The sequence below is a fragment of the Pseudomonas sp. RW3S2 genome (genome assembly GCF_014268955.1).
Taxonomy (GTDB): domain Bacteria; phylum Pseudomonadota; class Gammaproteobacteria; order Pseudomonadales; family Pseudomonadaceae; genus Aquipseudomonas; species Aquipseudomonas wayambapalatensis.
This window is the reverse complement of the sequence record NZ_JABWRM010000010.1, coordinates 166,518-223,574: the sequence shown is the minus strand read 5'-3', so window position 1 is coordinate 223,574 and position 57,057 is coordinate 166,518. Positions and strand designations below refer to the sequence as shown.

Annotated in this window: 52 protein-coding genes and 1 pseudogene (2 of these 53 running past the window's edge); 17 read left to right on the top strand and 36 right to left on the bottom strand. The window is 60.3% G+C overall.

The window, feature by feature from the left end; all coding sequences use genetic code 11:
- Positions 1-230, bottom strand: the 5' portion of a protein-coding gene (gene zigA, locus HU748_RS16570; protein ID WP_186721148.1) for a zinc metallochaperone GTPase ZigA. Its footprint begins 979 nt before the window's first position; the window shows 230 of its 1,209 coding nt (coding positions 1-230); it begins with the start codon at positions 228-230; the stop codon falls past the left edge of the window.
- 113 nt (positions 231-343) lie between these two features.
- On the opposite strand from zigA, the gene HU748_RS16565 reads away from it, so the two are divergent.
- Both HU748_RS16565 and folE2 read left to right on the top strand, forming a co-directional pair.
- Entirely contained in the window at positions 344-727 is a 384-nt protein-coding gene (locus tag HU748_RS16565) for a hypothetical protein (RefSeq protein ID WP_063541878.1), read from the top strand.
- Between the two features lie 25 nt (positions 728-752).
- Entirely contained in the window at positions 753-1,640 is an 888-nt protein-coding gene (folE2, locus tag HU748_RS16560; RefSeq protein WP_186721147.1) for a GTP cyclohydrolase FolE2, read from the top strand.
- An 8-nt stretch (positions 1,641-1,648) separates the two neighbouring features.
- Here folE2 and HU748_RS16555 read toward each other — a convergent pair whose 3' ends face one another.
- Positions 1,649-2,179 carry a DUF3617 domain-containing protein gene (locus tag HU748_RS16555; protein WP_054892991.1) on the bottom strand — a complete coding sequence of 177 codons (531 nt, stop codon included), beginning with the start codon at positions 2,177-2,179 and terminating at the stop codon, positions 1,649-1,651.
- Between the two features lie 130 nt (positions 2,180-2,309).
- Here HU748_RS16555 and cls point away from each other — a divergent pair, with 130 nt between their 5' ends.
- Positions 2,310-3,749 carry a cardiolipin synthase gene (cls, locus tag HU748_RS16550; protein ID WP_186670233.1) on the top strand — a complete coding sequence of 480 codons (1,440 nt, stop codon included), beginning with the start codon at positions 2,310-2,312 and terminating at the stop codon, positions 3,747-3,749.
- A 40-nt stretch (positions 3,750-3,789) separates the two neighbouring features.
- Here the strand turns inward: cls and cfaB are convergent, their stop codons facing one another.
- Complete coding sequence (cfaB, locus tag HU748_RS16545; RefSeq protein WP_063541884.1) at positions 3,790-4,974, bottom strand: C17 cyclopropane fatty acid synthase CfaB; 1,185 nt, start codon at positions 4,972-4,974, stop codon at positions 3,790-3,792.
- Between the two features lie 204 nt (positions 4,975-5,178).
- On the opposite strand from cfaB, the gene lpdA reads away from it, so the two are divergent.
- Positions 5,179-6,579 (top strand): dihydrolipoyl dehydrogenase, encoded by a 1,401-nt coding sequence (lpdA, locus tag HU748_RS16540; RefSeq protein ID WP_186721146.1) that lies wholly within the window; start codon positions 5,179-5,181, stop codon positions 6,577-6,579.
- A 56-nt stretch (positions 6,580-6,635) separates the two neighbouring features.
- Here lpdA and hcnC read toward each other — a convergent pair whose 3' ends face one another.
- From hcnC to HU748_RS16520, 4 genes are all read right to left on the bottom strand, one after another.
- Positions 6,636-7,886, bottom strand: coding sequence for a cyanide-forming glycine dehydrogenase subunit HcnC (gene hcnC, locus HU748_RS16535; RefSeq protein WP_186721145.1), 1,251 nt, complete (start codon positions 7,884-7,886; stop codon positions 6,636-6,638).
- A gap of 2 nt (positions 7,887-7,888) precedes the next feature.
- On the bottom strand, positions 7,889-9,283 hold the full coding sequence (gene hcnB / locus HU748_RS16530) for a cyanide-forming glycine dehydrogenase subunit HcnB (protein ID WP_186670162.1): 1,395 nt from the start codon (positions 9,281-9,283) through the stop codon (positions 7,889-7,891).
- Entirely contained in the window at positions 9,280-9,594 is a 315-nt protein-coding gene (hcnA, locus tag HU748_RS16525) for a cyanide-forming glycine dehydrogenase subunit HcnA (protein ID WP_186721144.1), read from the bottom strand. The genes hcnB and hcnA overlap by 4 nt, the downstream gene beginning before the upstream one ends.
- 91 nt (positions 9,595-9,685) lie before the next feature.
- Entirely contained in the window at positions 9,686-10,204 is a 519-nt protein-coding gene (locus HU748_RS16520; RefSeq protein ID WP_186721143.1) for a DUF417 family protein, read from the bottom strand.
- Between the two features lie 211 nt (positions 10,205-10,415).
- Here HU748_RS16520 and HU748_RS16515 point away from each other — a divergent pair, with 211 nt between their 5' ends.
- A complete protein-coding gene (locus tag HU748_RS16515) occupies positions 10,416-11,792 on the top strand; it encodes an amino acid permease (RefSeq protein ID WP_186670169.1) in 1,377 nt (458 codons plus the stop codon).
- Between the two features lie 114 nt (positions 11,793-11,906).
- On the opposite strand, the gene HU748_RS16510 is transcribed toward HU748_RS16515, so the two are convergent.
- Together HU748_RS16510 and HU748_RS26470 are read right to left on the bottom strand one after the other, a co-directional pair.
- A complete protein-coding gene (locus HU748_RS16510; RefSeq protein ID WP_186721142.1) occupies positions 11,907-12,146 on the bottom strand; it encodes a pyocin S6 family toxin immunity protein in 240 nt (79 codons plus the stop codon).
- 12 nt (positions 12,147-12,158) lie between these two features.
- The gene (locus HU748_RS26470) at positions 12,159-14,432 is read right to left on the bottom strand and encodes an S-type pyocin domain-containing protein (RefSeq protein WP_238343381.1); all 2,274 of its coding nucleotides are present in this window, start codon (positions 14,430-14,432) and stop codon (positions 12,159-12,161) included.
- 250 nt (positions 14,433-14,682) lie between these two features.
- On the opposite strand from HU748_RS26470, the pseudogene HU748_RS16500 reads away from it, so the two are divergent.
- A pseudogene (locus HU748_RS16500) lies at positions 14,683-14,882 on the top strand (IS3 family transposase); the annotation flags it as partial.
- A 165-nt stretch (positions 14,883-15,047) separates the two neighbouring features.
- A complete protein-coding gene (locus HU748_RS16495) occupies positions 15,048-15,845 on the top strand; it encodes an alpha/beta hydrolase (protein ID WP_202885231.1) in 798 nt (265 codons plus the stop codon).
- Between the two features lie 215 nt (positions 15,846-16,060).
- Here the strand turns inward: HU748_RS16495 and glmS are convergent, their stop codons facing one another.
- The 21 genes from glmS to rpmH form a co-directional block, all read right to left on the bottom strand.
- Positions 16,061-17,896 (bottom strand): glutamine--fructose-6-phosphate transaminase (isomerizing), encoded by a 1,836-nt coding sequence (gene glmS, locus HU748_RS16490; RefSeq protein ID WP_186721138.1) that lies wholly within the window; start codon positions 17,894-17,896, stop codon positions 16,061-16,063.
- Between the two features lie 2 nt (positions 17,897-17,898).
- Positions 17,899-18,675: a DeoR family transcriptional regulator gene (locus HU748_RS16485; protein WP_063541896.1), complete on the bottom strand. Its 777-nt coding sequence runs from the start codon at positions 18,673-18,675 to the stop codon at positions 17,899-17,901.
- A 181-nt stretch (positions 18,676-18,856) separates the two neighbouring features.
- A complete protein-coding gene (glmU, locus tag HU748_RS16480) occupies positions 18,857-20,224 on the bottom strand; it encodes a bifunctional UDP-N-acetylglucosamine diphosphorylase/glucosamine-1-phosphate N-acetyltransferase GlmU (RefSeq protein WP_186670173.1) in 1,368 nt (455 codons plus the stop codon).
- 121 nt (positions 20,225-20,345) lie between these two features.
- Positions 20,346-20,765, bottom strand: a complete 420-nt coding sequence (locus HU748_RS16475) for a F0F1 ATP synthase subunit epsilon (RefSeq protein WP_054893003.1) — start codon at positions 20,763-20,765, stop codon at positions 20,346-20,348.
- Between the two features lie 44 nt (positions 20,766-20,809).
- The gene (gene atpD, locus HU748_RS16470) at positions 20,810-22,186 is read right to left on the bottom strand and encodes a F0F1 ATP synthase subunit beta (protein WP_186670175.1); all 1,377 of its coding nucleotides are present in this window, start codon (positions 22,184-22,186) and stop codon (positions 20,810-20,812) included.
- Between the two features lie 27 nt (positions 22,187-22,213).
- On the bottom strand, positions 22,214-23,074 hold the full coding sequence (atpG, locus tag HU748_RS16465; protein WP_003253195.1) for a F0F1 ATP synthase subunit gamma: 861 nt from the start codon (positions 23,072-23,074) through the stop codon (positions 22,214-22,216).
- A 48-nt stretch (positions 23,075-23,122) separates the two neighbouring features.
- Entirely contained in the window at positions 23,123-24,667 is a 1,545-nt protein-coding gene (gene atpA / locus HU748_RS16460) for a F0F1 ATP synthase subunit alpha (RefSeq protein ID WP_054893006.1), read from the bottom strand.
- A 21-nt stretch (positions 24,668-24,688) separates the two neighbouring features.
- On the bottom strand, positions 24,689-25,225 hold the full coding sequence (locus HU748_RS16455; protein WP_054893007.1) for a F0F1 ATP synthase subunit delta: 537 nt from the start codon (positions 25,223-25,225) through the stop codon (positions 24,689-24,691).
- A 12-nt stretch (positions 25,226-25,237) separates the two neighbouring features.
- On the bottom strand, positions 25,238-25,708 hold the full coding sequence (locus tag HU748_RS16450; protein ID WP_054893008.1) for a F0F1 ATP synthase subunit B: 471 nt from the start codon (positions 25,706-25,708) through the stop codon (positions 25,238-25,240).
- 57 nt (positions 25,709-25,765) lie between these two features.
- Positions 25,766-26,023: a F0F1 ATP synthase subunit C gene (gene atpE, locus HU748_RS16445; protein WP_003097235.1), complete on the bottom strand. Its 258-nt coding sequence runs from the start codon at positions 26,021-26,023 to the stop codon at positions 25,766-25,768.
- A 143-nt stretch (positions 26,024-26,166) separates the two neighbouring features.
- Complete coding sequence (gene atpB / locus HU748_RS16440) at positions 26,167-27,036, bottom strand: F0F1 ATP synthase subunit A (RefSeq protein WP_054893009.1); 870 nt, start codon at positions 27,034-27,036, stop codon at positions 26,167-26,169.
- A gap of 16 nt (positions 27,037-27,052) precedes the next feature.
- Positions 27,053-27,460, bottom strand: a complete 408-nt coding sequence (locus tag HU748_RS16435; protein ID WP_054893010.1) for a F0F1 ATP synthase subunit I — start codon at positions 27,458-27,460, stop codon at positions 27,053-27,055.
- A 149-nt stretch (positions 27,461-27,609) separates the two neighbouring features.
- Entirely contained in the window at positions 27,610-28,482 is an 873-nt protein-coding gene (locus HU748_RS16430) for a ParB/RepB/Spo0J family partition protein (RefSeq protein ID WP_054893011.1), read from the bottom strand.
- Between the two features lie 9 nt (positions 28,483-28,491).
- A complete protein-coding gene (locus tag HU748_RS16425; protein WP_063541904.1) occupies positions 28,492-29,283 on the bottom strand; it encodes a ParA family protein in 792 nt (263 codons plus the stop codon).
- An 18-nt stretch (positions 29,284-29,301) separates the two neighbouring features.
- Positions 29,302-29,952, bottom strand: a complete 651-nt coding sequence (rsmG, locus tag HU748_RS16420) for a 16S rRNA (guanine(527)-N(7))-methyltransferase RsmG (RefSeq protein ID WP_186670178.1) — start codon at positions 29,950-29,952, stop codon at positions 29,302-29,304.
- The gene (gene mnmG / locus HU748_RS16415; protein WP_065864648.1) at positions 29,949-31,841 is read right to left on the bottom strand and encodes a tRNA uridine-5-carboxymethylaminomethyl(34) synthesis enzyme MnmG; all 1,893 of its coding nucleotides are present in this window, start codon (positions 31,839-31,841) and stop codon (positions 29,949-29,951) included. Before mnmG ends, rsmG begins: the two co-directional genes overlap by 4 nt.
- A gap of 509 nt (positions 31,842-32,350) precedes the next feature.
- On the bottom strand, positions 32,351-33,721 hold the full coding sequence (gene mnmE / locus HU748_RS16410; RefSeq protein WP_186670182.1) for a tRNA uridine-5-carboxymethylaminomethyl(34) synthesis GTPase MnmE: 1,371 nt from the start codon (positions 33,719-33,721) through the stop codon (positions 32,351-32,353).
- A gap of 86 nt (positions 33,722-33,807) precedes the next feature.
- A complete protein-coding gene (gene yidC, locus HU748_RS16405) occupies positions 33,808-35,490 on the bottom strand; it encodes a membrane protein insertase YidC (protein ID WP_186709465.1) in 1,683 nt (560 codons plus the stop codon).
- 2 nt (positions 35,491-35,492) lie between these two features.
- A complete protein-coding gene (gene yidD / locus HU748_RS16400; RefSeq protein ID WP_011536514.1) occupies positions 35,493-35,738 on the bottom strand; it encodes a membrane protein insertion efficiency factor YidD in 246 nt (81 codons plus the stop codon).
- Positions 35,731-36,135 (bottom strand): ribonuclease P protein component, encoded by a 405-nt coding sequence (gene rnpA / locus HU748_RS16395; RefSeq protein WP_081255180.1) that lies wholly within the window; start codon positions 36,133-36,135, stop codon positions 35,731-35,733. Before rnpA ends, yidD begins: the two co-directional genes overlap by 8 nt.
- 13 nt (positions 36,136-36,148) lie before the next feature.
- Complete coding sequence (rpmH, locus tag HU748_RS16390) at positions 36,149-36,283, bottom strand: 50S ribosomal protein L34 (RefSeq protein WP_003253163.1); 135 nt, start codon at positions 36,281-36,283, stop codon at positions 36,149-36,151.
- Positions 36,284-36,862: 579 nt separating this feature from the next.
- Here rpmH and dnaA point away from each other — a divergent pair.
- The 4 genes from dnaA to gyrB are packed head-to-tail and all read left to right on the top strand — an operon-like array spanning position 36,863 to position 43,080.
- Positions 36,863-38,392 (top strand): chromosomal replication initiator protein DnaA, encoded by a 1,530-nt coding sequence (dnaA, locus tag HU748_RS16385; RefSeq protein WP_186670186.1) that lies wholly within the window; start codon positions 36,863-36,865, stop codon positions 38,390-38,392.
- A 40-nt stretch (positions 38,393-38,432) separates the two neighbouring features.
- The gene (dnaN, locus tag HU748_RS16380) at positions 38,433-39,536 is read left to right on the top strand and encodes a DNA polymerase III subunit beta (protein WP_186709464.1); all 1,104 of its coding nucleotides are present in this window, start codon (positions 38,433-38,435) and stop codon (positions 39,534-39,536) included.
- A 15-nt stretch (positions 39,537-39,551) separates the two neighbouring features.
- Positions 39,552-40,655 (top strand): DNA replication/repair protein RecF, encoded by a 1,104-nt coding sequence (recF, locus tag HU748_RS16375; protein ID WP_186670190.1) that lies wholly within the window; start codon positions 39,552-39,554, stop codon positions 40,653-40,655.
- A gap of 4 nt (positions 40,656-40,659) precedes the next feature.
- Entirely contained in the window at positions 40,660-43,080 is a 2,421-nt protein-coding gene (gene gyrB / locus HU748_RS16370; RefSeq protein WP_186721135.1) for a DNA topoisomerase (ATP-hydrolyzing) subunit B, read from the top strand.
- Positions 43,081-43,182: 102 nt separating this feature from the next.
- Here gyrB and HU748_RS16365 read toward each other — a convergent pair whose 3' ends face one another.
- The gene (locus tag HU748_RS16365) at positions 43,183-44,487 is read right to left on the bottom strand and encodes a sigma 54-interacting transcriptional regulator (protein WP_186721133.1); all 1,305 of its coding nucleotides are present in this window, start codon (positions 44,485-44,487) and stop codon (positions 43,183-43,185) included.
- 225 nt (positions 44,488-44,712) lie between these two features.
- On the opposite strand from HU748_RS16365, the gene HU748_RS16360 reads away from it, so the two are divergent.
- From HU748_RS16360 to HU748_RS16350, 3 genes are read left to right on the top strand one after another with little or no spacing between them, the layout of a single operon-like run.
- On the top strand, positions 44,713-45,597 hold the full coding sequence (locus tag HU748_RS16360; RefSeq protein ID WP_186721131.1) for an MBL fold metallo-hydrolase: 885 nt from the start codon (positions 44,713-44,715) through the stop codon (positions 45,595-45,597).
- 39 nt (positions 45,598-45,636) lie between these two features.
- Positions 45,637-46,917, top strand: a complete 1,281-nt coding sequence (locus HU748_RS16355; RefSeq protein WP_186721130.1) for an FAD/NAD(P)-binding oxidoreductase — start codon at positions 45,637-45,639, stop codon at positions 46,915-46,917.
- Positions 46,914-47,732, top strand: a complete 819-nt coding sequence (locus tag HU748_RS16350) for a TSUP family transporter (protein ID WP_186721163.1) — start codon at positions 46,914-46,916, stop codon at positions 47,730-47,732. Before HU748_RS16355 ends, HU748_RS16350 begins: the two co-directional genes overlap by 4 nt.
- On the opposite strand, the gene HU748_RS16345 is transcribed toward HU748_RS16350, so the two are convergent.
- On the bottom strand, positions 47,721-48,608 hold the full coding sequence (locus HU748_RS16345; protein WP_186670202.1) for a LysR family transcriptional regulator: 888 nt from the start codon (positions 48,606-48,608) through the stop codon (positions 47,721-47,723). The genes HU748_RS16350 and HU748_RS16345 overlap by 12 nt on opposite strands.
- A 147-nt stretch (positions 48,609-48,755) precedes the next feature.
- Here HU748_RS16345 and HU748_RS16340 point away from each other — a divergent pair, with 147 nt between their 5' ends.
- Entirely contained in the window at positions 48,756-50,405 is a 1,650-nt protein-coding gene (locus tag HU748_RS16340; RefSeq protein ID WP_186721129.1) for a GMC family oxidoreductase N-terminal domain-containing protein, read from the top strand.
- Positions 50,406-50,501: 96 nt separating this feature from the next.
- Complete coding sequence (locus HU748_RS16335; protein WP_186670206.1) at positions 50,502-52,121, top strand: MFS transporter; 1,620 nt, start codon at positions 50,502-50,504, stop codon at positions 52,119-52,121.
- 203 nt (positions 52,122-52,324) lie between these two features.
- Here the strand turns inward: HU748_RS16335 and HU748_RS16330 are convergent, their stop codons facing one another.
- The 4 genes from HU748_RS16330 to glyQ all read right to left on the bottom strand — a co-directional run bounded on the left by HU748_RS16330 (position 52,325) and on the right by glyQ (position 56,686).
- The gene (locus HU748_RS16330; protein WP_186721128.1) at positions 52,325-53,095 is read right to left on the bottom strand and encodes a lysophospholipid acyltransferase family protein; all 771 of its coding nucleotides are present in this window, start codon (positions 53,093-53,095) and stop codon (positions 52,325-52,327) included.
- Between the two features lie 61 nt (positions 53,096-53,156).
- Positions 53,157-53,684, bottom strand: coding sequence for a D-glycero-beta-D-manno-heptose 1,7-bisphosphate 7-phosphatase (gene gmhB / locus HU748_RS16325; RefSeq protein ID WP_186721127.1), 528 nt, complete (start codon positions 53,682-53,684; stop codon positions 53,157-53,159).
- A 3-nt stretch (positions 53,685-53,687) separates the two neighbouring features.
- Positions 53,688-55,742, bottom strand: coding sequence for a glycine--tRNA ligase subunit beta (gene glyS, locus HU748_RS16320; protein ID WP_186721126.1), 2,055 nt, complete (start codon positions 55,740-55,742; stop codon positions 53,688-53,690).
- Entirely contained in the window at positions 55,739-56,686 is a 948-nt protein-coding gene (glyQ, locus tag HU748_RS16315) for a glycine--tRNA ligase subunit alpha (RefSeq protein WP_025337182.1), read from the bottom strand. Before glyQ ends, glyS begins: the two co-directional genes overlap by 4 nt.
- 84 nt (positions 56,687-56,770) lie before the next feature.
- Between glyQ and HU748_RS16310 the strand changes: the two genes are divergently transcribed.
- Positions 56,771-57,057, top strand: the 5' portion of a protein-coding gene (locus HU748_RS16310; RefSeq protein ID WP_054893031.1) for a DNA-3-methyladenine glycosylase I. It continues 265 nt past the right edge of the window; 287 of the gene's 552 nt are visible here — the first part of the coding sequence; it begins with the start codon at positions 56,771-56,773; the stop codon falls past the right edge of the window.

Here is a 57,057-nt window from a genome sequence, read left to right as displayed (position 1 = left end):
CGCAGGGTGCAGCAGATGCAGCCATTGCTCATCTCGACGAGCTTTTCTTCGGCGCGATTGAGGCTCACATTACGCTGTACCTCGCTGGCATCGATGTTGATTTCACTCATGTCGTTGACGATCACCGCAACCCGCAGGTTTTCACGGTTGCGCAGGACATGGTTGAGCAGCGTGCTCTTGCCGGCCCCGAGGAAGCCGGACAGCACGGTGACGGGAAGGCGGTTGGTCATGGTGAACCTCATCGGGCAAAGCGCATTCGAAACGATGCATTGCACAACGTTATAATATAACAATACAATTTCGCCAAGCCGCGTCTGTCGAACGGCTGCCCGAGAGGATGGACATGAAGCACTCGAACCTCGCCCTATTGCTGCTGGCACTTGCCGTGCCCATCCCGCTCTACGCTGCGATCCCACAGCCCGGCCTGGCGCTGTGCACCCGCAGCGCCACGCTGTTGGCCTGCGAAGACGGCAAGGGCAGTTACTACAGTGTGCGAACCGAAGGCCGAGACTTTCATCTGCGCGGGTATGACAGCAACAGTCGACGACTCTGGGCGCAGACCAACAGCCGCTATGGACAGATGACCTTTTTCACCGGCCTGGCCAGCGACGGCGAAGCCTGGGTGGGCTACAGCCGCCGCGTTGGTTGGACCACCCTGAACCGCGTATCCAGCTCAAGCGGCCAACGTTTCAACCTGCACTGCAGCTTGATCGGAGGTTGCCGCTGAAGCCCCTTTTTCATGGACTCTATCGATGACCAGCCTGACGCTTCCCGACATCGCCGCGCAAACCAGCCACAAGCTCCAACCCCTGGACTGGGTCGGGATGCGCGGTATCGCCCTGCCTGTGCAATTGAATGGGCATCGCCTCAGCGCCTGGGCTGACGCCGGCGTGAGCCTGGATGATGGCGAATCGCGCGGTATCCATATGTCGCGCCTGTACCTCGCCCTGGAAGCACTGGAGCACACCGAGCTGACCCCCTTGGCACTGCGCCAGCTCCTGGCTCGCTTTCTCGACAGCCACGAAGGGCTTTCGTCCAGCGCCTACCTGCGATTGAAGTTCGACTATCTGCTGAAACGTCCTGCGCTCGTGAGCCCATTGGAAGGCTGGAAACGCTACCCGATCATCCTTGACGCACGCATCGAGAATGAGATGTTCCACGTGGAACAACACGTGGAAATCCCCTATTCGTCGACCTGCCCATGCTCCGCTGCGCTGGCCCGCCAGCTGATTCAACAGCAATTCCTCAAGGATTTCACCAACCAGACACTCGACCCACAGGCCATCCTGCAATGGCTTGGCAGCAGCGCAGGTATCGTCGCGACGCCCCACAGTCAGCGTAGTCAGGCCATCGTCAAGGTGCGCCTGCAGCACAACCTGCAGACGCTACCGCTCGACGCGCTGATCGATACCGTGGAAAGCGCATTGGGCACAGCAGTGCAGACGGCCGTGAAAAGAGCCGACGAACAGGCGTTCGCCTTGGCCAATGGTCAGAACCTGATGTTCTGCGAAGATGCTGCACGTCGCCTGCACCGAGCGTTGCGCGAACTGGAATGGGCCACCGGCTTCGACCTGCGCGTGGAACATGCAGAAAGCCTGCATGCCCACGACGCAGTGGCTGCCAGCCAATGGCAATGGTGAGGCGCTAGCTAGCTGCGCGGACGTACGTTTCCGCAGTCATTACCCAGCCACACCGCCCGGGTGTTCATGCTGCCCTGCTGCTGAACACCCGAGGCATTGAAGGTGCCGCTGACCTGGGTGGTGAATTCGCGATCACTGAGGAAGGTTGCCTGACCGGTGCCTTGGGCCTTGGGGCAACTGAACTGGAACTTCCAGACATTGCCTTGGCGGTCGGTGATCTTCTGCGTGCAACCTGACTGCGGATCCTGCAGCGGAATATCGTTGGTAGCGACCTGCTCTGGTGTCAGGCACGAGCGCACGCCATTGCCACCCACGGTGATGCCTTGCTTGGCCAAGGCGCCCTCCATCATGGCGCGCTGCTCCGGCGGCAGGTTCTTCAGTTGGCCGAGCATGAACGCCATGTCGGGCAGTGGCTTGCCGTCGACCTGCATGTTGCTGGTGGTCAACTCCCACAGACCGGGTTGCAGCATCTGCGCTTGCGCCAGCAGCGGGCTGCCCAGGCCCAATGCCAGGGCAATCAGTGGCAGACGAATCTTCATGGATCAGTGCTCCTCGAAATACCGGCTCCAGGCCGGACAGAGCCTTAGACGTCTTTTTCGCCCGCGGGTTGCAAGCGGCCCCGGGAACATGCTCTGTTAGGCGGCAGTGCTCTTGGAATGCAGGATGCGTATGGATTACCACAGCCCCTACTTCTTCGGTTACCTGCTCGGACTGATTCACTTCCTGGGCATCGTCGCTGCGCTGCATGCGGTGTTCACCGTGCGTACCGCTCAGGGCGCAATCGCCTGGGCAATGTCACTGTTCTTCATTCCCTACCTGACCCTGGTGCCCTATCTGGTCTTTGGCGCCCGCTCCTTCTACGCCTATATCCAGGCGCGGCGCCAGGCCAACCAGGAGATGCACGTGGCGATGGCCGACCTCAACTGGCGCCCCTGGGTGGAGGAAGCCCTGACCGCGCGGGAGTCGGAAAGCTACGCGGCATTACGCGCCATGCCCAAGCTTGGCCGCATGCCCTGCCTGGCCAACAACCAGGTGAAATTGCTGATCGATGGCACTGCGACCTTCGACGCGATCTTCGCTGCCATCAGCGAGGCGCGGGACACTGTGCTGGTGCAGTTCTTCATCATCCACGACGACGCCATCGGCCAGGAGCTGCAACAACTGCTCCTGCGCAAGGCCGCTGAAGGGGTAAGGGTTTACGTATTGTTCGATCAGGTCGGCAGCCATGCCTTGCCGGCGCGTTACAGCCAAGTGCTGCGCGAGGGTGGCGTACAGATCCAGGCCTTTTCCTCGCGCCGTGGCTGGTTCAACCGCTTCCAGGTCAACTTCCGTAACCACCGCAAGATCGTCGTGGTCGATGGCCTGCTCGGCTTCGTTGGCGGGCACAATGTCGGCGATGAGTACATGGGTGGGCATCCGCGGCTGTCGCCCTGGCGTGACACCCATGTCCAGGTCAGCGGCCCGGTGCTGGCCTGTCTGCAGGAGTCGTTCGCCGAAGACTGGTACTGGGCCACCCGTGCCTTGCCGCCGCTGATCCTGCCGGATGCCTATCCGGAGAACGGCGTGTTGTGCCAGGCCCTCGCCACTGGCCCGGCCGACCCCCAGGAAACCTGCCAACTGTTCTTCGTCGAAGCCATCCACTCGGCGACCCGGCGCATCTGGATCACCAGCCCCTATTTCATTCCCGACGAGGCAGTGTTCGCAGCCCTGCGCCTGGCGGTGCTGCGTGGCGTCGATGTGCGAATCCTGATCCCGTCGAGGCCAGACCACCGCATCGTCTATGCCGCGTCCAGTCTGTTCGCCTTCGAGGCGGTGCGGGCAGGTGTGCGGATGTTTCGTTATCAGCCAGGGTTCCTGCACCAGAAGGTGGTGCTGGTGGACGACGATGTCAGCGCCATCGGCAGTGCCAACCTCGACAACCGCTCGTTCCGTCTGAATTTCGAGATCACCTTGCTGACCATCGACCGCGCCTTTGCCGATCAGGTCGAGGCCATGCTGCTGTGCGACTTCGAGCAGTCGCGGGAGATAACCGCCGAAGACAGCCGCGACACTCATCGGCTGCAGCAGTTGGGGATGCGCATCGCGCGCCTGATTTCACCGATTCTGTAGCCAGAAAAGAAGCGGGGCCGCAAAGGCGGCCCCGTCTTGATCAACGATAGAGATCTTCTCGCGTCCACGGCAGGTCGTGGTGGCCATCCGCATACGGCTTCACTGCAAGAATCTGATGCAGGTTGATCCAGCCCTTGGTGAAGGCATAGGCGCATCCGGCCAGGTACAGCCGCCAGATCCGCAGCGTCTTCTCCGGCACCAGCGCCGCAGCGCGATGCAGCTGGTTCTCGAGGTTTTCACTCCAGTGATTGAGGGTCTTGGCGTAGTGCAGGCGCAGGCTTTCCACGTCCACCACTTCCAGCCCTGCCTCACAGATACGCGCGGTAATCATCGAGATGTGCGGCAGCTCGCCGTGCGGGAATACATAACGATCGATGAAATCCCCAGCACCTCGCCCAACCGGCCGACCATCCACATGCTTGGCGGTGATGCCATGGTTCATCACCAGGCCGCCTTCACGTACGGCGCCGAACAGTCGCTGGCAGTACAGTTCGAGGTTGGCATGGCCGACGTGTTCGAACATGCCGACGCTGACCGCCTTGTCGAAACGGCCATCCTGGGGCAGGTCGCGGTAGTCGAGGATCTGCAGGTCGACCTTGTCGGCCAGTCCTTCATCCTTGACCCGCTGGCGCCCCAGCGTCAGTTGCTCCTTGCTAAGGGTGATGCCGAATACCTTGGCGCCATATTCGCGTGCGGCAAAACGCGCCAGGCCGCCCCAACCGCAGCCGACATCCAGCAAGTAATCGCCGGCCTGCAGCCGCAGCTTGCGACACAGATGGTCGAACTTGTCTTGCTGGGCCTGGGCGAGGGTGTTGTCCGGCTCCTTGAAGTAGGCGCAGGAATAAGCCATGTCCGGATCGAGCCACAGTTGGTAGAACTCGTTGGACAGGTCGTAATGGTAGGAAATGGCTTCGGCGTCGGTTTTCTTGTCGTGCGAGGTGCGCACCGGGACTACATCTTCATCGTCTTTGAGCAAAGCCTCGCTGAGCTCGTCGCAAACGCGGATGACTTCGCCAATGTTCCCTTCGAGTTCAAGCTTGCCCTCGACAAAGGCTGTGCCCAGTTCATCCATGCTCGGGTGCGTCAGCTGACTGATCAGTTGAGGCTCCTTGACCAGGATGGTGACCTGCGGGCTAGGCCCTAGATCGAACTGGTTGCCGTCCCACAGCTTTAGACGTAAAGGCAAGTGCAGGCTCTGCAACGCAGGTGGAAGTTGCGCAAGCATGAAAGACCCCCTTTCAATTACGGACGCCGTACAAGGATTCGAGCGTCACCGGATCAGGGTAGTTCATTCGTCGGAAGTTTCCTTTTATAGCGACCATAGTCCAATGCTAACGGCCATACCGCGACCAACAGATTGTATACAATCTTCCATTCAGCGACTAACCTTGTGGCCCTCTCGCGCATCTTCTTCCCTGGAGTGAATCCCATGAAATCCTATGATGTGGTGATCATCGGTGGCGGCCCTGGCGGCTACAACGCGGCCATCCGTGCCGGTCAGCTGGGCCTGAGCGTGGCCTGCGTCGAAGGACGTTCGACCCTCGGCGGCACCTGCCTGAACGTCGGCTGCATGCCCTCCAAGGCGCTGCTGCATGCCTCCGAATTGTACGAAGCCGCCAGCGGCAGCGAGTTCGCGCACCTGGGCATCGAGGTCAAGCCGACCCTGAACCTGGCGCAGATGATGAAACAGAAAGATGAAAGCGTGAGCGGCCTGACCAAGGGTATCGAGTACCTGTTCCGCAAGAACAAGGTCGACTGGGTCAAGGGCTGGGGCCGCCTCGACGGCGCCGGCAAGGTCATCGTCAAGGCCGAGGATGGCAGCGAAACCACGCTTCAGGCCAAAGATGTCGTGATCGCCACCGGCTCCGAGCCAACCCCTCTGCCGGGGGTGAAAATCGACAACCAACGCATCATCGACTCCACCGGCGCCTTGTCGCTGCCCCAGGTTCCCAAGCACCTGGTGGTCATCGGCGCGGGCGTGATCGGCCTTGAACTGGGTTCGGTCTGGCGTCGCCTGGGGGCCGAAGTGACCGTGATCGAATACCTCGACCGCATCTGCCCCGGCACCGACGAGGAAACCGCCAGGACCCTGCAAAAAGCCCTGGCCAAACAGGGCATGAGCTTCAAGCTCGGCAGCAAGGTGACCCAGGCCACGCCTTCGGCGAGCAGCGTCAGCCTGACGCTTGAGCCTGCCGCTGGCGGCGATGCGCAAACCCTGGAGGCCGACTATGTACTGGTGGCCATCGGCCGCCGCCCGTACACCCAAGGCCTGAACCTGGAAAGCGTCGGCCTGCAGACCGACAAACGCGGCATGCTCGCCAATGACCACCACCGCTCCCAGGTCCCCGGCATCTGGGTGATCGGCGACGTCACCTCTGGGCCGATGCTCGCGCACAAGGCCGAAGACGAAGCGGTGTCGTGCATCGAGCGCATTGCCGGCAAGGCGCATGAGGTCAACTACAACCTGATCCCCGGCGTTATCTACACACGACCGGAACTGGCGAGCGTCGGCAAGACCGAAGAACAGCTCAAGGCCGAGGGCCGTGCCTACAAGGTCGGCAAGTTCCCCTTCACCGCCAACAGCCGCGCCAAGATCAACCATGAGACCGAAGGCTTCGCCAAGGTGCTGGCCGATGCCGAGACCGACGAGGTGCTGGGTGTGCATCTGGTCGGGCCGAGCGTCAGCGAGATGATTGGCGAGTTCTGCGTGGCCATGGAGTTCAGCGCTTCGGCCGAGGATATCGCCCTGACTTGCCACCCGCATCCGACCCGCTCCGAAGCCTTGCGCCAGGCAGCGATGAACGTGGAAGGGATGGCGATGCAGATCTAAGCACAAGGCCGCTCCTGCAGCGACCACGAAGCCTGCAGGAGCGCCCGCCCGAGCCCCTACCCCACCGCCCAGTTCTTATCCACAGCCCGCCCGAAACGCCTCGCCAGGAAAGGCGTAAGGTCCAGCGGCAGTGGCTCGCTGTGGATAACCTTGTCCAGCAGCACGCCGGTAATGGCCGAGGTGAGAATCCCGGTGCGGAAGTGTCCACAGGCGTTGAAGTAGCCGGGCACGTCATCCACAGGACCGAGAATCGGCAGTTCATCAGGCGACCCGGGCCGCAATCCTGCCCAGGTGCGCTTCAGGCTCACCTGCGCCAGTTCCGGCACACAACGCACAGCCCCCTGCACCAACCCGGCAATTTCGGGGAAGGTAGTGCTGACATCGAAGCCCTTGTCTTCCGTAGTGCTGCCAATCAGGATCTCGCCATTATCCTTTTGAGCCATGTAGCAATCACTGGTGGTCAGGCAGCCATCGAGCAGCTTGGGCAGACGTTCGGTGAGAACGATCTGGCCTTTCACCGGCTTGACCGGGATCGAAGTGCCGGTGGCCCACTCACTGAGCTCGCCCGCCCAGGCCCCCGCGGCATTGAGCAAGGTGTGGCAATGGAACCCCCCCGCCTCGGCAGTACGCACGCCCTTGATCTGCGAGTTCCCATGCAGCACATCGGTGATGTTTGTGTTCAGGTACAGATCGACGCCGTTCTGCCGCGCGGCTTCCAGATAGGCATCGCCCAGACGGAACGGGCTGACCTGGTGATCGCAGAGGAACTCCAGCGCCCCCTTGGCCTGCAGGGTCACCGCCGGCTCCCTCTCGCGCAGTGCCTGGCGATCCAGCCAGCGCACCTGGTCCGCCAGATGCGGGATCTGCGCGACGATGTGCTCGGCGTACAGTTGGTCCTCATCGTCCTGGATGATGTACTTCAATCCGGTGCGCTCGAACTTGAAGTCCATGCCATGGCGCTCGATCAGCTCCTGGTGCAGCTGTGGATAAAGTGCGTTGGATTGCAGTGCCAGGTCGAAAAAGCACTGCGGCAGGATATGCGGCGTGCTCGAATCCACTGCCACTGCTGCGCCATGGGCCTCGCGTTTGCTGCGCGAGGACATCATGCGAAAGAAGATCACTCCGCACCCAAGGCCCACGGACTCGCCGATGGCCCACAGGCCGCCCGCCGATGCACGTGTCGCATTACCTGGACGCTTGCTGTCGATCAGGGCGATTTTCAGCCCCTTGCGCTTGGACAACTGATAGGCACACGAAGCGCCGATCACCCCGCCACCGGCGATGACGATGTCATAGGTCTTGTTCATGCTCAGGCCTCCGTGGCCAGGTGCTGGAATGCGGAAAATGGGATGGGATCGATCGGGAAACGCGGTCGCAGCCAGCCGACATCCGCTCGCCCGGTGCTGGCGCGCAGGCGATCGCTGCAGTAGCCCACACACATGCGCCCCTGGCAGTCGCCCATGCTCACCCGCGTGCGCATCTTCAGGCTGGCCATGTCCTGCACGCCTTGCTCGAGCGCCAGGTCGATATCGCTGCGGGTGACGTGCTCGCAGCGGCAGATCACCGTGTCGGCCTGCGGCAGCTCGATCTGCGCTGCGCCACGTTGGGTATAGCGCTCGACACCCGCTCTGAAGCGCGTGATCGCAGCCAGCTTGCCCAGGTATCGCTCGCGCCGCTCGATGGCCTGGTTGGCGTCGAGCACTCCGCGTTGCTGCAGGATCGACACCGCAGCGATGCGCCCGGTCAGCATCGCTGCCTCGCCACCACGGATACCACCCATGTCGCCGGCCAGGTGGATATGCGCCTGGCTGCTCTGCTGCCAGACATTGCATACCGCGCGCAGGTAGCCGTCGTCGCTGAACCCATGCGTTAGCCCCAACTGCTGGCTGAGCTGGGTGCGCGGGATGAAGCCATAGCCGACTGCCAAGGTGTCCACCGGCTCGCGCCGCACGCGGCTCATGTCGGCTTTCCAATCCTGGCCATAGGGCGCAAGGCTGACTTCGCGCAGTTCACCTTCACCACTGGCGCTGACCAAGCCCCAGCCATAGTGCATCGCAATGCCGTTGAGCTTCATGTACGCCAGCATGCTGAGGCCGTCGAGAAACAGCTGCGGTTTATTCAGCAGCGCCAGGCTTTCCTTGGCGATACGGTTGAAGGCGCAGGCCTCATAGACTCCGGCAACCTTGGCGCCAGCCGCATGCAGTTGGCAGGCCACCAGCGGCAGCAGTGGACCGGTCCCTGCGATCAAAGTGCTGCCCAGTGGCTTGACCGCACCGCTCTTGATCTGCAACTGCAGCCCGCCCAGCAGCATCACGCCAGGCAGCGTCCAGCCGGGGAACGGCACATTGCGCTCATGGCAGCCGGCCGAGAGCAGCAGATGGGAATAGTCGATCTCGTGCAGTTGCTCGTCGGCATCGAGCACCATAAGGCGCTCGGTATCACCGCCAACCACACGATGGTTGAGGCGCAGGTCGATGTGCTCGGCGTTGGCGGCGAAATCCTCGTGCAATGTCTGTAGCGCCTTGCTGTAGCGCGCCCCCAGGTAACCCAGGTCGACACCGGCGCGCAGCGGCCCGCGATAGACCACGCCACCCGGACGCGACGCTTCATCGAACAGCAGGCAATCGACACCCTGCTCGGCCAGTTCGATGGCCGCCGCCATGCCGGCCGAGCCACCGCCGACGATCACTGGACGCAAGCTCATGACTGCGCCCCCTCGACAACGCGGTTGACCTCGGTCTCTACCCGCATTCCATGGCGGACTACCGTCTGACAGGCACGGCGCTTGGGCCGTCCGTCGATCGCCACCAGACAGCAATGGCACACGCCCATGCCGCAGAAGGCGCCAGCTGGCTGGCCATGATCGTTCTGCGCCAGACGGCGCAGGCCAACGGCGTTGAGTACGCTGAGTACCGTCTCGCCTTCGGCGGCCTGCACCGCCTGGCCATTGAGTTGAAGGGTGATGTCAGCCGCCTCGAGCGGCTGTATGTCGAGCACGCGTTCCAGTGTTTGCATGAGCTTCGTCCTTGTTGAAAAAACAACCGACGATACGACAAAGCTCTGTAGGGAAACATTGACACAATCCGTAGGAAATGAAGGATTTATCCTAAGAATTTGTGAGCCTATTTCTCGCGGCGACTTGGTACAAAACCTGGCGGGCCGAATCGCCGACCATCACCACAACTCCCGACAGCATCAGCACATCCTTGAGCACCAGGCGCCCGGCCCCCGACAGGTAGGGAAACCCGAACCGCGCATCGCCCAGGTTCGCCACCCAGGCCTCGGGCGTGGTCACTAGGAACGACAAGGTCACCACGGGTGTCAGGCAGGTCAGGACCGAGCCCAGCAGCCCCAGCTGGGGTGAGAACAGATACCCCAGCACCAACAGGCCGATGGTGATCTCTACCACACCCAGCCCGGTGGAGAATGCGTACGTATGGTTGGCCGCCTGCCTGGCGCGCTGCAGCATGGACCTTCGCTGCCAGTTCAGCGGGCGCTGGGCGGTCAACCACGAACCGGACGCCCCGGTACCGCGCGCTATCACATCGTGCTGGCCGGCCACTGCCATGTGCGCCTGCCCAACCGGCAGGCCATCGTGAGGAGCACCTCGCCCCTGAACAGCCATGCCTCAGGAAAAATCCGCAGGATGTTGTGCCCAGAATTCGTTTGAGATGAAACGCCACTTTGCCCATGGTGGCGGATCGGATCGCCATTGCCTGAAGGGAGCTTCACGGCAAGACCTCGATTAATGGCATCGCCCCGTGCAGGTAGGTCCTCGAGCGGTTGCCGCTCGAAGGACGTTGCCGGTTCCTTCCAATAATAAGAGACGTCTGGACATGCAAGAAAACGGATTGAAGCAAAGCCTCAAGCAGCGGCATATCACCATGATCGCGCTTGGCGGTGTGATCGGCGCCGGGTTGTTCGTCGGCTCCGGCAGCCTGATCGCCTCGGCCGGCCCGGCCGCGATCCTGTCTTACGTGATCGGCGGCATCATCGTCACTCTGGTGATGTTCATGCTCGGCGAGATGGCCTCGCGCAATCCTGATGCCGGCTCCTTCTCGACCTACGCCAACACCTACCTCGGCAACTGGGCCGGGTTCACCGTGGGCTGGTTGTACTGGCTCAAGTCGATGATGACCATCACCCTCGAAGCGGTGCTGCTGGGCGCGATCCTCAACGATTTCATGCCCTGGCTGCCGATCTGGGTCGGCGCCTTCATCATGCTGGTGACGCTGATCGCCAGCAACGCCTACTCGGTGCGTTCGTTCGCCGAAGTGGAGTACTGGCTGGCGGCACTGAAGGTGGTCACCATCCTTATCTTCATGCTGCTCGGCGCCTCCATCCTGCTGGGCTGGCAGGAGAACATCCCCGCCCCTGGCCTGGTCAATCTCACCGACCATGGCGGCTTCATGCCCAATGGCCTGTCGCCAGTGATGGCTGGTGTGATCGTGGCGATCTTCTCGCTGGGCGGCAGTGAAATCGCCGCTGTGGCAGCCGGCGAATCGGAGAACCCGCGCCGCAACGTGATCCGGGCGATCAAGAGCGTGATCGTGCGCGTCATGCTCTTCTACGTCGGCTCAGTGTCGATTCTCGTCCTGTGCCTGCCCTGGACCGACAAGGCCAACCTCGCATCGCCCTATGTCGCACTGTTCACCCTCGCCGGTTTCAAGGGTGCAGCCGTGGCCATGAAACTGGTGCTGTTCGTGTCGTTCATGTCGGTGATGAACTCGTTCATGTTCTCCAACTCGCGCATGATGTTCTCGCTCAGCCAACGCGGGCACGCCCCAGCGCTGTTCTCCCGGACCAACGCCAAGGGCGTGCCGATCAATGCACTGGCGCTGGCGTTTTGCATTTGCGTGACGATTCTGGCGGTGCACTTCATCAGCGGCGGTGACCTCTTCCTGACCCTGGCCAGGAGCACCGGTGCGTTCATCATCTTCGTCTGGATCTTCATCATTTTCGCCCACGTCGGTATGCGTCTGAAAACTCGGCATGAAGCAGTGGACCCAACGTCATTCAGGGCTTGGGGATTCCCGCTGACCAACGTTATTGCGCTGCTGGCGCTGGTATCGGTGCTGGCAACCCAAGCGATCGATCCGGCGACACGTTTTCAGTTCTGGCTGGTAGCGGTGACCTTGCTGGTGATCGTGGCGGCGTACTTCATGGTACGCAAGCGCCGGGGTGGCGAAGTGCGGGAACTGGCGCGGACCTGATATAAATCGAGCACTTAAATTTCAAATAAAAACATCGGAGGCAATCACCCATGCCTCCGATGTTTTTAAGTTAAAACTCGCGCAAACGTCAAAAGGCGTTACTTCTTCTTACCACTAAGCTCGGACTCCAACAAAAAATTCCAATCCTTCAGGCTTCGGATTGCCAAGTAGAGAAAATATTTTTTCTGCTTGCTCATCAGACAGAGGAAGCTCACCGTCCGACTCAGCCTCAAGAGACTGCCAATTCAAGAGCTTCATAACATCTTTTTCATTCAGAGATGGAATGCGCAAGCGAAACTTTAATGAATTATCAAGACTATCGTCTTTCAAAAAACCTGTCAAAGAAATATACATTATAACGACTCCTCACTTTGGGGTAGTTCGACCAGGGACAGCCGGTTTTGTTTGATTACCAGATACAGAGTCAAACTCTCCTAAATGCTTGCCTTGTTTATTATACAACTCAACTCTTCCGTGCTGACTATCCCACTCATAAATCCTGCCCTTACTATCCATCCAACGGCTTCTGAGTTTACCGCCACCACGAACGCTACTTTTAGCCTTCACCGGTTTTGCATCAGGAAACGCAATCAAATCATCAGGTGCCTGATGATATCCCGGAGTACTGAACATCAAATAGACCGGCTCGATTCCCGAGTCTATCGGGAATGTGATGATCAGGTCATTGGCATCCAGCACTTCACCCGGGTACGGCAGCGCCTCAATCTCAAGCGGCTGTAGCTCTACCCCTGTGTAGATTGGCACAGTCTGTGTCGCCGCGGGTGTAGTGGTTGTTGAGGGCTGTTCGCCGGGCGCGCGACCTGGCGTCCAAGTTAGAGTGACAGGAGGCTGGTCAGGCACCAGGCTTGGTACTGCAATTGTGTAGCGCCCAGTCTGCGGATCCAATGTGGCCGCCCGGACGGGTACGTTCTTTGTTACGTTGATCCCATCGGCAGCGACGACCAAAATGTAAGAGCGACCATCCCCGCGTGTTTCGTTGGCCAATCGATAGGCCAACTCGACTTTACCCTGTGCAGCAGCGATAGCATTGAGATTGGCGCCCGGCGCAATACCAAGATCTCGGACTTCGACTCCCATACCATAGCGAAAACGAGCTGGAGTCTGGTCTTGAGCTTGACTGGCCGTGGAACTGGGGTACACCAAGGCGGCAAGCCCTGCCGCAAAAGGAGCGCCGACCGTAGCAGAAGCGATCCCGCTCAATGCGGTGATCGCACTCGCGATCCCTTGGCGCAGAGCGGCAAGAGTTGCTTCGGCCAAAGGCACTGCGCCTTGTCCGGGTACGCTCAGCACGGCAGCACTGCCTGCAAATCGGTAGGTGTTGGCCGCCTGGACGATTGCATTCTGAGTGAGAGCAGCCACACCCTGTAACTGCGTCTGAGCGTTAGTTCGGGCAGTCTGGATGCCAGCAATCACTTGTTGTCGTTTAGCGCTGTCGGCAAGGGAAGCCTGGTCAACCTGGTTAGTTACGATGGCATAAGTGCTGTTCGCTGTTTGCTGTAGGCTCTGCCGGGCTGCAGCGGCGGCTGCATGTGTTGGGTTCGCCTGAACTTGTGCAATGAGTTCGACCATGCGAGCGTTAACTAGGCTAGCTGCGTTACTACTTGCTTGAATGATCGTATTGCGTTGAGAAGCGATAAGCGTATCGGCGTCAGCCACTAGCTGATTTGCCACGTCCGTGAACGTTGAGGCGAGGAGGTTCGCCTGTGCTTTTACTGATTGACTGATCTGAGCGAGTTCGTTCGCATTGATTTGACTACTGGCCGCTGCAGCAAGGGCATCAATCTGCTGATCACTTTGCTGAACCGACTGTTGGACAGCCTGCGTAGCGGCTTGTCGTTCAGCATGGGTCAGAGTCGATGAGTCGGAAAACTGACTTTCCAGCGTTTGTCTTTGCGTAGCCAGGTGCTGTTGCGCAGGTGCCGTAATGGCTGATAGCTCACTGCTGATTGACTGAATAACGGCTTGTGCTTCTCGTTGTGCAGCTTGAGCGACGGCCAACTGTTGGCGCAACGTCGCCGCCTGAGCATTGAGCAGAGAGATCTGGTCGCCAAGATAGCGGGCCTGATATGTCGCAGCCAGAGACTCCTGCCATCTGGGAATGACATTCACTGCTACGTTGCCACTGATGGCGAGGTCCGTCACAGTCCGGATGAAATCAACACGCCCCTTGCTTGAAAAATCTGCAGAGTAAAAGCTGTTTGCCTTCGTTTGCTGAGTTTGACGTTGGATAGTTTTTTGGTTCGCCGCGCTTTCGCGCAAATTTATTTCTCTAAGCAAAATTTCGACAGAGGTAGAGTCACCTGCGTACGTCCCCCCTCGCGCGGTATCAAGCTCTTTTTGTAGCGTGGATGCTAAAACAGCAACGCTTGCCAGATATTGTTCATTAATGCGTTTTGTTTCTTTCTCATAAACCGAAGTCAGGTAAGCCGACATAGCGCTTCGGAACTGCGCCTGACTTGTAATCGGGCCAAAATTTACTGACGGTAGCCCAGGGATGTTGATGGGAACGCTGAGCTCACCAACAAATTTTGGTCCGAGATAGACTGGCTCACCAATAGGGGGGTCAATTCCAGGGGCTGTAACAGGCGTTGCGGGTAATTCAATAGGTCCTTGTACCATGATGTCGCTCCATAACTCGTGTTCGATGAAATGAGCGGTTCGCCTTCCTGCGCATTCGGGATGTGAGGTGAAGCAAGCCACCAGAGCACTGTATAGATGAACAGTAATTTACGAAATAGGAATCAATTGCAAAATGTGAACTGAACAAGGTCAGCTCCGGCATCACCGCCTCGTGCGTCTTTCGACAGGTGGGCTGCTGGGCCGAGGTCGCGGGTATCGCGATCGAGGGTTGGGGCGTACGCGGGCTGCGGCTTTATCAGAAAAGCCGGATGGAGACCTCGTGGTCAAAGCGCTGGATGTGGCTTACGAACAACGCGAAAAGCGTCAAGGACTACCGACGAGGGATCGCAGCATGGAGGCCGCCAGTTCCGCCAGAGGCTGTGGCTCTAACGCATGCGCCAGAGCATGATCCGCCGAGGCAACTGTGGGGGGAATGCGCCGACGGAGCGATGGGGCGCTTGATGTCCGCACTCCGGCCATGCATCCGTAGGCGAGTTCGCCTCCTATTGATCCATGTTCAGGAGATTGATAGCATCAAATTACTTTGAAAACGCCCTCTCGGTTCGCCGGGAGGGCGTTTTGTTTTGGTTCCGCCAATCACACAGGAACCATAGAATGAAAGCACCCTTTGAAGCTCGCTCCGCATCTGACGCCATCTTGGGATATGTGCCATACGGCAACGGCCCGATTCACGTGCTGGTCATGCATGACTGGCTAGGCGACCACTCCAGCTACGACGCTCTCATGCCCTGGCTTGACGACCAGGCGTTCACCTATATTTTCGTTGATTTGCGTGGCTACGGGCGATCGATTGAATTGTCGGGCGAATTCACGGTAGAGGAAATTGCCACCGACTGCCTCATGCTCGCCGACCATCTCGGTTGGACGAGCTTTCACGTAGTTGGCCACTCAATGACCGGGATGATCACGCAACGCATTGCTGCTGATACGCCATCGCGCGTCACGAGCGCGATCGCGGTGTGTCCCGTTTCTGCCGCTGGCAATCGCTTGAGTCCGGACGCTCTAGCTTTCTTTGCAAGCACGATAGAAGACGACGATGCGCTTCGGCGCTTGTTCAAATTCGTCACTGGAGGTCTTTCCGATGGTTGGGCTAATCGCAAGGTCCGACAAAGTCGCGACACGGTCGCACCTGCTTGCCGGGCGCGATACCTCGAAATGCTGATCACGGCGAACTTCGTCGATGACGTTCGGGGCCTTGAAACACCCTATTTGGTCATCATCGGTGATAAGGATCCCGGACTGGATTCGGAGGCAATGACGCGTACTTTTCTCGCATGGCATCCGAACGCAGAGCTGCACGTGATTCCTAACTGCGGTCATTATCCGATGCAGGAGTGCCCGCCACATTTCGCAAGCATTATCGAGGCGTTCTTGAAACGCAGCGCCATTTGACATGAATGACTGGAGGAAGGCTGCAAGCGGACATATTCGGGTGAGGCCGGATTGTCCGCAATGGGCCCAGGCTTTGTGAAAACGCAGTAATCACATCGAACGGATTACCTGTGGAATCAGCAGGCAGGAGCGTGGATAGACATTGGTAGTGCTATATGGGCCGTGTCAGCGGCCCATATAGCTTCGCAAAACCACCCTCTGCTCAGCGCAACCGCTTACTCCACCGTCACCGACTTGGCCAGGTTACGCGGCTGGTCGACGTCAGTGCCTTTGAGCACGGCCACGTAGTACGAAAGCAGCTGCAGCGGGATGGTGTACAGGATCGGTGCCAAGGCATCGATGATGTGCGGCACCTTGATCACGTGGGTGCCTTCGCCGTTGCCCATGCCCGACTGCTCATCGGCGAACACCACCAGCTCGCCGCCACGCGCGCGGACTTCCTGCAGGTTCGACTTGAGCTTTTCCAGCAGCTCGTTGTTCGGCGCAACAGTGACCACCGGCATGTCGGCATCGACCAGCGCCAGCGGGCCGTGCTTGAGCTCGCCAGCGGGGTACGCCTCGGCGTGGATGTAGGAGATCTCCTTGAGCTTGAGCGCACCTTCCATCGCCACCGGGTACTGGGCGCCACGGCCGAGGAACAGGGTGTGGTGCTTGTCGGCGAACAGTTCGGCGGTCTTCTCGACCACACTGTCCATCGCCAGGGCTTCGCCCAGACGCGTCGGCAGGCGGCGCAGTTCCTCGATCAGCTCGGCTTCGACACCCGCTTCGAGACTACCGCGTACCTGACCCAGGGCGAGGGTCAGCAGCATCAGCGAGACCAGCTGGGTGGTGAAGGCCTTGGTCGAAGCAACGCCGATTTCCGGGCCGGCCAGGGTCAGCAGGGTCAGGTCGGATTCACGCACCAGCGAGCTGATGCCAACGTTGCAGATCGCCAGGCTGCCAAGGAAACCCAGCTCCTTGGCGTTGCGCAGCGCGGCCAGGGTGTCGGCGGTTTCGCCCGACTGGGAGATGGAAACGAACAAGGTGTCCGGCTGCACCACCACCTTGCGATAGCGGAACTCACTGGCGACTTCGACCTGGCACGGAATACCCGCCAGGCTTTCCAGCCAGTAACGGGCGACCATGCCCGCATGATAGCTGGTGCCGCAGGCGACGATCTGTACATTGCGCACCTTGGCGAACAGCTCGGCAGCCTGTGGACCGAACGCCTGGACCATCACGTGATCCTTGCCCAGACGGCCTTCGAGGGTACGCTGCACCACCGACGGCTGCTCGTGGATTTCCTTGAGCATGAAGTGGCGATAGGCGCCCTTGTCGGCCGCCTCGGCGCCTTCGTGGTACTGCACGGTCTCGCGTTGCACCTTGCTGCCGGCCTGGTCCCAGATGCTCACCTGGTCGCGGCGGATTTCGGCGATATCGCCTTCTTCCAGGTACATGAAACGGTCGGTGACCTGGCGCAGGGCCAACTGGTCGGAGGCGAGGAAGTTCTCGCCATGGCCAAGACCGATCACCAACGGGCTGCCGCTGCGCGCGGCCACCAGGCGGTCGGGCTGCTTGACGCTGATCACCGACAAGCCATAGGCACCGTGCAGGCGCTTGACCACCGCCTTGAACGCGTCGGTCAGGTCGGGAATGCTCTTGAGGGTGTGGTGGATCAGGTGAACGATCACCTCGGTGTCGGTCTGCGAGGTGAATACATAGCCCAGGCCCTTGAGCTCTTCACGCAGTTCCTCGTGGTTCTCGATGATGCCGTTGTGCACCACGGCCACTTCCTGGCCGGAGAAATGCGGGTGGGCATTGTGCTCGGTCGGCGCGCCGTGGGTTGCCCAGCGGGTGTGGGCGATGCCCAGGTGACCGTTGAGTGGCTCGGCAGTCACCGCGGCTTCCAGCTCGCTCACCTTGCCGATGCGGCGACGACGATCGAGCTCGCCCTGCTGGGTGATGACGGCCAGGCCCGCGCTGTCGTAACCGCGGTATTCCAGGCGCTTGAGGCCCTCGATGAGGATGGAGGTGATATTGCGCTCGGCGACTGCACCGACGATTCCACACATGGTCATTGCTCCTGGCTGATCGCGGCGCAGATCAGGTTGATGCCGCGGGCTTGAATCTGTTCGCGTGCCGCTGCGGGCAGGCGATCATCTGTAATAAGGGTGGTAACGCTGCTCCAGGGCAGCTCGAGGTTGGGGATCTTGCGTCCGACCTTGTCCGATTCGACCATCACGATCACTTCCCGGGCCACTTCCGCCATCACCCGGCTCAGGCCGAGCAGTTCGTTGAAAGTGGTGGTGCCGCGGTTCAGGTCGATGCCGTCGGCACCGATGAACAACTGGTCGAAATCGTATGAGCGTAGTACCTGCTCGGCGACCTGGCCCTGGAATGACTCGGAATGCGGGTCCCAGGTGCCGCCGGTCATCAGCAGCACCGGTTCGTGCTCGAGCTCACTGATGGCACGGGCCACGTTCAGGGAGTTGGTCATCACGACCAGACCGGGCTGGCGGCCCAGTTCCGGGATCATCGCGGCGGTGGTACTGCCACTGTCGATGATGATGCGTGCGTGCTCACGGATGCGTCCGACAGCGGCTCGGGCGATGGCTTTCTTGTAGCTGGAAACGGGCTGAGCGGCTTCGCCAAGCATCTCCTGCGGGACGGGCACCGCGCCGCCGTAGCGACGCAGCAGCAGGCCGTTGGCTTCCAGTGCGGCGAGATCCTTGCGGATGGTCACTTCCGAAGTTTCGAAACGCTTGGCCAACGCGTCCACACTCACCTCGCCCTGCTCGGCGAGCAAGGCCAGGATATTGTGGCGGCGCTGGGGGGTATTTCGTTTCGACATGAGCTTGTAAGTTTCGGTTCGAAAGATAATGGTTGCAATCAAAACCTAAGATAAAGGATTCGTCAAGCAGCGAATAGACTTACCTGGCAACGCTACTCCCTGTGGGAGCGGGCTTGTCCGGCAATAAAAAAGCCGACTTACTCACATAAGTCGGCTTTCGATCGAAACGTCTGTGGATAACTCAGCTTTTCTTGATCTTCTCTGGCCGTTTCCAGCCATCGATGTTGCGCTGACGCGCGCGGGCTACTGCCAACTGAGCGGCTTCGACCGACTGGTTGATGGTCGAGCCCGCCGCAGTGGTGGCGCCGTCCTTGATTTCCACAGGCGCAACCAGCGAGTTGTTCGAGCCGATGAACACATCTTCGCCTAGGACGGTCTTGAACTTGTTCGCGCCATCGTAGTTGCAGGTGATGGTACCCGCGCCGATATTGGTGCGCGCACCGATCTCGGCGTCGCCCAGATAAGTCAGGTGACCGGCCTTGGCGCCTTCGCCCAGACGGGCGTTCTTCAGCTCGACGAAGTTACCCACATGGGCCTTGGCTTCCAGTACGCTGCCTGGGCGCAGGCGAGCGAACGGGCCGGCATCGCTGCCCTCGCCCATCACCGCACCTTCGATGTGGCTGTTAGCCTTGATCACGGCGCCCTTGCGCAGGGTGCTGTTCTTGATCACGCAGTTCGGGCCGATCTGCACATCGTCTTCGATGACCACCTTGCCTTCGAGAATGACGTTGATGTCGATCAGCACATCGCGCCCCACGATCACCTCGCCACGCACGTCGAAGCGCGCGGGATCACGCAGGGTCACGCCCTGGGCCATCAGTCGGCGTCCTTCGCGCAACTGGTAATGACGCTCGAGCTCGGACAGTTGCAGACGGTCGTTGGCGCCCTGCACTTCCATCGCGTCATGGGGCTGTTCGGTGGCAACCACCAGGCCATCGGCCACGGCCATGGCGATCACGTCGGTGAGGTAGTACTCGCCCTGGGCGTTGTTGTTGGACAGACGCCCCATCCAGTCTGCCAGACGCGCGGCCGGCATCGCGAGGATGCCCGTGTTGCCTTCCTTGATCGCTCGCTGTGCATCACTGGCGTCCTTGTGCTCGACGATGGCCGCAACCTGACCTTGGGCATCACGCACGATGCGGCCGTAACCGGTTGGATCCTGCAGGGTGACGGTCAGCAGGCCGAGTTGCTGTTCATTGACCTTGGCCAGAAGCCGCTCGAGCGTGCCCACCTCGATCAATGGCACGTCGCCATAGAGCACCAGCACGGTATCGGCGGTGATCGCCGGCAGTGCCTGGGCGACGGCATGGCCGGTGCCAAGCTGCTTGTCCTGCATGACGAAATTCAGGTCGTCAGCCGCCAAGCGTTCACGCACCAGCTCTGCACCATGGCCGATGACCACATGGATGCCCTTTGGCTGCAACTGTCGCGCGCTGTGGATAACATGGCCAAGCATGGAATTACCAGCAACCGGGTGCAGCACCTTGGGCAGCGAGGAGCGCATACGGGTGCCTTGGCCTGCGGCGAGAATAACGATATCGAGGGACATTGACTGGCTACCAATCCTGGGTGGTCAGGGATGTGACCGAAAGCGAAAATTCGGAAAAGAAAAAGGGTAGCCGAGGCTACCCTTTAACTCAATCGCAACGCAGGTTACCGGGAGGACCGGATCACTTGCCCTTGCGCAATTGCTGGACAGTACGCAGCTGAGCTGCAGCCTCGGCCAGACGTGCGGCAGCAGCGCCGTAGTCGAAGTCCGAGCCTTTAGTGTTCAGCGCGTTCTCGGCAGCCTTGAGGGCTTCCTGAGCCTGAGCTTCGTCCAGGTCGGCAGCACGTTGCACGGTGTCGGCGAGAACCTTGACCATGTTCGGCTGCACTTCGAGGAAGCCACCGGAGATGTAGAACACCTCTTGAGTGCCACCCTGCTTGGTCAGCGTGATCGGACCCGGCTTGAGATTGGTGATCAGCGGCGCGTGGCCTGGAGCGATACCCAGATCGCCCAGGTTGCCGTGCGCTACTACCATCTCGACCAGGCCGGAGAAGATCTCTCCCTCTGCGCTGACGATGTCGCAATGGACTGTCATAGCCATCTGCTTGCCTCAACCTGATTAGCGCCCCTTGCGGGGCGCCGGGATTACAGTTTCTTGGCTTTCTCGATCGCTTCGTCGATGCTGCCGACCATGTAGAACGCTTGTTCTGGCAGGTGGTCGTAGTCACCTTTGAGGATGCCGCTGAAGCCAGCGATGGTGTCCTTGAGCGGAACGTACTTGCCTGGCGAGCCGGTGAAGACTTCGGCCACGAAGAACGGCTGCGACAGGAAGCGCTGGATCTTACGAGCGCGGGCAACCAGTTGCTTGTCGGCTTCGGACAGTTCGTCCATACCCAGGATCGCGATGATGTCCTTCAGCTCTTTGTAGCGCTGCAGAACATACTGAACGCCACGAGCGGTCTCGTAGTGCTCGGTGCCGATCACGTTCGGGTCCAGCTGGCGCGAAGTCGAATCCAGTGGGTCTACCGCTGGGTAGATACCCAGGGAGGCGATGTCACGGGACAGAACGACGGTGGCGTCCAAGTGGGCGAAGGTGGTCGCTGGCGACGGGTCGGTCAGGTCGTCCGCAGGTACGTATACGGCCTGAACGGAGGTGATCGAACCTTCCTTGGTCGAAGTGATGCGCTCTTGCAGAACGCCCATCTCTTCAGCCAGGGTCGGCTGGTAACCTACTGCCGAAGGCATACGGCCCAGCAGTGCGGATACTTCAGTACCGGCCAGGGTGTAACGATAGATGTTGTCGACGAACAGCAGAACGTCGTTACCTTCGTCACGGAACTTCTCAGCCATGGTCAGGCCGGTCAGCGCAACGCGCAGACGGTTTCCTGGTGGCTCGTTCATCTGACCGTAGACCAGCGCTACCTTGTCGAGAACGTTGGAGTCCTTCATCTCGTGGTAGAAGTCGTTACCCTCACGAGTACGCTCACCCACACCAGCGAACACGGAGTAACCGCTGTGTTCCATGGCGATGTTACGGATCAGTTCCATCATGTTTACGGTCTTGCCGACACCGGCACCACCGAACAGACCAACCTTACCACCCTTGGCGAACGGGCAAACCAGGTCGATAACCTTGATGCCGGTTTCCAGCAGGTCGTTGCCGCCTGCCTGGTCAGCGAAGGAAGGCGCTGGCTGGTGGATACCGCGACGCTCTTCTTCGCCGATCGGGCCGGCTTCGTCGATCGGGTTGCCGAGGACGTCCATGATACGGCCCAGAGTGGCCTTACCAACTGGAACGGAGATGGCCGCGCCGGTATCGACGACGTCCAGACCGCGCTTCAGGCCTTCGGTCGAGCCCATCGCAATGGTACGAACCACGCCGTCGCCCAGCTGCTGCTGAACTTCCAGGGTGGTTTCCGCGCCTTGTACTTTCAGCGCGTTGTAAACACTCGGCACGACGTCACGTGGGAATTCCACGTCGATGACGGCGCCGATGATTTGAACGATACGTCCGCTACTCATAGCTGGATCCTCTGAATTTTTGAACCGTTAAACCGCGGCAGCGCCGCCGACGATTTCCGAGATCTCCTGGGTGATCGCAGCCTGACGCGCCTTGTTGTAGATCAATTGCAGCTCTTTGATCAAATCACCGGCGTTGTCTGTGGCGTTCTTCATGGCGATCATCCGGGCCGCTTGTTCAGCAGCGTTGTTCTCGACCACCGCCTGGTACACCTGCGACTCCACGTAACGCACCATCAAGCCGTCCAGCAGCTCTTTTGCGTCGGGTTCGTACAGGTAATCCCAGTGATGCTTGAGATCCTGATCCGGGGTTGCCACCAACGGTACCAATTGCTCGACCGTCGGTTTTTGGGTCATGGTGTTGATGAACTTGTTCGAAACCACCGAGAGGCGATCGATACGGCCATCGAGGTAGGCGTCCAGCATCACTTTGACGGAGCCGATCAGATCGTTGATCGATGGCTCTTCGCCCAGGTGGCTGATCGCGGCTACGACGTTGCCGCCAAAGATGCGGAAGAAAGTCGCACCCTTGCTGCCGATCACGCACAGGTCGATTTCCACGCCCTGTTCGCGGTTTGCGCTCATGTCCTTGACCAGGGCCTTGAACAGGTTGGTATTCAAGCCACCGCACAGACCACGGTCACTGCTCACCACGATATAACCGGCGCGCTTTACAGGGCGCTCGATCATGAACGGGTGGCGGTATTCCGGGTTGGCGTTGGCCAGATGACCGATCACCTGGCGGATACGCTCCGCGTAAGGACGGCTAGCAGCCATGCGCATTTGTGCCTTGCGCATTTTGCTGACCGCCACTTTCTCCATGGCGCTGGTAATTTTTTGCGTGCTTTTGATGCTCGCAATCTTACTGCGAATCTCTTTTGCGCCTGCCATGTATCACCTATCAGGTTAGCAAGCGGGGGCCGGAGCCCCCGCTGCGGCTTACCAGGTCTGGGTGGCCTTGAACTTCTCGATACCGGCTTTCATGCCAGCGTCGATTTCGTCGTTGAAGTCACCTTTCACGTTGATCTTGGCCAACAGCTCGGCGTGATCACGGTGGAAGTAGGCGATCAGCGCTTGCTCGAAGCTGCCGACCTTGGAGACTTCTACGTCAGTCAGGAAACCACGCTCAGCGGCGTACAGCGACAGAGCCATGTCAGCGATCGACATTGGCGCGTACTGCTTCTGCTTCATCAGCTCGGTAACGCGCTGACCATGCTCCAGCTGCTTGCGGGTAGCCTCGTCCAGATCCGAAGCGAACTGGGCGAATGCAGCCAGTTCACGGTACTGAGCCAGTGCGGTACGGATACCGCCGGACAGCTTCTTGATGATCTTGGTCTGAGCGGCACCACCTACACGGGATACCGAAACACCGGCGTTCACTGCAGGACGGATGCCCGAGTTGAACATGGCCGATTCCAGGAAGATCTGACCGTCGGTGATCGAGATCACGTTGGTCGGAACGAACGCGGAAACGTCGCCAGCCTGGGTTTCGATGATCGGCAGGGCGGTCAGGGAACCGGTCTTGCCAGTCACTGCGCCGTTGGTGAACTTCTCGACATACTCTTCCGAAACGCGCGATGCACGCTCCAGCAGACGGGAGTGGAGATAGAACACGTCGCCTGGGTACGCTTCACGTCCTGGTGGACGGCGCAGCAGCAGGGAGATCTGACGGTAGGCAACAGCCTGCTTGGACAGGTCATCGTAGACGATCAGGGCGTCTTCACCGCGGTCACGGAAGAACTCGCCCATGGTGCAGCCGGCGTATGGCGCCAGGAACTGCAGTGCGGCGGATTCCGAAGCACTGGCAACGACCACGATGGTGTTGGCCAGGGCGCCGGCTTCTTCCAGCTTGCGAACGATGTTGGCAACGGTGGAACGCTTTTGGCCGACAGCAACATAAACACAGAAAATACCGGAGTCTTTCTGGTTGATGATGGCGTCGATGGCCATGGCGGTCTTGCCGATCTGGCGGTCACCGATGATCAGCTCACGCTGGCCACGGCCGACTGGGATCATGGCGTCGACGGACTTGTAGCCAGTCTGTACAGGCTGGTCTACCGACTTACGCCAGATCACGCCTGGAGCCACTTTCTCGACCGCGTCGGTCTGAGTGTTGCCCAGAGGACCTTTACCGTCGATCGGGTTGCCCAGTGCGTCAACGACGCGACCCAGCAGTTCCTTACCAACCGGAACTTCCAGGATGCGGCCGGTGCACTTGGCGCTCATGCCTTCGGCGAGGGTGTCATAGGCACCCAGGATCACTGCACCTACGGAGTCTTGCTCCAGGTTCAGTGCCATGCCGAATACGCTGCCAGGGAACTCGATCATTTCGCCGTACATGACGTCGGCCAGACCGTGGATCCGCACGATACCGTCGGATACCGAAACAACGGTACCTTCGTTACGGGCTTGGGAGCCGACATCGAGTTTCTCGATGCGACCCTTGATGATTTCACTAATTTCGGAAGGATTGAGTTGCTGCATTGCTCTGCTGCCCCTTCAAACTCAAGATTTCAATGCTTCGGCCAGTTTCGCGATCTTGCCGCGAACCGAGCCATCGATTACCAGGTCGCCGGCGCGGATGACGACGCCGCCGATCAGGCTGGCATCCTCCGACGCGTGCAGGCGCACTTCCCGGCTGAGCCGTGCACTGAGAACCTTGGCGAGTTTGTCTTGCTGTTCTTGGTTCAACGCAAAAGCACTGGTGACTTCCACGTCCACGGATTTCTCTTGCTCGGCCTTGTACAGGTCGAACAGAGCGGCGATCTCCGGCAGAAGCAGGAGACGGTCGTTTTCCGCGGCAACATGAATGAAATTCTGTGCCTGTACATCGAACTTGTCACCGCACACTTCAATGAATGCGGCGGCCTTTTCTGCGCTAGTCAGTTGCGGGGCCTTGAGCAGGCGCTGCATGGTGCCGTCTTCCGACACCGCAGCAGCCAGGCCGAGCATGGCTGACCAATTGGCCAGTTGCTGCTGGGCCTGGGCGTGCTCGAAAGCTGCCTTAGCGTAAGGTCGGGCCAACGTGGTCAGTTCTGCCATGATCGCCCTCGCTTAAATTTCAGCGGCCAGTTTGTTAACCAGCTCCGCATGCGCGTTTTGATCGATTGTGGCGCCAAGGATCTTTTCAGCGCCGCCAACGGCCAGGGCACCCACTTGGGCACGCAGGGCGTCTTTGATGCTGTTGAGTTCCTGTTCGATCTCGGCTTGAGCCTGAGCCTTCACACGGTCAGCTTCGACGCGAGCCTGATCACGGGCTTCCTCGACAAGCTGAGCAGCGCGTTTCTTGCTTTGCTCAATGATTTCGGCTGCCTGTGCTTTTGCTTCACGCAGTTGCTGACCCGCTTTCTCTTGGGCCAGCTCCAGGTCGCGAGCTGCGCGGTTGGCAGCGTCCAAGCCGTCGGCAATCTTCTTTTGGCGCTCGTGCAGAGCAGTGATGACCGGAGGCCATACATACTTCATGCAGAACAGCACAAAAATCAGAAAAGCAACGGATTGGCCAATCAGGGTTGCATTAATGTTCACGCCAACACCTCGCTCGGTCTTTGTCCATCACACCAATCAACTCGTAGAAACGAGTGATTAGCCGGCGATCTGACCAACGAAGGGATTCGCGAAGGTGAAGAACAGAGCGATACCAACACCGATCATGGTTACGGCGTCGAGCAGACCGGCAACGATGAACATTTTGACCTGCAGCATCGGAACCATCTCAGGCTGACGAGCAGCGCCTTCCAGGAACTTGCCGCCCAGCAGGCCGAAACCAATGGCGGTACCCAGAGCACCCAGGCCGATCAGCAGAGCAACAGCGATAGCGGTCAGACCAACTACAGTTTCCATCTTTCCTCCCGACTTTTACGTCGTATTGGTTAGGTTTTTTAATTGAAGCGGTAAAACAAATCGTTTGAAACAACTGCCCTTGCGGACTTTTTCAGTCTTCCCCCCGAACAGGCGGGGAAGACTATCAGACACGCCAGGCGGTCTTAATGGTTATCTTCGTGCGCCATCGACAGGTAGACGATGGTGAGCATCATGAAGATGAATGCTTGCAGAGTGATGATCAGGATGTGGAACACGGCCCACGCCCATTGCAGCACCACACCCAGGCCGCTCAGCCAGAGGATGCCGGTGCCGAACATCACGGCGATCAGGATGAACACCAGCTCGCCGGCATACATGTTGCCGAACAGACGCAGTGCCAGGGAGATCGGTTTGGCGATCAGGGTGACGAATTCCAGCAGGAAGTTCACCGGGATCAGCAGGATCTGCACGAAGATGTTCTTGCTGCCGAACGGGTGGAGCGTGAGCTCGCCGATGAAGCCGCCGATGCCCTTGACCTTGATGCTGTAGAAGATGATCAGCGCGAACACGCTCAGGGCCATGCCCAGGGTGGCGTTCGGGTCGGTGGTCGATACGGCGCGGAACGGAATGTGCGGATCGCCCGAGATCAGGATCGCCAGCTGCGGAATCCAGTCGACCGGTACCAGGTCGATGGCGTTCATCAGGAACACCCAGACGAAGATGGTCAGGGCCAACGGTGCGATGACCGGGCTACGACCGTGGAACGAGTCCTTCACGCTGCCGTGAACGAAGTCGACCAGTACTTCGACGAAGTTCTGCAGGGCACCAGGCTGACCGGAGGTCGCCTTCTTGGCCGCCATGCGGAAGATGAACAGGAAGATCAGACCCAGTGCAACGGACCAGCCCAGGGTGTCCAGGTGGAATGCCCAGAAGCCCATTGCCTTGGCTTCGGCAGCCGAATGGGCCAGGCCCCAGCTGCCGTCTGGTAGTTGACCGTAGGTCAGGTTCTGCAAGTGGTGCTGGATATAGCCCGAAGCGGTTTCTGCTGCCATGGTTGCCTCAAACGCCCTAAGGTCTCGAAAGTCTTTTATTCATCAGCAGTGGCGCGAACCAGCTGACCGTGAGAGTCAGCAGGAAGACGCCGAATACTGCTAACGGCGCCAGTGGCTTCACTCCTGCAAAGGTCAGTGCGAACAGCACTGCCGTCAAAATCAATTTGCCTGCCTCGCCTGCGTAGAACGACTTGACGATGGCCTGCGCCGCCCGGGCTCCGCTGAAGCGAAAAGCCTTCCAGGCGAAATACACGTTGGGCAGCCAGCCGATCAAACCTCCACAGAGGCCCGAATAACCGCTGACCTTGCCCTGCCACTGCCACAACACCAACGTTGCCAGCAATAACACCCCAAATTGAGCCAGCAGTACCGGGAAAACCGCCCAGCGATGGAAAGGCAGGCGGTTTGGCGTGCGGATTTCCATCAAAACTGCTCCTCGAAAGTCGACTGCCCAGTCAGCTATGACTTGGCATAATTTGTGCCGACAAAATGCGCGCAGAGTATAGGGGTGGATTAACCCCTATTCAACTCTTGGGTAGTGATTTCCGACTGCGCGCTACAACGGGAATTGTTTCAGCGGATGTGAGCAAGTACACCCTGAAGCTCGTCGAGGGAGTTGTAGCGGATGACCAGCTGGCCCTTGCCCTTGTCGCCATGGCGAATCTGCACCGATGAGCCCAGGCGCTCTGCCAGCCGCTGTTCCAGCCGGGCGATATCCGGATCAGGTTTGCTCGATTCCACCGGCTCAGGCTTGCCGTTGAGCCACTGACGGACCAGTGCCTCGGTTTGGCGCACGGTGAGGCCTCGTGCGACAACATGTCGCGCCCCTTCTTCCTGCCGGCTCTCCTCGAGCCCCAGCAAGGCGCGCGCATGGCCCATTTCCAGGTCGCCGTGGGCGAGCATGGTCTTGATCGCCTCAGGAAGGCTGATCAGGCGCAGCAGGTTGGCCACGGTGACACGCGACTTGCCCACGGCATCGGCCACCTGTTGCTGGGTCAGCTCGAACTCCTGCTGCAACCGCTGCAGGGCAAGGGCTTCTTCCAGCGGGTTGAGATCCTCGCGCTGGATGTTTTCGATCAGCGCCATGGCGATGGCGGCTTCGTCCGGCACCTCGCGGACCATGGCCGGGATAGTGTCCAGGCCTGCCTGCTGGGTGGCGCGCCAGCGACGCTCACCGGCGATGATTTCGTAGCGGCCTTCGCCAATCGGGCGAACCACGATCGGCTGCATCACGCCATGATTGCGGATCGAATGCGCCAGCTCCTCCAGCGCCTCCGGGTCCATGTCACGGCGAGGTTGGTACTTGCCACGCTGGATCAGTTCGACCGGCAGGCGCTGCAGTTCCTTCTGGTCGACCGTGACAGCCTGCTCTTCGAGCGCGCTGACGGAAGGACCACTGAGCAGTGCATCCAACCCACGTCCGAGACCGCGTTTCTTGATGGCCATGCGGATTCCTTAAGTTGTTTGTGCAGTGCGGGATTGACGGCGCTGACGGCGCACCAGTTCCCCAGCCAGGGCCAGGTAGGCGAGCGCACCACGTGATTGCTTGTCGTAGGCCAGCGCCGGCATACCGAAGCTCGGAGCCTCGGCCAGGCGAATGTTGCGCGGTATCACGGTGTCGTAGAGCTGATCGCCGAAATGCTCCTTGAGCTGGGCCGAAACATCGTTGTTCAGGCTCAGGCGCGGGTCGTACATGGTTCTCAGCAGGCCTTCGATCTTCAGCTCCGGGTTCAACCGGGCAGCGATGCGCTTGATGTTATCCACAAGGTCGCTCAGGCCTTCCAGCGCGTAGTACTCGCACTGCATGGGGATAATCACGCCATCGGAAGCGACCAAGGCGTTCAGCGTCAGCATCGACAACGAAGGCGGGCAGTCGATGAGGATGTAGTCGTAGTTGTCGCGGATAGGCGCCAGCGCGTTGCGCAGGCGGCTCTCCTTCATCTGCATTTCCAGCAGCACCACCTCTGCGGCGGTGAGGTCACGGTTGGCGGGCAACAGCTGGAAGCCGCCGTGCTCGGAGTACTGCATGGCCTGGGCCAGGTCGCATTCCCCGATCAACAGGTCGTACACCGAGTGCTCGAGCTCGTGCTTGTCCACACCGCTGCCCATGGTGGCATTGCCCTGTGGATCGAGGTCGATCAGCAGCACGCGACGCTTGGTCGCGGCCAGCGATGCGGCGAGATTGATGCAGGTGGTGGTCTTGCCGACACCACCCTTCTGGTTCGCGATTGCGAATACCTTAGCCATTGTTGCGTGTGTTCCCAGTCAAGCCTTGCGGCGCAGTATCAGCAGATGGCGCTGGCCCTGGCAACCTGGAACGGTCAGGGCCTGCTCGCTTTCCACTGTGAAGTCTGCGGGCAATGCTACCAGTTCATCGGCAGGATGCAGCCCCTTCATTGCAAGCCATTGCGTACGGGCGTCACCCAGGTGGCGGGTCCAGTTGGTGAAATTCTCCATGCTGCTGAACGCCCGGGAGATGATGCCGCAGAACGGTTGCTCGGGCTGAACCTCTTCCACACGGCTGTGGATAACCGTCAGGTTGTCGAGTTTCAGCTCCATCTTCACCTGCGTCAGGAAGCGGGTCTTCTTGCCGTTGCTGTCCAGTACCGTCACCTGCTTGTGCGGATGCAGGATAGCCAGCGGGATACCCGGCATGCCGCCGCCGCTGCCAACATCCAGCCAGCGTTGCGTGTCGCTGTGGATAAACGGCATGACGCTGAGGCTGTCGAGCAGATGACGCGACACCATCTCGTCCGGATCGCGCACTGCGGTCAGGTTGTAGGCCTTGTTCCATTTGATCAACAGGGCCAGGTACCCAAGCAGCAGTTCGTGCTGCTGCGCACTCAGCTCGACTCCGAGCTGGCGCGCACCTGTGGACAACTCTTCGGCATGTTGCGGGGTGACCAGGGAACTCAAGCGCTTTGCTCCAATTCGCGGCCAGCGCCGCGTTTTTTCAGGTGAATCAGCAACAGAGAAATTGCCGCCGGGGTAACGCCGGGAATACGGGAAGCCTGGCCGAGGGTTTCCGGACGGGTCTGGCCGAGCTTGCTCTGGATTTCCTTGGACAACCCGGAAATGCCAGCGTAGTCGATATCCACAGGCAGGCGAGTGTCTTCGCTGGCGCGCAGACGGGCGATCTCGTCCTGCTGGCGATCGATGTAGCCGGCGTACTTGGTCTTGATCTCGACCTGTTCGGCCACCTGGGGATCGATGACATCACCGCCCGTGGCTTCGATCAGCCCGGCGTAGTCGATCTCGGGGCGCGCCAGCAGGTTGAGCAGGTTGTACTCGTGGGCCAGCGGTGTACCGAACTTATCCACAACGGCTTGGCCTTGCGGCGTGCCCGGGCGGATCCAGGTGCTCTTCATGCGCTGTTCTTCGCGCTCGATGCCTTCGCGCTTGGCGGTGAAGGCGGCCCAGCGCTCATCGTCGACCAACCCCAGCTCGCGGCCTTTCTCGGTCAGGCGCAGATCAGCGTTGTCTTCGCGCAGGATCAGCCGGTATTCGGCACGCGAGGTGAACATGCGGTAAGGCTCCTGGGTGCCCAGGGTAATCAGGTCGTCGACCAGTACGCCGATGTACGCCTCGTCACGGCGCGGACACCAGCTTTCGCGGCCCTGCGCACGCAGTGCGGCGTTGGTACCGGCCAGCAGGCCCTGGGCGCCGGCTTCTTCGTAGCCGGTGGTGCCGTTGATCTGGCCAGCGAAGAACAGGCCGCCGATGACCTTGGTCTCGAGGCTGTACTTGAGGTCACGCGGGTCGAAGTAGTCGTACTCGATGGCGTAACCCGGACGCACGATGTGCGCGTTCTCCATGCCGCGGATCGAACGGACGATCTGCAACTGCACATCGAATGGCAGCGAAGTCGAGATGCCGTTGGGATACAGCTCATGGGTATTCAGGCCTTCCGGCTCGATGAATACCTGATGGCTTTCCTTGTCGGCGAAGCGATGGATCTTGTCCTCGATCGACGGGCAGTAGCGCGGGCCGATGCCTTCGATCACACCGGAGTACATCGGCGAGCGGTCGAGGTTCGAGGCGATGATCTCGTGGGTGCGGGCGTTGGTGTGGGTAATCCAGCAGCTGACCTGGCGCGGGTGCATCTGCGCATTACCCATGAACGACATCACCGGGATCGGGGTATCGCCGGGTTGTTCGCCCATCACCGAGAAGTCTACCGAGCGGCCATCGATACGGGGCGGCGTGCCGGTTTTCAAACGGCCAACGCGCAGCGGCAGTTCACGCAGACGATGAGCCAGGGCAATGGCGGGAGGATCACCGGCGCGACCACCGGAGTAGTTCTGCAGGCCGATGTGGATAAGTCCACCGAGGAAGGTGCCGGTAGTCAGCACCACAGAGTCGGCGAAGAAGCGCAGGCCCATCTGTGTCACCACGCCCTTGACCTGGTCCTGCTCGACGATCAGGTCATCGCAGGACTGTTGGAATATCCACAGGTTCGGCTGGTTTTCCAGGATCTCGCGGACCACGGCCTTGTAGATGGCGCGGTCGGCCTGTGCACGGGTGGCGCGCACAGCCGGGCCCTTGCGGTTGTTCAGGATGCGGAACTGGATGCCGCTCTTGTCGGTGGCAAGCGCCATGGCGCCGCCGAGTGCATCGATTTCCTTGACCAGGTGGCTCTTGCCGATACCACCGATGGCCGGGTTGCAACTCATGTGACCGAGGGTTTCCACGTTATGGGTCAGCAGCAGGGTTTTCACACCCATGCGTGCGGACGCAAGCGCAGCCTCGGTACCGGCATGGCCGCCGCCGATGACGATCACTTCAAAACGGGAAGGGAAATCCACCACGCACCTCGTGCCTGTTTTGCGAATAGAGAAGGTAAGCCGACAAGTATAGGGACTTCACCCGCTCTAGTGAAACCGTCTGAGCAAATTTTGACCAGTCTGTGGATGAATGGCGGCAATAGAAATCAAAAAGGAAAAATTTATAAAAGCTTTGTTTTTATGTTTATTCTTAGGCGGCTATCCACATGTGGATAAGTTAATTGAGGCCAGTATCCATGCTGCCTTCAGAGAATCATAACCCTGTGTCGAAGGGGGGTTGAGGGTTCTGGATAACGGCGTTTAACCTGTGGATTAAAGTACGTGTTACCCACAGGCAGGATTGTCCTCAGAAAAAAAGCCTGGTTATCAACGGACCTGAAGGCCAGTTTTCCACAGGGCTCCTGGAGATGGTTTTCGGTCTGTGGATGAGATCTACAGTGGGTAATCGATTCGCGGGCAAGCCCACCTTTCTGACAGGCAAAAAAAAGCCGCTCCTGGCTGGAGCGGCCTTGGTGTTGCCGAGCTGTGGATTATTTACCGATACAGAAACTCGAGAAGATCCTTCCCAACAGGTCATCCGAGCTGAATGCGCCGGTGATCTCTCCCAGGGCCTGTTGAGCATGGCGCAGGTCCTCTGCCAGCAACTCACCGGCACCAGCGAGTGTCAGCTGGGCATGACCATGATCGAGGTGGGCGCTGGCCTGGCGCAGTGCATCCAGATGCCGCCTGCGCGCACTGAAGCTGCTTTCCGCAGTCTGTTCGTAACCCATGCAGGCCTTGAGGTGATCACGCAGCAGATCCAGGCCTGTGGCGTCGCCCTTCGCACTGAGGGTGATCGTCACGTGGCCATCATCACTCTGCTCGATACCGACGCTCTCGCCACTCAGGTCGGCCTTGTTGCGAATCAGCGTGACTTTTGCAGGGTCCGGCCGTTGATCGAGGAACTCCGGCCACAAGGCGAACGGATCGTTGGCCTCGGGCGCAGTGGAATCCACCACCAGCAGTACCCGGTCTGCCTCGCCAATCGCCTTGAGTGCGCGTTCCACGCCAATCTTTTCCACATGATCGTCGGTATCGCGCAGACCTGCGGTATCCACCACGTGCAACGGCATGCCATCGATGTGGATATGTTCGCGCAGGATGTCCCGGGTGGTGCCGGCGATGTCGGTGACGATCGCCGCCTCGCGTCCGGCCAATTGGTTCAGCAGGCTCGATTTGCCGGCATTCGGACGGCCTGCAATCACCACCGTCATGCCGTCACGCAGCAACGCCCCCTGCCCCGCCTCACGCTGAACTGTGGACAAGTCGTCCCGGACGGCTTCCAGCATCTTCAGCACATGGCCATCGGCGAGAAAGTCGATTTCCTCCTCCGGGAAGTCGATCGCCGCTTCAACGTAGATGCGCAGGGCGATCAGCGCTTCGGTCAATGCATGCACCCGCTTGGAAAACGCCCCCTGCAGCGAGCGCAACGCATTGCGTGCGGCTTGGGTGGAACTGGCTTCGATCAGGTCGGCGATCGCTTCGGCCTGGGCCAGGTCGAGTTTATCGTTGAGGAACGCCCGCTCGCTGAACTCGCCAGGACGGGCGAGACGACAACCCAACTCGACACAGCGCTGCAACAGCATGTCGAGCACCACCGGCCCTCCATGCCCCTGCAGTTCCAGGACGTCTTCACCAGTGAACGAGTTGGGGCCAGGGAAGAACAGCGCAATGCCTTCATCCAGGACCAAACCACCGTCGGCACGAAATGGCCCGTAGTGGGCATGGCGCGGAGTCAGTGTGCGGCCGGTGATGGCCTGCCCGGCCTGGCTGGCCAGTGGCCCGGACAAGCGGACGATACCGACGCCACCGCGGCCCTGGGCGGTGGCGATGGCGGCAATGGTTTCACGCACGGTGTTCATGCTCGAAAGCCTCTACGACAAAACGACGGATAGCAAAAACGCCCCACGAAGGGGCGTTTTTATTCACAGGCTAACGGGTCAACCTGTCAAGCAGCCGCTTTTTTCGTGGCTGCTTCGATACGGCGGGTGATGTACCACTGCTGAGTGATCGACAGGCAGTTGTTCACAACCCAGTACAGCACCAGACCTGCCGGGAACCACAGGAAGAAGAAGGTGAAGATGATTGGCATCATTTTCATGACCTTCGCCTGCATCGGATCCGGTGGGGTCGGATTCAGACGCTGCTGGATGAACATGGTGGCGCCCATGATGATCGGCAGGATGAAGAATGGATCCTTGATCGACAGGTCGGTAATCCACAGCATCCACGGGGCCTGGCGCATCTCGACGCTTTCCAGCAGTACCCAGTACAGGGCCAGGAACACTGGCATCTGCACCAGGATCGGCAGGCAGCCGCCCAGCGGGTTGATCTTCTCTTTCTTGTACAGCTCCATCATCGCCTGGGACATCTTCTGGCGATCGTCACCGAAGCGTTCCTTGAGCTGGGCCAGTTTCGGCGCCACGGCACGCATGCGCGCCATCGAGCGGTAGCTGGCAGCCGACAGCGGGAAGAACAGACCCTTGATGAGCATGGTCAGAACGATGATCGACCAGCCCCAGTTACCCAGCAGGCTGTGGATATGTTGCAGCAGCCAGAAGATCGGCTGAGCGATGAACCACAGGAAGCCGTAGTCGACGGTCAGCTCCAGGCCTGGGGACAACTCCTTGAGCTTGGACTGGATCTTCGGACCTGCGTACAGCGTGGCGCTGGTCTCGACCTTGCCGCCGGCAGGCACGTTCAGCGCCGGGCCGGTGTAGCCGATGATGTAGTTGCCCTGGCTGTCCTTGCGGGTCTGGACCACGTTGTTGTCCGACTTGGCCGGAATCCACGCGGTCACGAAGTAGTGCTGCAGCCATGCTACCCAGCCGCCAGACACATTTTCTTTCAAATTACCTTTGTCGATGTCCTTCATCGACACCTTCTTGTACGGCTCCGAACTTGTCCACAGGGCAGCGCCCAGGTAAGTCGCGGTACCGGTCGCGGTGCTCGAGGAAGGATCGGAGCTGGCGTCACGCTTGAGCTGGGCAAACATGTTGCCGGTCCAGGCTGCACCGCTCTGGTTGTCGATCAGGTAGCTGACGGTCAGGTCGTACTCACCGCGCTTGAAGCTGAAGCGCTTGATGTAGTTGACGCCGTTATCGCTGAACTTGAGGTCGACCACCAATTGGTCCTGACCGTCGGTCAGCTGGAAGCTCTTCTGGTCGGCAGCGTACAGGGGACGACCGCTCGAACGGGCGTCCGGGCCATTCGCGCCGGTCAGGCCGCTCTGCGCCAGATAGACACGCTCGCCGCCGTTGTCGAACAACTGGAAGGCGATGTCCGGATGATCCTGACGGCGTGGGTACTTGGGCAAGGTCAGCTGGACGATGTCACCGCCGACCGGGTCGATAGCCAGGTCCAGGACATCGGTCTTGACCCGGATCAGGTCCTTGCTGAGCGCGACTGGCGCGATTTCAGCGGGGCTGGCTTCGGCATTGGCGCTCGGCACATCGGCGCTGGCGCCGTTATTGCCGGCCGGCACGGTGTCCGGCAGAGCCGGTGCAGCGTTGCTGGCAGCAGTATGCTGAGTCGGCAGGGCTGCCTGACCATAGTCCTGGTTCCACTTGAGGACCAGAACGTAGGACACGATTGCCAGGGCGACGATCAGGATCGTGCGTTTAATATCCATGATTACTCGGCTATCGAAGAAGTTCGGGAGGAAGGAGCAGGCGGGACGGGATCGAAACCGCCATCATTCCACGGATGACAACGACCCAGGCGACGAACGGCAAGCCACCCGCCACGCAAGAGGCCATGGTTTTCTATGGCTTCATACGCGTAACAGGAGCAACTGGGGTAGAAACGACAGTGACTGGCCATCAGAGGACTAATGGCGTAACGGTAGAACTGGATCGGAACGAGGGCCAGTTTACGCATCGTGACTGTCTACCCGTGCGGAATCGGCAGGTACCGCTGGAGAGGGCCGACTGCGGGCCAGGCGCTTCCAGAGTTTGCCAAAGTGTTGGTGCAATTCTGGGTTTTCTATCTCACCCAACCCCTTGCGCGCGACGATCACGATATCCAGCCCGGCCAGACTTTGCTGGTTCAGACGGAATGAGTCGCGCATCAGGCGTTTGAGGCGGTTGCGTTGAACGGCGAGCTTGACGCTCTTCTTGCCGATCACCAGGCCGAGGCGTGGATGATCGAGGCCGTTCTCGCGGGCAAGGATGAGCAGGCTTTTCCCTGGAACCTTGCCGGTTGGGGAGTCGAAGACTGCTTTGAAATGCCGGGGTGTAAGCAGTCGCTTATCCCGACTGAAGTCCTGACTCACCACCTGTGCCGAAAAATCAAATTGCCAGACGCTTACGGCCTTTGGCACGACGACGCGACAGAACAGCGCGGCCGTTCTTGGTGGCCATACGGGCACGGAAACCGTGGGTGCGCGCGCGCTTGATGGTGCTTGGTTGGAAAGTACGTTTCATGGCGTGTTACCTGGGTTGTCGACAACGGGCCGGGATGGCCCCCTTTTTAAGAGACCGGCGATTCTAGAGAAAGCAAGCCGATAGGTCAATTTCCAACCAGCATTCCTTATAGACGGCCTTTCCCCTCTGCCAGCCTGAGGACCGGTTGATTCATACGGAACAGATGCTCAACATGTAAAAAAAGAGAGACATATAGAAAGCTTTTTTGAAGAACTTATAGATCTTAAGTGGATAAGTATCTGTGGATAACCTATTGCAGGCCACAATCCATCGACTGTACAGAGAATCATAAGTATGTCGGTAACAGGTGCTCTGGCTGTGCCGGACCCGCGGAAAAGCTGTGGATGGAATAGGCGTTTATCCACAGATGAATTATCCACAGGGTTGAACCCAGGGTTGTGCATAGCCCTCATGTGCCGTTATCCACAGGGCTTATTTTCCGCTTGAAAGGTCGTTTTTGCCGCTAAATGACTGATTTGGCACAGCTCAACACACCACGACATGTGGATAAGTGATTGCTCGCCCGGTACAATGGCGGTTTGTTTTTGCCTCATCCGGCTTTCAACTCAGGGGATATCCGTGTCAGTGGAACTTTGGCAGCAGTGCGTGGAGCTTCTGCGCGACGAACTGCCTGCCCAGCAATTCAACACCTGGATCCGTCCGCTACAGGTCGAAGCCGAAGGCGACGAGTTGCGCGTCTATGCGCCTAACCGTTTCGTTCTCGATTGGGTCAATGAAAAGTACCTCGGCCGCCTGCTCGAACTGCTGGGTGAACAAGGAAACGGCCTTGCACCTGCCCTCTCCTTATTAATAGGCAGTCGCCGCAGCTCCGCTCCACGAGCGGCACCTAACGCACCGGTCAGTGCTGCGGTCGCCGCATCCCTGGCCCAGAGCCAGGCCAAGCCGGCTGTTCAGCCAACAGCGGTTGCCAGTGCACCGGTCACGGCGCTCGAGCCTGAGTTGGTCAGTGAGGTGCAGGAATCTACGTCCCACGACGGTTTCGATGGGGTGGGTGATTCGACGCCTGCGCCTGCGGCAACCACCCGTACCGAGCAACGGACCGTCCAGGTCGAAGGTGCGCTCAAGCACACCAGCTACCTGAACCGAACCTTCACCTTCGAGACCTTCGTGGAGGGTAAGTCCAACCAGCTGGCGCGCGCTGCGGCCTGGCAGGTTGCCGACAACCCCAAGCATGGTTACAACCCGCTCTTCCTTTATGGGGGCGTGGGCCTGGGTAAGACGCACTTGATGCACGCTGTGGGTAACCACCTGCTGAAGAAGAACCCGAATGCCAAGGTCGTCTACCTGCACTCGGAGCGCTTCGTCGCCGATATGGTCAAGGCGTTGCAGTTGAACGCAATCAACGAATTCAAGCGCTTCTACCGTTCGGTGGACGCGCTGTTGATCGACGATATCCAGTTCTTCGCCCGCAAAGAGCGTTCCCAGGAAGAGTTCTTCCACACCTTCAATGCCCTGCTTGAGGGTGGACAGCAGGTCATCCTCACCAGTGACCGCTACCCTAAAGAGATCGAAGGCCTGGAAGAGCGCCTGAAGTCGCGTTTCGGTTGGGGCCTGACGGTGGCTGTCGAGCCACCGGAGCTGGAAACCCGCGTGGCGATCCTGATGAAGAAGGCCGACCAGGCCAAGGTCGAACTGCCGCACGATGCTGCGTTCTTCATTGCCCAGCGCATCCGCTCCAACGTGCGTGAACTGGAAGGTGCATTGAAGCGGGTGATTGCTCACTCGCACTTCATGGGGCGAGATATCACCATCGAGTTGATTCGCGAATCGCTCAAGGATCTGCTGGCGCTGCAAGACAAACTGGTCAGTGTGGATAACATCCAGCGCACGGTCGCCGAGTACTACAAGATCAAGATCTCCGATCTGTTGTCCAAGCGCCGCTCGCGCTCTGTTGCGCGCCCGCGGCAGGTGGCCATGGCGTTGTCCAAGGAGCTGACCAACCACAGTCTGCCGGAAATCGGCGACATGTTCGGCGGTCGGGACCACACCACCGTGCTGCACGCTTGCCGCAAGATCAACGAATTGAAGGAATCCGACGCGGACATCCGCGAGGACTACAAGAACCTGCTGCGCACGCTGACCACCTGATGGGTGCCGGCGCAGCTCTTTGAAGGCAAGGGACTAGACCATGCATTTCACCATTCAACGCGAAGCCCTGTTGAAACCCCTGCAACTGGTCGCAGGCGTCGTCGAGCGCCGCCAGACCTTGCCGGTCCTGTCCAACGTACTGCTGGTCGTGCAAGGCCAGCAGCTGTCGTTGACCGGTACCGACCTGGAAGTCGAACTGGTTGGCCGCGTGCAACTGGAAGAGCCGGCTGAGCCTGGCGAGATCACCGTCCCGGCGCGCAAGCTGATGGACATCTGCAAGAGCCTGCCCAGCGACGTGCTGATCGATATCAAGGTCGATGAGCAGAAGCTGCTGGTCAAGGCTGGTCGTAGCCGCTTCACCCTGTCGACCTTGCCGGCCAACGACTTCCCCACCGTGGAAGAAGGCCCGGGTTCGCTCACCTGCAACCTGGAGCAGAGCAAGCTGCGTCGCCTGATCGAGCGCACCAGCTTCGCCATGGCCCAGCAGGACGTTCGCTACTACCTCAACGGCATGCTGCTGGAGGTCTCCACCGACACGCTGCGTGCTGTCGCCACTGACGGTCACCGTCTGGCACTGTGCGCCATGCAGGCGCCCATTGGCCAGGCCGAGCGCCACCAGGTCATTGTGCCGCGCAAAGGTATCCTGGAACTGGCGCGCCTGCTGACCGATCCGGAAGGCATGGTCAGCATTGTCCTGGGCCAGCACCACATTCGCGCCACCACCGGTGAGTTCACCTTTACCTCGAAACTGGTCGACGGCAAGTTCCCGGATTACGAGCGCGTATTGCCCAAGGGTGGTGACAAGCTGGTGATCGGTGACCGTCAGGCGCTGCGTGAAGCGTTCAGCCGTACTGCGATCCTGTCCAACGAGAAGTACCGTGGCATTCGTCTACAACTGGCCTCCGGTCAGCTGAAGATTCAGGCCAACAACCCCGAGCAGGAAGAAGCTGAAGAAGAGATCAGCGTCGACTACGAAGGCAGTTCGCTGGAGATCGGCTTCAACGTCAGCTACTTGCTGGACGTTCTTGGGGTCATGACCACTGAGCAGGTTCGTCTGATTCTCGCCGACTCCAACAGCAGCGCCTTGCTGCAGGAAGCCGGCAATGACGACTCGTCCTACGTTGTCATGCCGATGCGTCTGTAACCCGTAGCAGGCCAAATGTCCCTTCGACGTCTTTCGGTCACCGCGGTGCGCAATCTGCACCCGGTGACCCTCTCCCCCTCCCCTCGTATCAACATCCTCTACGGCGCTAACGGCAGCGGCAAGACCAGTGTGCTCGAGGCCGTGCATCTTCTGGGGCTGGCACGCTCATTTCGCAGTACCCGATTGAACCCCGTCATTCAGTACGAACAGCCAACCTGTACTGTATTCGGCCAGGTTGAAATCAACGATGGCGCGACGAGCAACCTCGGAGTTTCGCGCGAGCGACAAGGGGATTTCACCATTCGCATTGACGGTCAGAATGCGCGCAGCGCTGCGCAACTGGCGGAGATGCTGCCGTTGCAGTTGATCAACCCGGACAGCTTCCGTTTGCTCGAAGGTGCTCCCAAGGTGCGTCGCCAGTTCCTGGATTGGGGAGTGTTCCACGTGGAACCTCGATTCATGGCGACGTGGCAACGCTTGCAGAAGGCCCTGCGGCAGCGGAACTCATGGCTGCGACATGGTACACTTGACGCTGCTTCGCAAGCCGCCTGGGACCGGGAACTGTGTCTCGCCAGCGCGGAAATAGATGAATACCGTCGCAACTATATCAAGGCCTTGAAGCCCGTCTTCGAGCGAACCCTGAGCGAACTGGTCGAGCTGGACGGATTGACCCTTAGCTACTATCGAGGCTGGGACAAGGATCGGGACCTCAGTGAAGTCCTCGCCACCTCTCTCCTTCGCGATCAGCAGATGGGCCATACCCAGGCCGGTCCGCAGCGTGCTGACCTACGCCTGAGATTGGGCGCCAATAACGCGGCCGATATCCTGTCTCGTGGTCAGCAAAAGCTGGTCGTTTGTGCCCTGCGGATTGCCCAAGGGCACCTCGTCAGTCAGGTTCGTCGCGGTCAGTGTATTTATCTGGTGGATGACTTGCCGTCCGAGTTGGACGAGCAGCATCGACGCGCGCTGTGTCGCTTGCTTGAAGAATTACACTGCCAGGTTTTTATCACCTGTGTAGATCACGAATTACTGAGGGAAGGCTGGCAGACGGATACGCCAGTTGCTTTGTTCCACGTGGAACAAGGCCGTATCACCCAGACCCACGACCATCGGGAGTGAAGGCATGAGCGAAAATCAAACGTACGACTCCTCCAGCATCAAGGTGCTGAAAGGGCTGGATGCCGTGCGCAAGCGTCCCGGCATGTACATTGGCGACACCGATGATGGTAGCGGCCTGCACCACATGGTCTTCGAAGTGGTCGACAACTCGATCGACGAAGCGCTCGCCGGTCATTGCGATGACATTACCGTCATCATCCATCCGGACGAATCCATCAGTGTTCGCGACAACGGTCGTGGCATTCCCGTCGACGTGCATAAAGAGGAAGGCGTTTCCGCCGCCGAGGTCATCATGACCGTACTGCACGCTGGCGGTAAGTTCGATGACAACTCCTACAAGGTTTCTGGCGGTCTGCACGGCGTCGGCGTCTCGGTGGTAAACGCCCTCTCGGAGAAGCTGGTTCTGACCGTTCGCCGTAGCGGCAAAATCTGGGAACAAACCTACGTCCACGGTGTGCCACAAGCTCCGATGGCTGTGGTCGGTGAAAGCGAAACCACCGGTACCCACATTCACTTCAAGCCTTCCGCCGAGACCTTCAAGAATATCCACTTCAGCTGGGACATCCTGGCCAAGCGGATTCGTGAGCTGTCGTTCCTCAACTCGGGCGTTGGCATCCTGCTGAAGGACGAGCGCTCCGGCAAGGAAGAGTTCTTCAAGTATGAAGGTGGTCTGCGTGCTTTCGTCGAGTACCTGAACACCAACAAGACCCCGGTGAACTCCCAGGTCTTCCACTTCAACGTCCAGCGTGACGATGGCGTGGGTGTCGAAGTCGCCCTGCAATGGAACGACAGCTTCAACGAAAACCTGCTGTGCTTCACCAACAACATTCCGCAGCGCGACGGTGGTACTCACCTGGTGGGCTTCCGCTCCTCGCTGACTCGTAGCCTTAACAGCTACATCGAGCAAGAAGGCCTGGCCAAGAAGAACAAGGTCGCGACCACGGGCGACGATGCCCGTGAAGGCCTGACCGCGATCATCTCGGTGAAGGTGCCGGATCCAAAGTTCAGCTCGCAGACCAAGGACAAGCTGGTTTCCTCGGAGGTGAAGACCGCCGTGGAGCAGGAGATGAACAAGTACTTCGCCGACTTCCTGTTGGAAAACCCCAACGAAGCCAAGGCGGTTGTTGGCAAGATGATCGACGCTGCGCGTGCTCGTGAAGCAGCGCGCAAGGCGAGGGAAATGACCCGCCGCAAAGGTGCTCTGGATATCGCTGGTCTGCCGGGCAAGCTTGCCGACTGCCAGGAAAAAGACCCTGCCCTTTCCGAACTGTACCTGGTGGAGGGTGACTCCGCCGGTGGTTCGGCCAAGCAAGGTCGTAACCGCCGCACCCAGGCAATCCTGCCGTTGAAGGGCAAGATCCTCAACGTCGAGAAAGCGCGTTTCGACAAGATGATCTCGTCTCAGGAAGTCGGTACGCTGATCACCGCCCTCGGCTGCGGTATCGGCCGCGAAGAGTACAACATCGACAAGCTGCGCTATCACAACATCATCATCATGACCGATGCTGACGTTGACGGTTCGCACATCCGTACCCTGCTGCTGACGTTCTTCTTCCGTCAGTTGCCTGAGCTGGTCGAGCGCGGCTACATCTACATTGCCCAGCCGCCGCTGTACAAAGTGAAGAAAGGCAAGCAGGAGCAGTACATCAAGGACGACGAGGCCATGGAAGAGTACATGACCCAGTCGGCCCTGGAAGATGCCAGCCTGCACCTGGACGAATCGGCGCCTCCCGTGTCGGGTGTTCAGCTTGAGGCACTGGTCAATGAGTTCCGCGGTGTGATGAAGACGCTCAAGCGTCTGTCGCGCCTGTACCCGGAAGAGCTGACCGAGCACTTCATCTACTTGCCGGAAGTCACTCAGGCGCAGTTGGCCGATCACGCGACCATGCAAGCCTGGTTGGGCAAATTCCAGGAGCGCCTGAACAACAGCCAGAAGTCTGGGCTGACCTACCGGGCCAGCCTGCGCGAAGACAAGGAACGCAACATCTGGTTGCCGGAAGTCGAAGTTACTTCCCACGGTCTGGCCAGTTACGTCACCTTCAACCGCGAGTTCTTCGGCAGCAACGACTACCGTACGGTGGTCGTGCTGGGCGCCAAGTTGGCGACCCTGCTTGGCGAGGGTGCCTATGTTCAGCGTGGTGAGCGTCGCAAGGCAGTCACCGAGTTCAAAGAAGCCCTCGATTGGCTGATGAACGAAACCACCAAGCGCCACACCATCCAGCGATACAAAGGACTGGGTGAGATGAACCCGGATCAGTTGTGGGAAACCACCATGGACCCGACCGTGCGCCGCATGCTCAAAGTCACCATTGAGGATGCGATTGCGGCCGACCAGCTGTTCAACACCTTGATGGGTGACGCGGTAGAACCGCGTCGTGACTTCATCGAAAGCAACGCGTTGTCGGTGTCCAACCTGGACTTCTGATTACGAGCTTCAGCTACGAAAAGCCAAGGTCTAGACCTTGGCTTTTTCGTTTTCTGGGGCACGAAACACGAATGTTCCACGTGAAACACTGTTCAACGGGCGTCAGGATTCGAGGTCCTTGAGCCTTCTGTACAAGGTGCGTTCACTCATCCCCAGCTGCTTGGCCAGCTCGCGTCGCGATCCCTGGAAGCTGTCCAGTGCTTGCGCCAGCGCCCTCAGTTCATGCTGCTCGCGTGACTGATGTCTCGCCGCTGAGTCCAGATCGGTGTCTTCGACCAGATGTTCACTGCGAATCAAACCATCATCGGCAAACAGCCAGGCCCTCTCCAGCATGTTCCGCAGCTCACGAATATTTCCCGGAAACGGATGCAGGTTGAGACGCTCGAGTGCGTCATGGCTGATTCGAGGTGCGCCTTTGCCCGCGATACGTTGCAGCAGGCTTTCAATCAGTAGCGGCAAATCTTCGACACGCTCACGCAGCGCCGGCAGACGAATCGGAAATCCACTGATGCGGTAATACAGGTCTTCACGGAAGGCGCCCTGCGCGACCATCGCCTTGAGCGGCTTGTGTGTCGCCGACACCAGGCGGAAATCCGAGTGCACGGTGCGCAGGCTGCCCACCGGGCGAAAACTGCCGGTCTCGATCAGGCGCAGCAGTTTGACCTGCATGGCCAGCGGCACTTCACCGATCTCGTCCAGGAACAGGGTGCCGCCATGCGCCGCCTCGGCCAAGCCGATCTTGCGTTGTGTCGCGCCTGTGAACGCGCCTTTCTCGTAACCAAACAGCTCACTCTCGAACAGTGATTCGGTGAGGCCGGTGCAATCGACCACCACCAGCGGGCCGTTGGCCCGGGGGCTACCCAGGTGCAGGGCGCGGGCGAACAGCTCCTTGCCTGTTCCAGACTCACCTTGAAGCAGCACCGGAATCTGAGCCGGAGCAGCCCGTCGCAGGCTGGCGAGTGCCGACTTGAACGCCGGTGACTGCCCGACCAGCCCCTGCTGCTGAGGTTGTGCAGACGCCAGGGTGATGCTGGTCAGCCGTTCGACGAATGCCACCACCCTGCCCTGCTCGTCGAGGATCGGTCGCAGTTCGACGTCCACATGTTCCGGCCCGCGCGGGGTGTGATGAATGTGCAACACGCGCTCCGGCATCTTGCTGCCCCATGCCTTGCGCAGCGGACAGTGCTCCCCAGCCTGATCGCAGGGCACGGCGTAATGGTGCGAAACCCTGTGACACTTTTCTCCCAGAGGGGCGCGATCCTGCGTGGCGAACTGGCGTCGATACGCCGCGTTGGCCGCAAGAATGTTGTAGTCGGTATCGAGCACGATGGCGGGCAACACATCGTGTTCGAGGTAGGACACCAGCGCGAGGATGGCAGGATGGTTTGCAGCAGGAAGCTCGGACATGGGGGCACCGGCAAAAACTACCCGGCGAGGTTAACAAGGACTGCCAATCACTGCCAGCAGCTGACAGATGACTGCCAGTCTTCTTGGCAGTCTTTAACTATCGTGTTGATACAACACCTGCAAATGCAGGACATATCCGCCGGAAATGACCTGGCATGCATCTTGATAAAGCGTCTGTTCCTGCCGCCGCCTCTATTCAGGTGTGGCAGCGCTTTGGAGACTGTGATGATCATTGGCAACAACCTTCATGTGGAAGCCCTGTTCGACCCGGCGACTTCGACCATCAGCTACCTGCTCATGGACCGCGAAACAAAGCACTGCGCATTGATCGACAGCGTGCTGGATTACGATCCGAAGTCAGGCCGTACCAGCCACGCCTCTGCCGACCGGCTGATCGCGCAGGTCGAGGCATTGGGTGCCAAGGTGCAGTGGATTATTGAAACCCACGTGCATGCGGACCACCTCTCGGCAGCGGCCTACCTCAAGCAACGGCTGGGCGGCCAGATTGCCATTGGCGCCCACATCACCCAGGTGCAGAAAACCTTCGGTTCGCTGTTCAACGCCGAGCCTGGTTTTGCCCGGGATGGTAGTCAGTTCGATGTGCTGTTCGTGGACGAGGAAGGTTTCCGTATCGGCAACCTGCATGCCCGCGCGCTGCACACGCCAGGGCATACCCCCGCGTGCATGAGCTACATGATCGAGGATGCGGGCGAGATTGCCGTTTTTGTCGGCGACACGTTGTTCATGCCCGACTACGGCACCGCCCGTTGCGATTTCCCCGGCGCCAGCGCTCGCACGCTGTATCGCTCGATCCGTCGCCTGCTGGCCTTCCCTGACCAGACCCGGCTGTTCATGTGCCATGACTACCTGCCCGGTGGCCGTGAGTTGCGCTACGTGACCACGGTGGCCGAGCAGCGCGCCAGCAACATCCATATTCACCAGGGTGTCAGCGAAGACAGCTTCGTCGAGATGCGCGAAGCCCGTGACAAGACCCTCGACATGCCGGTGCTGATCCTGCCTTCGGTGCAAGTCAACATGCGCAGCGGGCAGTTGCCCGAGCCGGAAGACAATGGCGTGCGCTACCTGAAGATCCCGCTGAACGCGATTTGAGCGGCTCAGCACACCTGATAAGTATTCAAAGGAAACACCATGCCTGCCTTGCAGTCCCCTGCCGTTGCGCCCAGTACCGAACACCACAAGGTGTTGATCGTGGGCGCCGGTGCCGCTGGCATCGCCACGGCATCCAGCCTGATCAAACGTGATCCGTCGCTGGACATCGCCCTGATCGATCCGTCGGACGTTCATTACTACCAGCCCGGCTGGACCATGGTCGGCGCCGGGGTGTTTAGCGCCTCCTCAACTGCGCGATCCACAGCCGCGACCCTGCCAAGCGGCGCGCGCTGGATTCAGGCACGGGTGACGAGTTTCGAGCCTCATGCCCAATTGGTCATGCTCGAAGACGGGCGCGCCATCAGCTACGAGCAGTTGGTGGTCTGCCCCGGCCTCAAGCTGGACTGGGCAGCCATCGATGGCTTGGAAGATACGCTTGGGCGCAACGGCGTGACCTCCAACTACCGCTACGACCTGGCACCCTACACCTGGAAGCTGGTACAGACGCTCAAGCAGGGCCGCGCGCTGTTCAGCCAACCGCCGATGCCGATCAAATGTGCCGGCGCCCCACAGAAAGCCTTGTACCTGTCCTGCGATCACTGGCTGCGTGAAGGCCGGCTGGGCGCGATCAAGCCCGCGTTCTTCAACGCCGGTGCCGTGCTGTTCGGTGTTGCAGACTATGTGCCGGCCCTGATGAGCTACATCGACAAGTACGGTGTCGACCTCAACTACAGCCAGCGCCTGGTGGCGGTCGATGGCCCGAATCAACGGGCGACCTTCGTACGAACCCTCGCCGACGGTAGCAACGAAACACGTACCGAAGTGTTCGACATGCTGCACGTGGTGCCGCCCCAGGTTGCCCCGGACTTCATCCGGCAAAGCCCATTGGCTGATGCTTGCGGATGGGTGGATGTCGATCCGCACAGCTTGCGCCACCGTCAGTTCGCCAACGTTCATGCCCTGGGTGACGTGATCAACACCAGCAATGCCAAGACCGCAGCGGCCGCACGCAAGCAGGCACCGGTTGTGGCCAACAATGTGCTGGTGGCGCTCGGGCGCTTGCCGACACAGGTCGCCTACGACGGCTACGGCTCCTGCCCGCTGACCGTGGAGCGCGGCAAGATCGTGCTGGCCGAGTTCACCTATGGCGGCAAGCTGGCACCAAGTTTTCCGCGTTGGTTGCTCGATGGACGCAAGCCTACGCGGCTGGCCTGGTTGCTCAAGGCACGGGTACTGCCGCCGCTTTACTGGCAGGCGATGCTCAAGGGGCGGGAGTGGCTGGCGCGGCCGCAGCCTATGGCCGTCGAGGCGTCGAAGTGATCGAGCATCAGCTTCTTGGCGCCGGACTGGGCGCGATCATTGGTGCGGTGCTGGCGCTGACCGGGGCTGGAGGCGGGATCCTCGCGGTGCCGTTGCTGGTTTTCGGCCTGGGGCTGTCGATGGTCGAGGCGGCGCCGATTGGGTTGCTGGCGGTCGGCCTGGCCGCTGCCGTGGGCGCCGGGCTGGGCCTGCGGCAAGGGCTGGTGCGTTATCGCGCAGCATTGTTCATTGCGGCAATCGGTATCGTCTGCGCACCTTTCGGTCTGATGCTGGCGCACCGTTTACCGAACACACCGCTGGCGTTGGTCTTCGCCTGCGTGCTGGTGTATGCCTGCCTGCGCATCTGGCGCAAGGCAGCTCGCGAGCTACGCGGCGAATCGCCATGCGGTGAGCGGCAGATCATGCCCTGTGTGCTCAATCCCTTGCAGGGACGTCTGCGCTGGACCCTCCCCTGCGCCCGCGCGCTGGCGTTCACCGGCATGTTGTCCGGGCTGCTATCCGGCCTGTTGGGCGTCGGCGGCGGCTTCGTCATCATCCCGGCCTTGAACCGCTATACCAACCTGGACATGAAAAGCATCGTCGCCACGTCCCTGGCGGTGATCGCACTGGTTTCCACTGGCAGTGTGGTGAGTGCGAGCCTTGGTGGGGTCATGCACTGGCAGGTTGGCGCGCCCTTCGCCTTTGGTACGGTGCTGGGCTTGCTGGTGGCCCGCCCGCTGGCCGCCAAGCTGGCCGGGCCACGCCTGCAGCAACTGTTCGTGGTGGTGGGAATCGGGGCTGCGGTCTCGCTGGCAGGCAAGGCGCTACTCGGCTAGCAACTCGTGCTGCTGCTCGGCGCAGAGCTTGAGCAGGTAGTCCCAGACCACCCGCAGGCGTACTGACTTGTGCAGCTCGCGACGCGTACAGATCCAGTAGCTGCGCTGGATGGTTTCGCTGGGCAGCACGCGCACCAGGCTCGGGTCGTGGCGGCCCATGTAGTTGGGCAACACGGCGATGCCCAGGCCCGCGCGTGCGGCCTGCTGCTGGGCGATCACGCTGGTGCTGCGGAATATCACGTTCGGCGCGCGGCAGAAGCTGTTGAGGAACAACAGCTCCTGGCTGAAGATCAGGTCGTCCACGTAGCCGATCCAGCTGTGCCGGGCCAGATCGTCGCGGTTGCGCAGCGGCGGTGCGCGGTCGAGATAGTCCTGGCTGGCGTAGAGGGCCAGGCGGTAGTCGGTGAGTTTGCGGGTGATCAGCAGGTCGGCATTGGGGCGTTCCAGGTGAATGCTGATTTCGGCTTCGCGGTTGAGGATGCTGACGAAGCGCGGCACCGCGACCAGTTCGACTTCAAGCCCGGGGTAGCGCTCGAACAGGGCCCCCAGGCGCGGGGTGAAGAACATGATGCCGATGCCTTCGGTGACCCCCAGGCGGATCTTGCCCAATGGCGTGATGGCCTGGGTGATTTCCTCCTGCGCCAGCAGGGCGACGTTCTCCATGGCTTCGGCGTGCTTGAGCAGCGCCTGGCCCGAAGGTGTCAGCTCGTACCCTTGGGCATGCTGGACGAACAGCGCGGTGCCCAGGTTCTTCTCGATATTCTCGATATGGCGGGCGACGGTGCTGTGTGTGGTGTTGAGGCGCTTGGCCGCCGTGAGCAGACGGCCGCTGCGCTGCAACTCGAGGAAAAACCGCAGATCGTTCCAGTCGAACATGCTGATCCCTGTGAATATCCTTTCCGGCCCGTGCAGGAGCCGTTGTGAAAAAACGCACAACGGCTGCGCAAAATCTCGTGTTTCCTCGGCGAAATTAATCAATAAGATGGGTGGGGACAAGAATAATAATCAGGCGCGAGGTTGCACATGCCATCAGCCGATTCTGTCTTCGACTACGTGGTCGTAGGGGCCGGTCCCGCCGGATGCCTGCTGGCCAATCGATTGTCCGCAGACCCTGCCTGCCGCGTCCTGCTGCTCGAGGCGGGCGGGCGCGACAACTACCCGTGGATTCACGTCCCCGTCGGTTACCTCTACTGCATCGGCAACCCCCGCACCGACTGGTGCTTCAAGACCGAAGCCCAGCCTGGGCTGGATGGTCGCAGCCTCGGCTATCCGCGGGGCAAGGTGCTGGGCGGCTGTTCCTCCATCAACGGCATGATCTACATGCGCGGCCAGGCCGCAGACTACGACCGCTGGGCCGAACAAGGCAACGACGGCTGGAGCTGGAACGATGTACTGCCGTTGTTCAAGGCCAGTGAAAACCACTTCGCTGGCGCCAGCCAAAGCCATGGCGCCGATGGTGAGTGGCGGGTTGAGCAGCAACGCTACAGCTGGCCGATCCTCGATGCGTTCCGCGATGCCGCCGAGCAGAGCGGTATCGGCAAGGTCGGAGACTTCAATACCGGCGACAACCAGGGCTGTGGATACTTTCAGGTCAACCAGCGCAGCGGTGTGCGCTGGAATGCCTCGAAGGCCTTCTTGCGGCCCGTCCAGTCCCGCCCGAACCTTACCGTGCTCACCGATGTGCAGGTTGATCAGGTCGTGCTGGACAACGCCCGTGCCACTGCGGTGAAGGCGCGCTGGCAAGGGGCCTGGCATGAGTTTCGTGCCCGCCGCGAGATCGTCCTGTGCGCAGGCTCCGTCGGTTCGCCTGGCATCCTGCAGCGTTCAGGCATTGGGCCGCGCAAGCTGCTCGAAGACCTGGGGATAACGGTGCGTCACGAATTACCGGGCGTGGGCGGCAATCTGCAGGACCACCTGCAACTGCGCCTGATCTACCAGATCCAGAACACCCGCACGCTCAACCAGATGGCCAACAGCCTGTGGGGCAAGCTGGGCATGGGCCTGCGCTACCTCTACGACCGCAGCGGGCCGCTGGCCATGGCGCCGAGCCAGTTGGGCGCATTCGTGCGCTCGAGCCCGGAGCAGGCCACCGCCAACCTGCAGTATCACGTGCAGCCGCTGTCGCTCGAGCGTTTCGGCGAACCGTTGCACCGCTTCCCTGCCTTCACGGCTTCGGTGTGCAACCTGCGCCCGGCCAGCCGTGGACGCATCGACATCCGCTCGGCAGACATGAACGCAGCGCCGCTGATCGACCCCAACTACCTCAGCGACCCACAGGACCTGCAGGTCGCCGCTGACGCTATCCGCATCACCCGGCGCATCGTCCAGGCCCCTGCCCTGGCTGCGTTCGATCCCAAGGAGTATCTGCCAGGCCCCGCGCTGCAAACCGAGGAGCAACTGCACGAGGCCGCCGGCAAGATCGGCACCACCATCTTCCATCCGGTCGGCACCTGCCGTATGGGCAATGGGCCGCTGGACGTTGTGGATAACCAGCTGCGCGTCCATGGCATACCTGGCCTGCGCGTCGCCGATGCCTCGATCATGCCGCAGATCGTCTCCGGCAATACCTGTTCACCGACATTGATGATCGCCGAGAAGGCGGCACAACTGATTCTCAAGGGGGCGCCAAGCCACAGCAACCTCAGCGATACCAGCGCGATACCGACGCCCTGACCGGGTGCGTGCAACACCGGCAGCTTGCGGTCGATGGCTGCCGACAGTGGAACAAGAAAAATAATCACTGTGGCCTGCGGGCCGAGGACAGCAACGATGTCGGATTATATTCAAGAGCAGGGCGCGGCGGCCACCAGCGGCAGCCGACGTGAGGAACGCAAGATCATTTTCGCGTCATCCCTCGGGACGGTGTTCGAGTGGTATGACTTCTTTCTCTATGGCGCGCTGGCAGCGGTGATCAGCAAGCAGTTCTTTGCCGGCGTCAACGACACCACCGCTTTCATCTTCGCCTTGATGGCCTTTGCCGCAGGCTTCCTCGTGCGGCCTTTCGGTGCATTGGTATTCGGACGCCTGGGCGACATGATCGGGCGCAAGTACACCTTCCTGGTGACCATCGTGCTGATGGGCCTGTCGACCTTCGCGGTCGGCCTGTTGCCCACCTACGCCAGCATCGGCATCGCCGCACCGATCATCCTGGTGATCTTGCGCATGCTCCAGGGCCTGGCCTTGGGCGGCGAATACGGTGGGGCGGCCACCTACGTGGCCGAGCATGCCCCGCCCGGCAAGCGCGGGTTCCACACCGGCTTCATCCAGTCCACTGCCACCCTCGGTCTGCTACTGTCGCTGATCGTGGTGCTGGGCAGCCGGTACATCAGTGGCGACCAGTTCGAGACCTGGGGCTGGCGCCTGCCGTTCCTGCTGTCGATCGTGCTGTTGGGCATCTCCACCTGGATTCGCATGAGCATGCACGAGTCGCCAGCCTTCGTGAAAATGAAGGCCCAGGGCAAGATCAGCAAGTCACCGATCCGCGAGTCGTTCACCTCCTGGCCCAACCTCAAGGTGGTGCTCACCGCCCTGTTTAGCATCAACGCCGGCCAGGCCGTGACCTTCTACACCGCGCAGTTCTACGTGCTGTTCTTCATGACCCAGATGCTCAAGATGGACCCGGCCCAGGCCAATACCCTGCTGATCATCAGCGTGGTGATAGGCGCGCCGTTCTTCGTGTTCTTTGGTTGGCTGTCGGATCGCGTGGGGCGCAAACCGATCCTGATGATTGGCCTGCTGCTGGCGACCCTGTGCTACTTCCCGATGTTCAAGGCGCTCAGCCACTACGCCAATCCGCAGATCGACGCCGCCAGCCGGCAGTCGCCGATCGTGGTCAGTGCCGACCCGCAAGGCTGCACCTTCCAGTTCGACCCGGTGGGCAAGGCACGCTTCGACAGCCCTTGTGACAAGGTCAAGACCTTCCTGGTCAAGCAGGGCCTGCCTTACAGCTCGGTTGCGGCGACGGGCAGCGACGTTTCGGTGAGCATCGGTGACAAGACCATCAACGGTTTCGATGAAGTGGCGATGCGCACGGCTATCGAGCAGGCGGGCTATCCGGCCAAGGCCGACCCTGCCCATGTGAACCAGGTGATGGTGGTGGTGCTGATCGTGGCGATGATCCTGATCGCGACCATGACCTACGGGCCACTGGCAGCGGTGATGGTCGAGCTGTTCCCCACACGTATCCGCTACACCTCGATGTCGCTGCCCTATCACATCGGCAACGGCTGGTTTGGTGGCTTCCTGCCGACGGTATCGTTCGCGCTGGTGGTGTATACCGGGGATATCTTCTATGGGTTGTGGTACCCGGTATTGATCACCGGGATCAGCCTGGTGGTGGGAATCTTCTGCCTGAAAGAGACCAAGGATGTGGACATCGACAAGGTGTAGGAGCGGGTTAACCCGCGACGCAGACACCTGCGTTGCCCAGGTATGAAAAAACCGGCGTAAAAGCCGGTTTTTTTATGCCTCGAAAAAACTTATGCACGATTTTCGAAAAAACGTCATACAGAGAAATAAATAGCTAATTCAACTACTTAGACACGATCCGAAAGCATTAATCCAAAAATTGCTAACACGTTATCCACAGATCGTCAGGCGATTGATTCGGTGACGTTTTCTTCTGCCGGCGGCAGCGACCCCATGGCCCGCTGTGTCGCCTCGTTCCACGCCTGGGCACGATCGTTGAGCTCGGCGATGGCACGTGGCCCGGTGCCGTTGGCGTACATCGGCTCGCCAATCACCACCTCGATGGTGCCAGAGCGCTTGCCCCAGCCAGTCTTTGGCCAGAACTTGCCAGCGTTGTGCGCGATCGGCAGCACCGGCAGGCCGGCGTTCACCGCCAGGGCGGTGCCACCGCGGGAGAACTTGCCGACCTGACCATAGGGCACGCGCGTACCCTCGGGGAAAATCAGCACCCAGACGCCCTGCTTGAGCAGTTCGTCGCCCTTGCTCGCCACATGGCGCAGGGCTTCCTTGGGGTTGTTGCGGTCGATGGCGATCGGCCGCAGCATCGCCATTGCCCAGCCGAAGAACGGCACGTACAACAGCTCACGCTTGAGCACCTGGCTCATGGGCGAGAAGTATGCCGAGAGGAAGAAGGTTTCCCAGGTGCTCTGGTGGTTGGACAGAATCACGCAGGGCTCTTTGGGCACGTTCTCGGCGCCGATGATCTTGTAGTCGATACCCAGGATCACCCGTGTCAGGAACACCGCACAGCGGCACCAGTAGACGTTGATGAAGCGATAGCGTCGCGGAAACGACAGGAAGGGCGCGATGAAGAAGCTCAGCGAGCACCACAGCAGCGAACTGGTGCCCAACAGCAGGTAAAAAAGAAAGATTCTGATCGCCTGCAGGATCGACATAGTGGCATGTACCGTTGCGGGGCTCGCCCGCCTGAGGAAGTGCGCCGAACAGGCGCACTCTTTAAATAAGTTCTCTGGCGATGGCTGCCAGATCGTCGAAAATCAATGTGTTTTCAGGGATGCCCTTTTTCAGGGTCTTCTCCCCTTTGCCGGTTTTCACCAGCACCGGTTGTGCTCCGACGGCCAGGGCGGCCTCCAGGTCACCTGTGCTATCGCCGACGAACCATACACCGCGCAGGTCGACTTGGTAATACTCGGCAATCGCCCGCAGCATTCCGGGCTTGGGCTTGCGGCACTCGCAGCCTTCGTCCGGGCCATGCGGGCAATAGACGATATGCCCGACCTCGCCGCCCTGCTCGGCGACCAGCTCGCGCAGACGCGCGTGCATGGCCTCCAGCGTGGACAGCGGGTAGTAGCCACGGGCAATGCCGGACTGGTTGGTGGCCACTGCCACCGTCCAGCCCGCCTTGCTCAACTGCGCAATGGCCTCGATCGAGCCGGGAATGGGGATCCACTCCTCCAGCGACTTGATGTAGGCGTCGGAGTCGTGATTGATCACCCCGTCTCGATCGAGAATCAGCAGTTTCAAGGCTTACCCCAGCAGCGAGATGTCGGCCACGCCCAGGAACAGACCGCGCAGGCGGCTGAGCAGGGCATAACGGTTGGCGCGTACCTTGGCGTCTTCGGCGTTGACCATGACCGCCTCGAAGAACGCATCGACCGGATCGCGCAGCGCAGCCAGGCGTGCCAGCGATTCGCTGTACTGGCGTGCGGCAGCCATTGGCTGCACAGCCTGGTCGGCCTGCTGGATCGCCGAGTACAGGGAGAACTCGTTGGCGTTGTCGAAGTACTTCGGCTCGACCTGGTCGGCGATGGTGCCTTCGGCCTTGCTCAGCAGGTTCGAAACGCGCTTGTTCACCGCGGCCAGGGCCTCGGCTTCCGGCAGCTTGCGGAAGGCCTGCACGGCCTGCACGCGCTGATCGAAATCCAGGGCCGAAGCCGGCTTCAGGGCACGTACCGACAGGTAGGTGGCCACATCGACGCCTTCGTCTTCGTAGCGTGCACGCAGGCGATCGAAGATGAACTCCAGCACCTGGTCAGCCAGGCCTGCAGCCTTGACCTTGGCGCCGTACTGCTTGACCGCGAACTCGACCGCAGCGGTCAGGTCCAGGTCCAGCTGCTTCTCGATCAGGATGCGCAGCACGCCGAGGGCGGCGCGACGCAGGGCGTAGGGATCCTTGCTGCCGGTTGGCAGCATGCCGATGCCGAAGATGCCGACCAGGGTGTCGAGCTTGTCGGCGATGGCCACGGCGGCGCCGGTGAGAGTTTCCGGCAACTCCGCGCCAGCACCGCGCGGCATGTACTGCTCGTTGAGTGCCAGGGCGACATCTTGTGGCTCGCCATCGTTGACGGCGTAGTAGTAGCCTGCGATGCCCTGCATTTCAGGGAATTCGCCGACCATTTCGGTGGCCAAATCGCACTTGGACAGCAGGCCGGCGCGGCCGGCGTTGGCTGCACTGCCGCCGATGAACGGGGCGATGTAGGCGGCCAGCCTGGAGACACGCTCGGCCTTGTCGAACACCGTACCCAGCTGGGCCTGGAACACCACGTTCTTCAGGCGTTCGTTGAAGGTTTCCAGAGGCTGCTTCTTGTCTTGCTTGAAGAAGAACTCGGCGTCGGTCAGGCGCGGACGCACGACCTTCTCGTTACCCTCGACGATTTGCTTCGGATCGAGGCTCTCGACGTTGGCCACGGTGATGAAGCGCGGCAGCAACTTGCCTTCGCTGTCGAGCAGGCAGAAGTACTTCTGGTTGTCCTGCATGGTGGTGATCAGGGCTTCCTGCGGCACTTCCAGGAAGCGCTCCTCGAACGAGCACACCAGCGGCACCGGCCATTCGACCAGGGCAGTCACTTCGTCCAGCAGCGCCGGCGGTACGATGGCGCTGCCTTCCTGCTGCAGGGCCAGCTCTGCGGTGCGCTTGGCGATCAGCTCGCGGCGCTCGGCGAAGTCGGCCAGTACGTGGGCCTTGCGCAGGTCCTCGACGTAGTTGGCCGGGGTGGTGATCAGCACGTTTTCCGGGTGGTGGAAGCGGTGCCCGCGCGATTCGCGACCGGCTTTCTGCGAGAGGATGGTGCAGTCGACGACTTGGTCGCCCAGCAGCATCACCAGCCACTGAGTGGGGCGCACGAACTCTTCACGGCTGGCCGCCCAGCGCATGCGCTTGGGGATCGGCAGGTCGTTGAGCGAGTCTTCGACGATGGTTGGCAGCAGGCTGGCAGTGGCTTTGCCCGGGATGTGCTGGGAGAAGCGCAGCTTGGCACCGCTCTGGTCGATCTCGGACAGCTCGACGCCGCACTTCTTGGCGAAGCCGAGGGCGGCCTGGGTCGGATTGCCGTCGGCATCGAAGGCGGCCTGGCGGGGCGGGCCGTCGATATTGATGCTGCGATCAGGTTGCTGTACGTCCAGTTGGCGGATCAGTACGGCCAGGCGGCGTGGCGCGGCATAGACCGACTTGCCGGCGTAGTTCAGGCCGGCGGCCTGCAGGCCTTTCTCGATACCGGCCAGGAATGCGTCGCCCAGCGAGGCCAGGGCTTTTGGGGGCAGCTCTTCGGTGCCCAGTTCAACCAGGAAATCTTGCGCACTCATTGTGCAGCCTCCAGCTTGGCCAGTACTTCATCACGCAGTTCGGGGGTGGCCATCGGGAAGCCCAGGCGTGCGCGGGCTTGCAGATAGCTTTGCGCCACGTCGCGGGCCAGGGTGCGCACGCGCAGGATGTAGCGCTGGCGCTCGGTCACCGAGATGGCGCGGCGGGCGTCGAGCAGGTTGAAGGTGTGCGAAGCCTTCAGGACCATTTCGTAGGTCGGCAGCGGCAGGTCCAGCTTGATCAGGCGGTTGGCTTCGCTTTCGTAGAAGTCGAACAGCTCGAACAGTTTCTCGACGTTGGCGTGCTCGAAGTTGTAGGTCGATTGCTCCACTTCGTTCTGGTGGAACACATCGCCATAGGTGACCTTGCCGAACGGGCCGTCGGCCCAGACCAGGTCGTACACCGAATCGACACCCTGGATGTACATGGCCAGACGCTCCAGGCCATAGGTGATCTCGCCGGTGACCGGGTAGCACTCGATGCCACCGACCTGCTGGAAGTAGGTGAACTGGGTCACTTCCATGCCGTTCAGCCAGATTTCCCAACCCAGGCCCCAGGCACCCAGGGTCGGCGATTCCCAGTTGTCTTCGACGAAGCGGATGTCGTGGACCAGCGGGTCCAGGCCGATGGCCTTCAGCGAGCCCAGGTACAGCTCCTGGAAGTTGGCCGGGTTCGGCTTGAGTACCACCTGGAACTGGTAGTAGTGCTGCAGGCGGTTGGGGTTTTCGCCATACCGTCCGTCGGCGGGGCGACGGCTAGGCTGCACGTAGGCAGCGTTCCAGGTCTCCGGGCCGACGGCGCGCAGGAAGGTGGCGGTGTGGAAAGTGCCGGCGCCTACTTCCATATCGTAGGGCTGAAGTACCACACAACCTTGCTCGGCCCAGTAGTTCTGCAGGGCGAGGATCAGGTCTTGGAAGGTACGCACGGCTGGCGTAGGCTGGCTCACGAAATTCACCTGTATCTGGGGATGCGGATGTAAAGAGCGGGAGTATAACCCGATTCGCCTCGCCCTCTACGTAATTGGAGCCTTATGCCACGCTGCTTTTGGTGTACCGACGATCCCTTGTACCAGGCCTACCATGACCAGGAATGGGGAACCCCGCAGCGCGACCCGGCGTTGCTCTTCGAGATGCTTTTGCTCGAAGGGTTCCAGGCGGGCCTTTCGTGGATCACCGTGCTGAAGAAACGCGAGCGCTATCGCCAGGTGCTGCAAGGCTTCGACCCAGTGCAACTGGCCGAGATGAGCGACGAGCGGATAGAAGAACTGATGCTCGATCCAGGCATCATCCGCAACCGCCTCAAGCTCAATGCCGTGCG

What these genes read in the sequence shown, in the direction of transcription:
- HU748_RS16565 (WP_063541878.1), top strand. Translation starts at nt 344, where the DNA reads ATGAAGCACTCGAACCTCGCCCTATTGCTGCTGGCACTTGCCGTGCCC.
- folE2 (WP_186721147.1), top strand. Translation starts at nt 753, where the DNA reads ATGACCAGCCTGACGCTTCCCGACATCGCCGCGCAAACCAGCCACAAG.
- HU748_RS16555 (WP_054892991.1), bottom strand. Translation starts at nt 2,179, where the DNA reads ATGAAGATTCGTCTGCCACTGATTGCCCTGGCATTGGGCCTGGGCAGC.
- cls (WP_186670233.1), top strand. Translation starts at nt 2,310, where the DNA reads ATGGATTACCACAGCCCCTACTTCTTCGGTTACCTGCTCGGACTGATT.
- cfaB (WP_063541884.1), bottom strand. Translation starts at nt 4,974, where the DNA reads ATGCTTGCGCAACTTCCACCTGCGTTGCAGAGCCTGCACTTGCCTTTA.
- lpdA (WP_186721146.1), top strand. Translation starts at nt 5,179, where the DNA reads ATGAAATCCTATGATGTGGTGATCATCGGTGGCGGCCCTGGCGGCTAC.
- hcnC (WP_186721145.1), bottom strand. Translation starts at nt 7,886, where the DNA reads ATGAACAAGACCTATGACATCGTCATCGCCGGTGGCGGGGTGATCGGC.
- hcnB (WP_186670162.1), bottom strand. Translation starts at nt 9,283, where the DNA reads ATGAGCTTGCGTCCAGTGATCGTCGGCGGTGGCTCGGCCGGCATGGCG.
- hcnA (WP_186721144.1), bottom strand. Translation starts at nt 9,594, where the DNA reads ATGCAAACACTGGAACGCGTGCTCGACATACAGCCGCTCGAGGCGGCT.
- HU748_RS16520 (WP_186721143.1), bottom strand. Translation starts at nt 10,204, where the DNA reads ATGGCTGTTCAGGGGCGAGGTGCTCCTCACGATGGCCTGCCGGTTGGG.
- HU748_RS16515 (WP_186670169.1), top strand. Translation starts at nt 10,416, where the DNA reads ATGCAAGAAAACGGATTGAAGCAAAGCCTCAAGCAGCGGCATATCACC.
- HU748_RS16510 (WP_186721142.1), bottom strand. Translation starts at nt 12,146, where the DNA reads ATGTATATTTCTTTGACAGGTTTTTTGAAAGACGATAGTCTTGATAAT.
- HU748_RS26470 (WP_238343381.1), bottom strand. Translation starts at nt 14,432, where the DNA reads ATGGTACAAGGACCTATTGAATTACCCGCAACGCCTGTTACAGCCCCT.
- HU748_RS16495 (WP_202885231.1), top strand. Translation starts at nt 15,048, where the DNA reads ATGAAAGCACCCTTTGAAGCTCGCTCCGCATCTGACGCCATCTTGGGA.
- glmS (WP_186721138.1), bottom strand. Translation starts at nt 17,896, where the DNA reads ATGTGTGGAATCGTCGGTGCAGTCGCCGAGCGCAATATCACCTCCATC.
- HU748_RS16485 (WP_063541896.1), bottom strand. Translation starts at nt 18,675, where the DNA reads ATGTCGAAACGAAATACCCCCCAGCGCCGCCACAATATCCTGGCCTTG.
- glmU (WP_186670173.1), bottom strand. Translation starts at nt 20,224, where the DNA reads ATGTCCCTCGATATCGTTATTCTCGCCGCAGGCCAAGGCACCCGTATG.
- HU748_RS16475 (WP_054893003.1), bottom strand. Translation starts at nt 20,765, where the DNA reads ATGGCTATGACAGTCCATTGCGACATCGTCAGCGCAGAGGGAGAGATC.
- atpD (WP_186670175.1), bottom strand. Translation starts at nt 22,186, where the DNA reads ATGAGTAGCGGACGTATCGTTCAAATCATCGGCGCCGTCATCGACGTG.
- atpG (WP_003253195.1), bottom strand. Translation starts at nt 23,074, where the DNA reads ATGGCAGGCGCAAAAGAGATTCGCAGTAAGATTGCGAGCATCAAAAGC.
- atpA (WP_054893006.1), bottom strand. Translation starts at nt 24,667, where the DNA reads ATGCAGCAACTCAATCCTTCCGAAATTAGTGAAATCATCAAGGGTCGC.
- HU748_RS16455 (WP_054893007.1), bottom strand. Translation starts at nt 25,225, where the DNA reads ATGGCAGAACTGACCACGTTGGCCCGACCTTACGCTAAGGCAGCTTTC.
- atpE (WP_003097235.1), bottom strand. Translation starts at nt 26,023, where the DNA reads ATGGAAACTGTAGTTGGTCTGACCGCTATCGCTGTTGCTCTGCTGATC.
- atpB (WP_054893009.1), bottom strand. Translation starts at nt 27,036, where the DNA reads ATGGCAGCAGAAACCGCTTCGGGCTATATCCAGCACCACTTGCAGAAC.
- HU748_RS16435 (WP_054893010.1), bottom strand. Translation starts at nt 27,460, where the DNA reads ATGGAAATCCGCACGCCAAACCGCCTGCCTTTCCATCGCTGGGCGGTT.
- HU748_RS16430 (WP_054893011.1), bottom strand. Translation starts at nt 28,482, where the DNA reads ATGGCCATCAAGAAACGCGGTCTCGGACGTGGGTTGGATGCACTGCTC.
- HU748_RS16425 (WP_063541904.1), bottom strand. Translation starts at nt 29,283, where the DNA reads ATGGCTAAGGTATTCGCAATCGCGAACCAGAAGGGTGGTGTCGGCAAG.
- mnmE (WP_186670182.1), bottom strand. Translation starts at nt 33,721, where the DNA reads ATGAACACCGTGCGTGAAACCATTGCCGCCATCGCCACCGCCCAGGGC.
- yidC (WP_186709465.1), bottom strand. Translation starts at nt 35,490, where the DNA reads ATGGATATTAAACGCACGATCCTGATCGTCGCCCTGGCAATCGTGTCC.
- yidD (WP_011536514.1), bottom strand. Translation starts at nt 35,738, where the DNA reads ATGCGTAAACTGGCCCTCGTTCCGATCCAGTTCTACCGTTACGCCATT.
- rpmH (WP_003253163.1), bottom strand. Translation starts at nt 36,283, where the DNA reads ATGAAACGTACTTTCCAACCAAGCACCATCAAGCGCGCGCGCACCCAC.
- dnaN (WP_186709464.1), top strand. Translation starts at nt 38,433, where the DNA reads ATGCATTTCACCATTCAACGCGAAGCCCTGTTGAAACCCCTGCAACTG.
- recF (WP_186670190.1), top strand. Translation starts at nt 39,552, where the DNA reads ATGTCCCTTCGACGTCTTTCGGTCACCGCGGTGCGCAATCTGCACCCG.
- gyrB (WP_186721135.1), top strand. Translation starts at nt 40,660, where the DNA reads ATGAGCGAAAATCAAACGTACGACTCCTCCAGCATCAAGGTGCTGAAA.
- HU748_RS16365 (WP_186721133.1), bottom strand. Translation starts at nt 44,487, where the DNA reads ATGTCCGAGCTTCCTGCTGCAAACCATCCTGCCATCCTCGCGCTGGTG.
- HU748_RS16360 (WP_186721131.1), top strand. Translation starts at nt 44,713, where the DNA reads ATGATCATTGGCAACAACCTTCATGTGGAAGCCCTGTTCGACCCGGCG.
- HU748_RS16355 (WP_186721130.1), top strand. Translation starts at nt 45,637, where the DNA reads ATGCCTGCCTTGCAGTCCCCTGCCGTTGCGCCCAGTACCGAACACCAC.
- HU748_RS16345 (WP_186670202.1), bottom strand. Translation starts at nt 48,608, where the DNA reads ATGTTCGACTGGAACGATCTGCGGTTTTTCCTCGAGTTGCAGCGCAGC.
- HU748_RS16340 (WP_186721129.1), top strand. Translation starts at nt 48,756, where the DNA reads ATGCCATCAGCCGATTCTGTCTTCGACTACGTGGTCGTAGGGGCCGGT.
- HU748_RS16335 (WP_186670206.1), top strand. Translation starts at nt 50,502, where the DNA reads ATGTCGGATTATATTCAAGAGCAGGGCGCGGCGGCCACCAGCGGCAGC.
- HU748_RS16330 (WP_186721128.1), bottom strand. Translation starts at nt 53,095, where the DNA reads ATGTCGATCCTGCAGGCGATCAGAATCTTTCTTTTTTACCTGCTGTTG.
- glyS (WP_186721126.1), bottom strand. Translation starts at nt 55,742, where the DNA reads ATGAGTGCGCAAGATTTCCTGGTTGAACTGGGCACCGAAGAGCTGCCC.